At 36.1% G+C, this 57671-nt stretch carries 63 protein-coding genes (2 of these 63 only partly in view); 54 read left to right on the top strand and 9 right to left on the bottom strand.

Annotated features, from left to right (window positions below; genetic code table 11):
- From fliF to RK02_RS08670, 50 genes are all read left to right on the top strand, one after another.
- Positions 1-1389 carry the 3' portion of a flagellar basal-body MS-ring/collar protein FliF gene (gene fliF, locus RK02_RS08915; RefSeq protein ID WP_016183908.1) on the top strand. The gene continues 204 nt to the left of window position 1, outside the view, so only the last 1389 of its 1593 coding nucleotides appear in the window; its start codon lies off the left edge, out of view; it ends in the stop codon at positions 1387-1389.
- Between the two features lie 27 nt (positions 1390-1416).
- A complete protein-coding gene (gene fliG / locus RK02_RS08910; RefSeq protein ID WP_018451749.1) occupies positions 1417-2412 on the top strand; it encodes a flagellar motor switch protein FliG in 996 nt (331 codons plus the stop codon).
- Positions 2396-3163, top strand: coding sequence for a FliH/SctL family protein (locus RK02_RS08905; protein WP_016183906.1), 768 nt, complete (start codon positions 2396-2398; stop codon positions 3161-3163). Before fliG ends, RK02_RS08905 begins: the two co-directional genes overlap by 17 nt.
- 10 nt (positions 3164-3173) lie before the next feature.
- Entirely contained in the window at positions 3174-4502 is a 1329-nt protein-coding gene (fliI, locus tag RK02_RS08900) for a flagellar protein export ATPase FliI (RefSeq protein WP_016183905.1), read from the top strand.
- Positions 4503-4517: 15 nt separating this feature from the next.
- Positions 4518-4949 carry a flagellar export protein FliJ gene (gene fliJ, locus RK02_RS08895; RefSeq protein WP_016183904.1) on the top strand — a complete coding sequence of 144 codons (432 nt, stop codon included), beginning with the start codon at positions 4518-4520 and terminating at the stop codon, positions 4947-4949.
- Between the two features lie 35 nt (positions 4950-4984).
- Positions 4985-6301, top strand: coding sequence for a flagellar hook-length control protein FliK (locus RK02_RS08890; protein WP_016183903.1), 1317 nt, complete (start codon positions 4985-4987; stop codon positions 6299-6301).
- 13 nt (positions 6302-6314) lie between these two features.
- Complete coding sequence (locus RK02_RS08885) at positions 6315-6740, top strand: hypothetical protein (RefSeq protein ID WP_016183902.1); 426 nt, start codon at positions 6315-6317, stop codon at positions 6738-6740.
- Positions 6740-7114 (top strand): flagellar operon protein, encoded by a 375-nt coding sequence (locus RK02_RS08880; RefSeq protein ID WP_016183901.1) that lies wholly within the window; start codon positions 6740-6742, stop codon positions 7112-7114. The genes RK02_RS08885 and RK02_RS08880 overlap by 1 nt, the downstream gene beginning before the upstream one ends.
- 81 nt (positions 7115-7195) lie before the next feature.
- Positions 7196-8095, top strand: coding sequence for a flagellar hook-basal body complex protein (locus tag RK02_RS08875; protein ID WP_026231384.1), 900 nt, complete (start codon positions 7196-7198; stop codon positions 8093-8095).
- Positions 8096-8112: 17 nt separating this feature from the next.
- Positions 8113-8334, top strand: a complete 222-nt coding sequence (locus RK02_RS08870; protein ID WP_016183899.1) for a flagellar FlbD family protein — start codon at positions 8113-8115, stop codon at positions 8332-8334.
- A 1-nt stretch (position 8335) separates the two neighbouring features.
- Positions 8336-8842: a flagellar basal body-associated FliL family protein gene (locus tag RK02_RS08865; protein ID WP_016183898.1), complete on the top strand. Its 507-nt coding sequence runs from the start codon at positions 8336-8338 to the stop codon at positions 8840-8842.
- A 25-nt stretch (positions 8843-8867) separates the two neighbouring features.
- A complete protein-coding gene (locus RK02_RS08860) occupies positions 8868-9257 on the top strand; it encodes a flagellar biosynthetic protein FliO (RefSeq protein WP_016183897.1) in 390 nt (129 codons plus the stop codon).
- A complete protein-coding gene (gene fliP, locus RK02_RS08855; RefSeq protein WP_016183896.1) occupies positions 9235-10002 on the top strand; it encodes a flagellar type III secretion system pore protein FliP in 768 nt (255 codons plus the stop codon). Before RK02_RS08860 ends, fliP begins: the two co-directional genes overlap by 23 nt.
- 18 nt (positions 10003-10020) lie before the next feature.
- Positions 10021-10284 (top strand): flagellar biosynthesis protein FliQ, encoded by a 264-nt coding sequence (gene fliQ, locus RK02_RS08850; protein ID WP_016183895.1) that lies wholly within the window; start codon positions 10021-10023, stop codon positions 10282-10284.
- 2 nt (positions 10285-10286) lie between these two features.
- A complete protein-coding gene (locus tag RK02_RS08845; protein WP_016183894.1) occupies positions 10287-11045 on the top strand; it encodes a flagellar biosynthetic protein FliR in 759 nt (252 codons plus the stop codon).
- A 13-nt stretch (positions 11046-11058) separates the two neighbouring features.
- On the top strand, positions 11059-12126 hold the full coding sequence (flhB, locus tag RK02_RS08840; RefSeq protein ID WP_016183893.1) for a flagellar biosynthesis protein FlhB: 1068 nt from the start codon (positions 11059-11061) through the stop codon (positions 12124-12126).
- A gap of 26 nt (positions 12127-12152) precedes the next feature.
- On the top strand, positions 12153-14225 hold the full coding sequence (gene flhA, locus RK02_RS08835) for a flagellar biosynthesis protein FlhA (protein ID WP_016183892.1): 2073 nt from the start codon (positions 12153-12155) through the stop codon (positions 14223-14225).
- Positions 14226-14273: 48 nt separating this feature from the next.
- Complete coding sequence (locus tag RK02_RS08830; RefSeq protein WP_018451751.1) at positions 14274-14984, top strand: sigma-70 family RNA polymerase sigma factor; 711 nt, start codon at positions 14274-14276, stop codon at positions 14982-14984.
- A complete protein-coding gene (locus RK02_RS08825) occupies positions 14981-15688 on the top strand; it encodes a flagellar hook-basal body protein (protein WP_016183890.1) in 708 nt (235 codons plus the stop codon). The genes RK02_RS08830 and RK02_RS08825 overlap by 4 nt, the downstream gene beginning before the upstream one ends.
- Positions 15689-15717: 29 nt before the next feature.
- The gene (locus RK02_RS08820) at positions 15718-16506 is read left to right on the top strand and encodes a flagellar hook-basal body protein (RefSeq protein ID WP_016183889.1); all 789 of its coding nucleotides are present in this window, start codon (positions 15718-15720) and stop codon (positions 16504-16506) included.
- Positions 16507-16521: 15 nt separating this feature from the next.
- On the top strand, positions 16522-17232 hold the full coding sequence (locus RK02_RS08815) for a cell division ATP-binding protein FtsE (protein WP_016183888.1): 711 nt from the start codon (positions 16522-16524) through the stop codon (positions 17230-17232).
- Between the two features lie 279 nt (positions 17233-17511).
- Positions 17512-18795: a methyl-accepting chemotaxis protein gene (locus tag RK02_RS08810; protein WP_016183887.1), complete on the top strand. Its 1284-nt coding sequence runs from the start codon at positions 17512-17514 to the stop codon at positions 18793-18795.
- Between the two features lie 18 nt (positions 18796-18813).
- Positions 18814-19293: a chemotaxis protein CheW gene (locus RK02_RS08805; RefSeq protein WP_016183886.1), complete on the top strand. Its 480-nt coding sequence runs from the start codon at positions 18814-18816 to the stop codon at positions 19291-19293.
- Positions 19274-19777: a chemotaxis protein CheD gene (locus tag RK02_RS08800; RefSeq protein ID WP_016183885.1), complete on the top strand. Its 504-nt coding sequence runs from the start codon at positions 19274-19276 to the stop codon at positions 19775-19777. Before RK02_RS08805 ends, RK02_RS08800 begins: the two co-directional genes overlap by 20 nt.
- A 27-nt stretch (positions 19778-19804) precedes the next feature.
- Positions 19805-20863 (top strand): protein-glutamate methylesterase/protein-glutamine glutaminase, encoded by a 1059-nt coding sequence (locus RK02_RS08795; protein ID WP_016183884.1) that lies wholly within the window; start codon positions 19805-19807, stop codon positions 20861-20863.
- A gap of 5 nt (positions 20864-20868) precedes the next feature.
- Positions 20869-21642 (top strand): CheR family methyltransferase, encoded by a 774-nt coding sequence (locus RK02_RS08790; protein ID WP_018451752.1) that lies wholly within the window; start codon positions 20869-20871, stop codon positions 21640-21642.
- Positions 21643-21664: 22 nt separating this feature from the next.
- Positions 21665-23779, top strand: a complete 2115-nt coding sequence (locus RK02_RS08785) for a chemotaxis protein CheA (RefSeq protein WP_016183882.1) — start codon at positions 21665-21667, stop codon at positions 23777-23779.
- On the top strand, positions 23776-24366 hold the full coding sequence (locus RK02_RS08780; protein WP_016183881.1) for a chemotaxis protein CheC: 591 nt from the start codon (positions 23776-23778) through the stop codon (positions 24364-24366). The genes RK02_RS08785 and RK02_RS08780 overlap by 4 nt, the downstream gene beginning before the upstream one ends.
- Positions 24367-24380: 14 nt before the next feature.
- Positions 24381-24743 (top strand): response regulator, encoded by a 363-nt coding sequence (locus RK02_RS08775; protein WP_016183880.1) that lies wholly within the window; start codon positions 24381-24383, stop codon positions 24741-24743.
- Between the two features lie 24 nt (positions 24744-24767).
- Positions 24768-25163 (top strand): chemotaxis protein CheW, encoded by a 396-nt coding sequence (locus RK02_RS08770; RefSeq protein WP_016183879.1) that lies wholly within the window; start codon positions 24768-24770, stop codon positions 25161-25163.
- Between the two features lie 22 nt (positions 25164-25185).
- The gene (gene fliM, locus RK02_RS08765) at positions 25186-26208 is read left to right on the top strand and encodes a flagellar motor switch protein FliM (protein WP_016183878.1); all 1023 of its coding nucleotides are present in this window, start codon (positions 25186-25188) and stop codon (positions 26206-26208) included.
- Positions 26208-27341 (top strand): flagellar motor switch phosphatase FliY, encoded by a 1134-nt coding sequence (fliY, locus tag RK02_RS08760; RefSeq protein ID WP_016183877.1) that lies wholly within the window; start codon positions 26208-26210, stop codon positions 27339-27341. The genes fliM and fliY overlap by 1 nt, the downstream gene beginning before the upstream one ends.
- 231 nt (positions 27342-27572) lie before the next feature.
- Entirely contained in the window at positions 27573-27845 is a 273-nt protein-coding gene (flgM, locus tag RK02_RS08755; RefSeq protein ID WP_016183876.1) for a flagellar biosynthesis anti-sigma factor FlgM, read from the top strand.
- Between the two features lie 11 nt (positions 27846-27856).
- On the top strand, positions 27857-28216 hold the full coding sequence (locus RK02_RS08750) for a flagellar protein FlgN (RefSeq protein WP_016183875.1): 360 nt from the start codon (positions 27857-27859) through the stop codon (positions 28214-28216).
- Positions 28217-28235: 19 nt separating this feature from the next.
- Positions 28236-29690 carry a flagellar hook-associated protein FlgK gene (flgK, locus tag RK02_RS08745; RefSeq protein ID WP_016183874.1) on the top strand — a complete coding sequence of 485 codons (1455 nt, stop codon included), beginning with the start codon at positions 28236-28238 and terminating at the stop codon, positions 29688-29690.
- A 5-nt stretch (positions 29691-29695) separates the two neighbouring features.
- Entirely contained in the window at positions 29696-30607 is a 912-nt protein-coding gene (locus RK02_RS08740) for a flagellin N-terminal helical domain-containing protein (protein ID WP_016183873.1), read from the top strand.
- 345 nt (positions 30608-30952) lie between these two features.
- Positions 30953-31768, top strand: coding sequence for a flagellin N-terminal helical domain-containing protein (locus RK02_RS08735; RefSeq protein ID WP_016183872.1), 816 nt, complete (start codon positions 30953-30955; stop codon positions 31766-31768).
- A gap of 82 nt (positions 31769-31850) precedes the next feature.
- Entirely contained in the window at positions 31851-34007 is a 2157-nt protein-coding gene (locus tag RK02_RS08730) for a glycosyltransferase (protein ID WP_016183871.1), read from the top strand.
- A gap of 18 nt (positions 34008-34025) precedes the next feature.
- Positions 34026-35504: a flagellar filament capping protein FliD gene (gene fliD / locus RK02_RS08725; protein ID WP_016183870.1), complete on the top strand. Its 1479-nt coding sequence runs from the start codon at positions 34026-34028 to the stop codon at positions 35502-35504.
- A 12-nt stretch (positions 35505-35516) separates the two neighbouring features.
- Positions 35517-35831, top strand: a complete 315-nt coding sequence (locus tag RK02_RS08720) for a hypothetical protein (protein WP_016183869.1) — start codon at positions 35517-35519, stop codon at positions 35829-35831.
- Between the two features lie 21 nt (positions 35832-35852).
- Positions 35853-36221, top strand: coding sequence for a flagellar export chaperone FliS (gene fliS / locus RK02_RS08715; RefSeq protein ID WP_016183868.1), 369 nt, complete (start codon positions 35853-35855; stop codon positions 36219-36221).
- 133 nt (positions 36222-36354) lie between these two features.
- Positions 36355-37428 carry a pyridoxal-phosphate-dependent aminotransferase family protein gene (locus RK02_RS08710; protein WP_018451754.1) on the top strand — a complete coding sequence of 358 codons (1074 nt, stop codon included), beginning with the start codon at positions 36355-36357 and terminating at the stop codon, positions 37426-37428.
- Between the two features lie 17 nt (positions 37429-37445).
- Positions 37446-38255: a LicD family protein gene (locus tag RK02_RS08705; protein WP_245555711.1), complete on the top strand. Its 810-nt coding sequence runs from the start codon at positions 37446-37448 to the stop codon at positions 38253-38255.
- A 73-nt stretch (positions 38256-38328) separates the two neighbouring features.
- The gene (locus RK02_RS08700; protein WP_016183865.1) at positions 38329-39699 is read left to right on the top strand and encodes an adenylyltransferase/cytidyltransferase family protein; all 1371 of its coding nucleotides are present in this window, start codon (positions 38329-38331) and stop codon (positions 39697-39699) included.
- Positions 39692-41656: a hypothetical protein gene (locus RK02_RS08695; RefSeq protein ID WP_016183864.1), complete on the top strand. Its 1965-nt coding sequence runs from the start codon at positions 39692-39694 to the stop codon at positions 41654-41656. The genes RK02_RS08700 and RK02_RS08695 overlap by 8 nt, the downstream gene beginning before the upstream one ends.
- Before the next feature lie 277 nt (positions 41657-41933).
- Positions 41934-42695 (top strand): flagellar motor stator protein MotA, encoded by a 762-nt coding sequence (gene motA / locus RK02_RS08690; RefSeq protein WP_016183863.1) that lies wholly within the window; start codon positions 41934-41936, stop codon positions 42693-42695.
- 21 nt (positions 42696-42716) lie between these two features.
- The gene (locus RK02_RS08685; RefSeq protein ID WP_016183862.1) at positions 42717-43484 is read left to right on the top strand and encodes an OmpA/MotB family protein; all 768 of its coding nucleotides are present in this window, start codon (positions 42717-42719) and stop codon (positions 43482-43484) included.
- Positions 43485-43498: 14 nt separating this feature from the next.
- On the top strand, positions 43499-44266 hold the full coding sequence (locus RK02_RS08680; RefSeq protein ID WP_016183861.1) for a C39 family peptidase: 768 nt from the start codon (positions 43499-43501) through the stop codon (positions 44264-44266).
- 56 nt (positions 44267-44322) lie between these two features.
- Complete coding sequence (locus RK02_RS08675) at positions 44323-44547, top strand: hypothetical protein (protein ID WP_016183860.1); 225 nt, start codon at positions 44323-44325, stop codon at positions 44545-44547.
- A 180-nt stretch (positions 44548-44727) separates the two neighbouring features.
- Positions 44728-45516 carry a GNAT family N-acetyltransferase gene (locus RK02_RS08670; RefSeq protein ID WP_016183859.1) on the top strand — a complete coding sequence of 263 codons (789 nt, stop codon included), beginning with the start codon at positions 44728-44730 and terminating at the stop codon, positions 45514-45516.
- Positions 45517-45713: 197 nt separating this feature from the next.
- Here RK02_RS08670 and RK02_RS08665 read toward each other — a convergent pair whose 3' ends face one another.
- Positions 45714-45917: a hypothetical protein gene (locus tag RK02_RS08665; RefSeq protein WP_016183858.1), complete on the bottom strand. Its 204-nt coding sequence runs from the start codon at positions 45915-45917 to the stop codon at positions 45714-45716.
- A 299-nt stretch (positions 45918-46216) separates the two neighbouring features.
- On the opposite strand from RK02_RS08665, the gene RK02_RS08660 reads away from it, so the two are divergent.
- The gene (locus RK02_RS08660) at positions 46217-47065 is read left to right on the top strand and encodes an aldo/keto reductase (protein ID WP_016183857.1); all 849 of its coding nucleotides are present in this window, start codon (positions 46217-46219) and stop codon (positions 47063-47065) included.
- Positions 47066-47495: 430 nt separating this feature from the next.
- On the top strand, positions 47496-48812 hold the full coding sequence (locus RK02_RS08655) for an APC family permease (protein ID WP_016183856.1): 1317 nt from the start codon (positions 47496-47498) through the stop codon (positions 48810-48812).
- 58 nt (positions 48813-48870) lie between these two features.
- Here the strand turns inward: RK02_RS08655 and trpA are convergent, their stop codons facing one another.
- The 7 genes from trpA to RK02_RS08620 are packed head-to-tail and all read right to left on the bottom strand — an operon-like array spanning position 48871 to position 55365.
- Entirely contained in the window at positions 48871-49659 is a 789-nt protein-coding gene (gene trpA / locus RK02_RS08650) for a tryptophan synthase subunit alpha (protein ID WP_016183855.1), read from the bottom strand.
- Positions 49652-50842, bottom strand: coding sequence for a tryptophan synthase subunit beta (gene trpB / locus RK02_RS08645; protein ID WP_016183854.1), 1191 nt, complete (start codon positions 50840-50842; stop codon positions 49652-49654). Before trpB ends, trpA begins: the two co-directional genes overlap by 8 nt.
- Positions 50843-50847: 5 nt before the next feature.
- Positions 50848-51453, bottom strand: a complete 606-nt coding sequence (locus RK02_RS08640) for a phosphoribosylanthranilate isomerase (protein WP_245555709.1) — start codon at positions 51451-51453, stop codon at positions 50848-50850.
- Positions 51437-52231, bottom strand: a complete 795-nt coding sequence (trpC, locus tag RK02_RS08635) for an indole-3-glycerol phosphate synthase TrpC (RefSeq protein ID WP_016183852.1) — start codon at positions 52229-52231, stop codon at positions 51437-51439. The genes RK02_RS08640 and trpC overlap by 17 nt, the downstream gene beginning before the upstream one ends.
- Positions 52224-53261 carry an anthranilate phosphoribosyltransferase gene (trpD, locus tag RK02_RS08630; RefSeq protein ID WP_016183851.1) on the bottom strand — a complete coding sequence of 346 codons (1038 nt, stop codon included), beginning with the start codon at positions 53259-53261 and terminating at the stop codon, positions 52224-52226. Before trpD ends, trpC begins: the two co-directional genes overlap by 8 nt.
- A gap of 42 nt (positions 53262-53303) precedes the next feature.
- On the bottom strand, positions 53304-53900 hold the full coding sequence (locus RK02_RS08625) for an anthranilate synthase component II (protein WP_016183850.1): 597 nt from the start codon (positions 53898-53900) through the stop codon (positions 53304-53306).
- Positions 53881-55365, bottom strand: coding sequence for an anthranilate synthase component I family protein (locus RK02_RS08620; RefSeq protein WP_016183849.1), 1485 nt, complete (start codon positions 55363-55365; stop codon positions 53881-53883). The genes RK02_RS08625 and RK02_RS08620 overlap by 20 nt, the downstream gene beginning before the upstream one ends.
- 479 nt (positions 55366-55844) lie before the next feature.
- Between RK02_RS08620 and RK02_RS08615 the strand changes: the two genes are divergently transcribed.
- On the top strand, positions 55845-56078 hold the full coding sequence (locus tag RK02_RS08615; RefSeq protein ID WP_016183848.1) for a DUF1858 domain-containing protein: 234 nt from the start codon (positions 55845-55847) through the stop codon (positions 56076-56078).
- A complete protein-coding gene (locus tag RK02_RS08610) occupies positions 56078-57409 on the top strand; it encodes a DUF438 domain-containing protein (protein ID WP_016183847.1) in 1332 nt (443 codons plus the stop codon). Before RK02_RS08615 ends, RK02_RS08610 begins: the two co-directional genes overlap by 1 nt.
- 57 nt (positions 57410-57466) lie before the next feature.
- On the opposite strand, the gene RK02_RS08605 is transcribed toward RK02_RS08610, so the two are convergent.
- Positions 57467-57671: the 3' end of an MFS transporter gene (locus tag RK02_RS08605; protein WP_016183846.1), read on the bottom strand. 1031 nt of this gene lie beyond the right edge of the window; only the last 205 of its 1236 coding nucleotides appear in the window; its start codon lies beyond the right edge, outside the window; its stop codon occupies positions 57467-57469.

Raw genomic sequence — 57671 nt, 5'->3', positions numbered from 1 at the left:
TTAAAATCAAAAGGAATTGACTATAAGCTACAAGATGGAGGCAAAACGGTTTTAATTGATAAAAATAAAATCGATGAGTACCGTATTTCTTTAGCGGTTGATAATAAGCTGCCAGATAGTTCGACAGGCTTTGAATTATTTGACCAAGCCAGTATGATGACCACTGATGAAGACCGTAAAATCATGTATCAACGTGCATTAACTGGAGAATTGCAGCGTTCGATTGGCTCATTAAATGATGTACAAAAGGCCAAGGTGATTTTGGTATTACCTGACGAGGGTGTATTTAAAGATAAGCAAGATCCGGCTTCGGCATCAATTGTCTTAACCTTAAAAAATGGCTCGATTTCCCAAGAAGCCGTTCAAGGCATTGTGGCTTTGACGACTGCATCGGTGAAAAATCTTTCAGCCGAAAATGTAAAGGTTGTTGACAGTAAAGGGAATGTTTTAGCAGATGCTAGTAAAAACAGTGCCAATGTTGCTGGTGTGAGTCAGCATTCTTTAGAAATGCAACAGCAATATGAGCAACAGCTACAAAACAAGATTTTAAAGCTACTTGAACCAATTTATGGCTCTGGCAAGGTCAATGTTTCTTTAAATGCAGAGCTTGATTTTGATGCGATTGAAAAGAAAACAGTCACCTATAAAAATCCGAAAATTCGCAGTGAAAATGTTCAAGCCTCAGGAAGCGATGCTACGATTCAAAAGGCGCAGACTGGTGAGGTTACTGACAATGTAAGTAATGTAACGGGTACGACAAATAGTGGTGAAACCAATAGTTATAATCGCACGGTCAATAATGAATTAGATACAGAAACGACGACTTTAGTCAATGCGCCTGGTAGTGTCAAGCGTTTGACGACTTCAGTGGTGATTGATGCGAATCTATCGACGAATGTTCAGCGTGAGATTCGTACATTAGTTGCCTCAGCGATAGGTTTTGATACCGATCGTGGCGATACGATTTCTATTCAAGGGATGGACTTTAAAGCAACGCAAGCAAGTGAGGATCAAAAAATTACTGATCAGCTAGCCGAGTTAGCAAGTAAAAAATTATGGATCTACATCGGTGCAGGGATTAGCCTATTCTTAATTGCCTTGGTAATTACCTTGATTTTATTGGCTAATCGTAGAAAACGTCGACGCGAAATGCTAGAGGCTGAGCTTGAAGATGACGAGGATGAAGAAGTTATCTTACCACAAGAAGCGCCTGAAGCAGCTAAGGGTACAAGAATTGATATTACCGCTGATGATTTTGATCTTGAAGATTTAGAGAAAATGATCAAGAGCAAAGATCGTCGCACAGAAAAAGTAACACAATATGCTGATAGTGACCCACAAGCGGTAGCAGAAATTATTAAAGCGTGGGCTAAGCAAAAAAATAGTTAGAGGTGAGGTTTTTTCGTGACTAACTCAATGGATGGAATCAGAAAATCAGCAATTTTATTAATATCATTAGGCTCAGAAATCTCTTCTAAGGTAATGAAATTACTTCCTGAGTCGGTTATTCGAAAGGTTAGTTACGAAATTGCCAACATCGAAACCGTAGACTCGGAGATGCGTGATGAGATACTAAATGAGTTTTTGGAGACCTCAATTGCCCAAAAATATGTATTAGATGGTGGCTTTGATTATGCTAAAAATCTGTTAAATCAGTCACTAGGGCCACAAAGAGCCAAAGAAGTGATTGATGTATTATCGCAAATCCAATTAAGAGAACGACCATTTAATATTGCACGTAAGGCAGATACGCAGCAATTAATCAATTTGTTGCTAAACGAGCATCCCCAAACGATTGCGTTGATTATGTGTTACGTACAACCGGACAAGGCGGCGACCATTCTTTCAAATTTTCCGCCACAGATGCAGGTGGAAATCGCTGAACGCATTGGGATGATTGCTAGTACTGCACCAAGTACCATTGAACGCATTGAACGGGTAATTGAAAACAAATTCTCTAACTTTGTTGAAAGCAATACAGAAGCAGCTGGCGGCGTACATACCTTGGTTGAAATCCTTAATTCTGTGGGTCGTAGTACTGAGAAAAATATCCTGCTCGATTTGGAAAAACGGCAACCGGAATTATCCAACGAAGTCAAGGCAAGTCTATTTACCTTCGACGATATTATTACGCTGGACAAGCTGGACGTACAAAAAGTCTTGCGTTTTGTGGATAACAATGTCTTGGTATTGGCACTTAAAGGGACTTCTGATGAAATTAAAGAATTTATTTTCTCCAATCTCTCTTCTCGTGCGGTTGAAAATATTCAAGAAGAAATGCAATTTATGGGACCAACTCGTCTATCAGCGGTTGAAGAAGCGCAACAAAAAGTGGTTTCAGTTATCCGTCGCTTAGATGAAGAAGGCGAAATTTACATTACAAGAGGTGAACAAGATGATGTTATCAAGTAGTAGCTTAGTTAAAGCCAATCAAGTCGTATCCTCTATTCCAAGTAAAATTATCGCAACTGAGATTCCAACGACTCCAGCTGTCAATGATTGGCATAAAGTCAATAATCAATTTTCAAAAGAGCGACAAGAGCATTTCGAACATGAATTAGCTAAAATCGAAGAGCAAAAATTTCAAATTTTGCAAGCAGCGATGCAAGAAGCAGAGCAAATCAAGCAAAAGGCCTATGAAGAAGGCTATCAGTTAGGTGAAATGGCTGGTAGCCAACAAGGCTATCAAGCAGGCTACAATGATGGCTATCAAAAAGGCTACCAAGAAGCCAAGGAAGAGACTGAAGCTTTATTGCAAGAAGCTAAGGATTCATTTCACGCAGCGATACAAACCAGTCAACAATTCATCAAAGAAAAAGAACAGACTTTAATTGAAGCCAGTGTGCAAATGACTGAGCTGTTGATTGAACAATCGCTAAAAATAGATCCAGCGACTATCCTTTCCATTATCGATCCAGTATTAATCGATTTAGAGCAGCCTGACCAGTTAGTAAGTATTCGTTGTCATGCAGATTATGTTCCTTTACTAAGTGAAAGATTAGAAAAAATGAAAAAAGAAATTATAAATTTTCGCTATGTCATTTTAAAGGATATGAGCATGTCACCGATGGAATTAATCATTGAATCAGAAAACCAACGCATTGAATTAGATGTCAGACAAGAGCTAGAAACGTTATTAGCCAAAATCAAAGAAAATGAGTGAAAACAGACAGATGAATTTTCCAATTGATAAAATTTTAAAAGCAAGTCAGGAAAAAAGATTGTATACCGTCTATGGTAAGGTCAGCGAAGTGGTCGGCTTAATTATCAAAGTCGAAGGCATGGATGCATTCGTTGGTGAGATTTGTGAAATTTATGTAAAAAACACGAACAAAGTTACTATAACAGAAGTCGTCGGATTTGTCAAAAATACTGTTCTTTTAATGCCGCTTGATGAATTGTCCGGAATTGGTCCGGGTTGTTTAGTCAAGGCGACCGGTAAGACTTTAGTGGTCAAGGTTAGCGATAATTTATTAGGTCATACCCTTGATGGTTTAGGGCGTCCGATTGATCAATTTGTATTTGAAAAAACATCAGATTATCCAGTCGCCCAAGACTCACCTGATCCGTTCCAGCGTAAGCCGATTAAAGAGGTGATGCGTACTGGGGTTCGAGCGATTGATGGCTTGATGACTGTAGGTGAAGGACAACGGATGGGGATTTTTGCTGGTAGTGGGGTTGGTAAAAGTACCTTGCTAGGGATGATTGCCCGTTATTGTGATGCCGATGTCATTGTGATTGGCTTGATTGGTGAGCGTGGTCGAGAGGTAAAGGAATTTATTGAAAATGATCTTGGAGAAGAAGGCTATCGTAAATCAGTAGTTGTCTGTGCGACTTCGGATTCTCCCCCACTAGTTCGCTTAAAAGGAGCGCATGTAGCTACTGCGATTGCTGAATATTATCGCGATCAAGGCAAAAAGGTTGTTTTGATGATGGATTCGGTGACTCGTTTTGCGATGGCGCAACGTGAAATTGGTTTATCCATTGGAGAGCCACCTACCACCAAGGGGTATACCCCTTCTGTTTTCACGGCCTTACCTAAATTGCTAGAGCGTAGTGGCATGTCTGATAAAGGTTCAATTACTGCCTTTTATACAGTATTAGTTGAAGGTGATGATATGAACGAACCAATTGCCGATGCAGTACGTGGGATTTTAGATGGGCATATTTTACTTTCTAGAAAAATTGCCGCCCAAAATCATTATCCAGCCATCGATATTCAAAATAGCTTGAGTCGCTTGATGAAAGCCTTAGTTCCTGATGAACAATATAAACGTGCTGGTGAGCTAAAGGAAAACTTAGCGACTTATCAGGATGCGAAAGATTTAATCGATATTGGGGCCTATAAACAAGGCTCGAATGCAGTCATCGATTATGCGATTTCTTTACATCATCCGATTGATAATTTTTTAAAACAACGTGTGGATGAATTTTCTGAGTATGAGCAGACCGTGGGCAAACTACATGCTTTATTTACAGACATCTCAATTGCACGCACATAGAATAGAGGCGATTTGATGAAGAAATTTACTTTTTCTTTAGAGAAATTATTAGATTATCGTTGGCAAATGGAATTAGAAGCGAAAAGAAATTACGCAGCCTGTCAACAAGAAATCAATGAACAAGAAAAACAAATGGAACAGCTTGTTGAAGAAAAACAATCTCTTTTGGAAATTAGAGAAGAAACGGTTAGCCGTATGCAAGTGCAGCAATGGTATTTATTAGGCTTAGAGCAGCAAATGATGGAAACCCAAAATCGTTTATTAGCAAGTCAGCAAAAATTACAGCAAGCCTTAAATGTCTATATTGCTGCGCAAAAAGAACGAAAGGTTTTAGAAAAATTAAAAGACAAGCAATTAGCGGAATATCAGTTCTTACTGAATCAAGAAGAACAAAAAATGCTTGATGAAATGGGCGGTCGCAAACAAGCACAAGCAATGTTTGGCTAAACATACTAATGGAAGCCTTGAAAGGATGTGAAAAGATGATTACTGCGCCAAAGACCGATTCGTTAAAGCTAGCTGCAGAGACTAAAGCCGCAAAAGAAGCGCCTAAATCAGCTCAACGTTTTAAAGCGGCAATGCAACGTTATCAACAGCAAACAACAAATGAAACGAAAGAAAAGCAAATGGATGATCAAACTGATGAAAATAAAGTCATTAGTGAAAAATCCCAAACTGATGAAACTATATCTGAAAAGGATACGACTAAACAGTCTTCATTGATGGCTAAAGAAGATTCTGAGGATGTAAGCACAAATCCAGCTGAAAAAAAGAATAGTCATTTAGAAATAGGAACTATCGAACAATCGTTAAATTCACTATCTATGCAGCAACCATCTATGGATTTAGAAATAACCTCAGCAGCTTCTACAAAAGAGAGTGATCACAAGCTAGCTACTCAGGTGGAAAGCTTAAATCCTACACCTTATAGTGTGACCACACAAAACATAGATGCGCTGACAACTAAGCTAACCCTTACGCAAGCTAGTGATAAGACAGCTGGTAGGACTGATTTGTTTACTTCTACCTTTCAACCAACAACTGAGCAGGAAGGCTTATTAACGGCTAATCTGTCGGCAAGTGAGCTAGCTGATTCACAATCAGCTCCTACTGAGAAAAAGCAGTTGCCAACTCAAGTGCAAGCCTCAACTCCGCTTGACTTAACGACTGAAAAGAACATCCCAAGTTCAGCTGAGCAGTTAGCCATTCAGCAGCCAAGCTTTAGTCAATTAACCCATGAACAAATAAACCTCGGCTTGCCTATTCACTTACAGCAGATGCTTACTGGGAATACAGCTACTTTGGTTAATGAATCAGCTAAGGTTGGACAAGCGCCGATAGCAGAGGCGATTACGCAGCAGGTTGCTCAAAAGTTAGTAGAACAAACGCAGACCATCAATCATCCAGGGTTGCAAAAGGTAACGATACAATTACAGCCTGAGCAATTAGGAAAGCTAGAAATTTCGCTACAACTGAATCAGCAACAAATTCAGTTAGAGGTAAAGGCAGAAAATGTTCATACGATGAAATTGTTGGAAAATTTAAGCACACGTTTTGAACAAATTTTAAATAAGCAGCCTTTCTTACAACAGCCCACACCTACGCAGATTCAGCAGCCAAGCATGACGGAGCATTTAGGTACGGCTTTGCAACAGAATTTTCAACAAAGCTTTCAACAGTCCAATCTTTATCAGGCTAAGCCAGTGAATCGATATGCTAAGCCAAGTGAAAAAGTAACGGTTGAAGAAACGAGTACAGAAAAAGAAGTGCTTGACAGTACCATCAGCATTTTAGCTTAAAGGAAGTGATAATATGCCAATTAATGATATTCAAAATATCCAGTCAACCTTGACTACCCCGGCACCAACGACTAAAAGTGATCCATCAGAGATTTCCATGGATGATTTTTTGAAGATTTTAGCGGCTTCAATGAGTAATCCTGCAATTGGTGGTAGCGAGTCATCAGGAGGCAATCAAGGAACAGATTATATTAGTCAATTTGTTGAATTTACTTCTTTACAACAGCTACAAAGCCTAGGAAAAAGCTTAGAAAACTCAGTAAAATTACAGCAACAGCAGCAAGCTTTTAGTCTAATCGGTAAAGAAGTAACGTTAAATCAAGACGGTAAAGAAGTCAAAGGAAAAATTGAGAAAGTCAAAATTTTAAACGGAGTGCCAATGGTTACAATTGATCATCAAGACTACGCAAGTGCCAATATTACGGAAGTGAGTGTGTGATGGAAAGTAGTCGAGTCGCTCCTTCAATGAAATATTCGATTGATGATTATTCAACTGATTATTCAACTAAAAAGCTAGACAAACAATCCGAGCAATTTAAAAGCTTGGTTCAATTAGAACAAGCGCAACTCAAGCTTTCTAATCATGCGCAAAAAAGATTATCTCAGCGAGCAATCCAGTTAGATGCTGAGGATTATCGGCAATTGGATAGTGCTGTTTTGGAGTTAGCGCAAAAAGGTAGTAAGGATTCCTTACTGGTTTACAAAGATTTAGGTTTCATTACCAATATTCCCAATCGAACAGTGATCACCGCACTTTCGATGGCAGAGTTACATACCGTGACCAATATTGATAGTGCTAAATTTATTCAATAAGGCTGGACTTAAAAAGAGGCCTTGATTTTTTGAATGACTGAGAAAAATCGTAAAATTAAACAGAAAAAAGAGGTAGAGCAAATGTTAAGATCACTTTATTCAGGCGTAAGTGGAATGAAAAATTTACAAAATAAGATGGACGTAGTTGCCAATAATATTGCAAATGTAAATACAACCGGCTTCAAATCTAGCCGAGTATTATTTCAAGATGTAATGAGCCAAACAACTGCCAAAGCGGCTGCTCCAGGAAACGGCCTAGGGGGAACCAATGCCCGCCAAATTGGTTTAGGGGTACAAACAGGGGCGATTGATGTCAATATGGCAGTCGGTGCCCCACAAACAACTGGCCGCAGCATGGACTTTTATTTATCTGGTCCAGGATATTTTATGGTTCGTGGTGCAGGAAATGATGCGAATGCGACCGTTTATTATACCCGTGATGGTGCATTTGTTCGTGATAGTGATGGCAATGTGGTCAATAGTAACGGAATGAAGCTACTGGCTGATACGTTAGATACACCAGTAGAATTTACAGATGATTTTGATGCCGAACAAGCTTTTACAGTAGATAACTTAGAAGGTTTAAAACCAGTCAATATTCCAGCTAGCTTACCTGGTGACGAAACGGCGCTATATAGTGCGATGACCATTGACCAAAATGGTTTAATCACAGCTAAATATGGAAACAAAGTCTATGTAATGGGTAAATTAAAGGTAGCTGCTTTTAACAACCCTGAAGGTCTAGAAAAAGTTGGGGGGAATAACTATATTCCAACCAATAACTCTGGTGATGTGATGGTTACCAATATCGGTGATCGTGGTACCGGTCAATTAAATGCTGGCTTTTTAGAAATGTCAAACGTGGACTTGGCAACTGAATTTACAGATATGATTATTGCCAATCGTGCTTATCAAGCGAACTCACGTAGTATTACCACCTCTGATGAAATGCTACAAGAATTAATCAATTTAAAACGTTAATTTAAGAGGACTGAAGTATGATTAAATTAACAGGGATTACTGGAAAAATCTTTTATCTGAATCCGGATTTAATCTATCGAATGGAGGAAGTTCCGGATACAACCATAACCTTGGTTGATGGTAAAAGCCTGGTGGTAAAAGAAGAAGCTTTTACCGTGGTTCAACGAATTATTCATTATCGTAGGCAAACCTACCATCAACCAGTGGAAGAATTAATAAATAAGGATTGTGTGGAATAAAATGGAAAAGAAAGAAAAAAAAGCCAAAAAGGAAAAAGCGCCCAAGGAAAAAGGCAATTTCAATCCCTTGTTGTTACTGCCTATCATGTTAGTTTTGGCAGTTGTAGGTAGTGTTGCGGGTTCAATTATCATGAATAAGTTTATCAATCCTGAAAAAGAAGTCGCCGCCCAAAAGCAAAGTAGCACAATTGAAGAAGGACAACAAATTGTAGCCTTAAATGAATTTTTAGTGAATCTCGCTAAAGGGAAAAGTGGCGAGCAACAGTATATGAAAATTACGATTTCATTATTAGTTGATGATAAGAAGACTAGTGAGGAAGTGACTACGAATGTGGCTGTAGTCAGAGATGCCGTAGTAAACCTGCTTCGTCAAAAGAAAGCAGATGATATTTTGGGTTCAGTGGATTCTGTCACGAAGCTAAAAGAAGAATTAAAATTAGCGATTAATCATAACTATGGCAAGGATATTGTCAGACAGGTTTATGTAACAGATTTTGTGATTCAATAATTTAGGAGTATAAGGAGGCTTACTCATGGATCTGGTCGTACCAATTATTAAGATGGTCATTTTCTTATTGATTATTTTATATTTGATTAGCCAAAGCTTAAAATTTTTAAATAAACAAATCAATCCAGAAAATGAGATTTTACAAGTCATGCAAAGAATATCTGTGAGTAAAACCTCTTCGATAGCGATTGTCAAAATGTTTGAAAAATACTATGTGATGAGTATTTCCGAACAACAAAACCAAATTATTAAAGAGTTATCTGCAGAAGAAGTTTTACAATTAAAGCAGCATCAGCAATTGCTAAAACAACAGCAAAAAACACCTGCTGATTTTTCTAAAATATTAAAAAAAGAAGTTCAACAATTATTAGAAAAGAAAGGAAGCCAAGAAAATGACAAGCAAAAGAAACCTTAAGCGATTTTTATTTATTGCATTTTCAGTGATTCTTTTCTTTGGCTTTACTAATCAGGTGTTTGCTGTAGATACCCAAGAAATTCAATCGACGGTAAATGGCTTGTTAAATACGGGAAATGATAATCAAACGGTCAATACCTTTGTTTTATTAACCTTACTTTCGGTGGTGCCTATTTTGATGATTATGACGACTTCTTTTACTAGAATCGTCATGGTCTTGTCTTTTACCAGAAATGCCTTAGGAACTCAGCAAGTGCCACCGAATCAAGTGATTATTGGTCTAGCCTTGTTTTTAACATTTTTTGTCATGAAGCCGGTGTATACGGATATTTATGATCAAGCGATTAAACCTTATCAAGAAAATCAAATTACGCAAGCTCAAGCCTTTGAACGTTCAGAAGATCGAATGAAGGAATTTATGTTTAAGCAAACCAAGGAAAAGGATTTACAGCTATTTGTAGATCTATCCAAGGAAGAAAATAATTACAAATCTTATAAGGATATTCCAATGACAATCATGACACCAGCGTTTATTATCAGTGAATTGCGTACGGCTTTTAGTATGGGCTTTTTAATCTTCATTCCATTTTTAATCATTGACATGGTGGTAGCAAGTATTCTGATGTCGATGGGGATGATGATGATTTCGCCGATGATGATTGCCCTGCCATTTAAATTGTTACTGTTTGTCTTAGTTGATGGTTGGTATTTAGTCGTAGAATCGCTAGTTAGAAGCTTTCAATAATTAAGGAGGGAATTTTTAATGAATGTACAAATGGTACTAGATGTGATGCGCGAATCATTTATTCGTATCTTGCTAGTTGCTGGTCCGGCATTGGTTATTTCGATGGCGATTGGGCTAGTGATTAGTATTTTTCAAGCGACAACGCAAATTCAAGAGCCAACGTTAACCTTTGTACCGAAGTTAGTGGCTATTTTCCTTACCTTAATTTTGGGTGGCAACTTTATGATCAATATTTTGCTAAATTTCACCAAAAGTATTTTTAAAATGATTGCTGGGTTATAGCGATGAGTAATGTAATTGTACAGTCGGTGTTGCTTATTTTCATTCGCGTGTTATCTTTTTTAGCAATCGCTCCCTTTTTTTCACAAAAGGGTTTTCCAATGATGGCGCGAATTGTTGTTGCAGCTGGAATAACGGTAGGCATTTATCCTTTTGTTTCGCCAATTTCATCAGCAGTTAGCTTGTTTATTTTAGGGTTACTTGCCCTCAAAGAAACGCTCTTAGGCTTGGCGTTAGGTTATCTATGCCAATTAGTCTTTTACGGTATTGAAATTGCTGGGCATATTATTGATTTTCAGATTGGTTTTTCAATGGCGCAAGCTTATGACCCTGAATTTCAGCTCTTAACTTCACCATTTGGTCGGATGTATTATTGGATGGCGACCGCTTTAATGTTTGTGACGAATCTGCATCTAGTGATGATTAAGGGATTTATCCATTCGTTTTCATTAGTTGGCTTAGCTAGTGGGAATATGGGGGGAGCGAGTGTGGATGGGGTGGTGCATCTGGTCTCGCTGACGATTGCCATGGGGTTTAATTTAGCGATGCCTTTGCTACTTTCAGCTTTATTGATTGATATTGTGACTGGGGTCATCTCACGAGTGATTCCTCAAATTAATGTGTTAATTTTAGGTTTATCGATCAAATCGTTTGTTGCTTTTATTTTGATGATTTACTTAATCCCCAATATTGCCAGTTTTTTAATGAAAGAATTACCTAATATTGTTAATTATATGGAGCCGTTCTTAAAATCGTTGAACTAGAGAGGTGAGGAAAATGGCTGATAAAGATGGAAAAACCGAACAACCCACCGGCAAGCGCCTCAGTGATGCCAGACAGGATGGAAATATTCCTAAGAGTCCGGATTTGGTTACGGCCATTTCTTTATTTGCTTTTGCCACACTGCTGCTTCCATTATGGCAATCGGTTTTACGGCAATTGATTCCTTATATGACTGCTTATTTTGAGCAACTGTATTTAGTTGATACCAAGATTCATGGCTTGGCACGTTTATTGCCACAAAGTATTTTATTCTTCTTTTTAATCATTCTACCGTTTTTAGGTGTGAGTTTACTTTTAGGGATTGTGGGCAACTTTTTACAGGTCGGTGTACTATTCACCAGTAAGGTTTTACAGCCTAAGTTTTCAAAGCTTAATCCAATCAATGGTTTTAAAAATATGTTTGGGCTACAGAGCTTGGTTAATCTGGCAAAGAGTTTAGTTAAATTAATCGTTATCGTGTATTTAGGCTATAGCAAGCTGCAGATTTATTTACCTACTTTGCTGAATAGTAGTGAAATTGGCACCATAAAAACGTTGGAGTTTTGCTTGCGTTTTGTTCATGATTGGGCTTTGCAAGTGTCCATTTTCTTGATTGTAGTGGGAATTGGCGATTATTTATACCAACGCTATAAGCATACGCAGAGCTTGCGCATGACAAAAGAAGAGGTTAAGGAAGAAGCTAAGCAGGCTGAGGGCGATCCCAAAATTAAAGGACAACGGCGGGCTAAGCATCGTGAAATCTTATTAAATGCTATTAAAAAGGTCAAAGAGGCAACCGTGGTGATTACTAACCCAACGCATTATGCAATCGCCTTACGATATGATCCAGATAAAGATGAAGTTCCTTTAGTTTTAGCGAAGGGACAAGATGAATTAGCGCAAAAGATTAAGGCTGAAGCCAAAGAGCATGGGGTCACGATGATCGAAAATAAACCCGTCGCCCGTGCCTTATATCCGTTAGTCGAACCAGGCGAGTATATTCCTGTTGAGATGTATGAATCAATTGCTGAAATTATCGCCTTAGTTTATCAATTAGAAGAACAAAAGAAATATAAGATTTAAAAAATGATAGAAAGGAATCTAGGTCAATGGAAGCAAATGAAAAAAAATTAGGTGGAATTAATCGAACTGACGTAGTGGTTGCTTTTTTAATTGTGGCAATCATTGGCTTAATTATTGTTCCTTTGCCACCAATGATTTTAGATTTACTGATTGTGGTTAATTTAACCATTGCTATTAATATTCTTTTAATTACCTTATTTACCAAAAATGTGTTGGAATTCTCAACCTTTCCAACCGTTTTATTGATTACTACGATTTTTCGCTTGAGTTTGAATTTGTCCTCTACTCGTTTAATCTTGTCTCAAGGAAATGGGGGACATGTAATTGATGCCTTTGCCAACGTGGTAACTGGTAGTAACTATATTGTCGGTATTATTTTATTTATCATCATTATGATTGTCCAGTTAGCCGTAGTTACCAAGGGAGCTGGTCGGGTTTCAGAGGTGTCGGCTCGTTTTACCTTAGATGCGATGCCAGGAAAACAAATGAGTATTGATGCGGACTTAAATAATGGACTGATTACCGAAGAACAAGCCCGTATTCGTCGTAAAGATTTGCAACGGGAAGCGGACTTTTATGGCTCAATGGATGGGGCCAGCAAATTCGTTAAAGGGGATGCGATTGCTGGGGTGTTAATTACCCTGATTAACTTAATCGGTGGGGCAATTATTTTCTCAGTCAATGGTAGTTTAAGTATTACTGAAGCTTTATCACAATTTGGTAAATTGTCTATTGGTGATGGCTTAGTTAGTGCGATTCCTTCGCTGTTAATCTCAATTGCCTCTGGGGTGATCGTGACTCGTTCAGATAACGATAGTACCTTTGGCTTAGATATCTTACAAGATGCGACAAGAAATCCTAACCTATTTCGGATTGTTAGTGTCATCTTATTTATCTTAGCCCTTGTGCCTGGTTTTCCTTTCATTCCCTTTGTCTTGATTGGCTTAGGCTTAATCGGTGCTAGCTTTATGATTAAGCAGCAAGCAGAAAAAGAAATTCAGCGTGAAAAAGAAATGCAACGCAAATTGGCCTTACAACGTAAAAAAGAAGCGCAGGAAGAAGATGATTCTGTTGCTTCCTTCCAAGTAGAGCCCATTGCCATTGAAATCGGCTATGGCTTGATTCCTTTAGTAGATAGCTCGATTGACAATAGCTTGATGAGTCGGATTGTGGCGATTCGTAAGCAAAGTGCCCACGAATTAGGGATTTTAGTGAGTCCTGTCCGTATCCGCGATAATTTATATTTAGAGGCCAATACCTATTCGATTAAAATTCGAGGCAATGAAGTGGGTAAAGGTGAGGTTTATCCAAATCAGGTAATGGTGATTGCGCAAAACGATGAGCCGATTCCATTTAGAGGAATTGCAACGAAAGAGCCAGCCTTTCATCTGGATGCGATGTGGATTAATGAAGCTGAAAAAGAAAATGCCGAACTACAAGGCTTTACAGTGATTGAACCATTAACGGTTATTGCCACGCATCTTAAAGAAGTAATCTATGCGCATGCTTCAGAATTACTTGGTCGTCAAGAAGTGAAGAAATTACTAGAAGGCATTAAAGATCAAAATAATGTGGTCATTGATGAATTGATTCCAGATATTATGCGCTTAGGTGAAGTGCAAAAGGTATTACAAAACTTATTGGATGAAAAAATACCGATTAATGATTTGGCAACCATTCTAGAAACCTTAGCTGATTATGGTTTAGTAACTAAGGATACTGAGATGCTAACGGAATATGTTCGTCAGTCGTTGAAACGAACGATTGCCAATAAATATGCGGATGAAGAACATCGCTTAAACGTAATCGTGATTCATCCAAAAATTGAAGATATGATTGCCCAAAGTATTCAAAAAACAGCTACAGGTTCATTCCCAGTGCTAAAACCGGATATGGTCAATCAATTATTAGAAACGATTGGTACGCAGCATCATCAATTGCTTGCTAACCAAGTACCTCATGTGATTTTGGCATCGCCGAAGATTCGCTTGGCATTTAGAAAGATTATTTCATTTAATTTTCCAGATATTGCCGTTTTATCACTTAATGAGGTACCAAATGAAATTATGATTGAAACAGTTGGCAACATAGAATTTTAACAAAGATATGGGGAAAATAGTTACATGAAAAGTATGGGGGGCTCTGTTATGTACGAGGTTGCAAGGGAGAATGAAATTTTAAAATATTTACCTTTAGTTGAGCGCGTCGTCAATCGAATTTCAATTAAAAGTGCGGAATATGATCGGGGCGATTTAACCAATATTGGCGTGATTGGTTTAATGGATGCACTAAACAAATATGATCCACAAAAAAAGGTACCCTTTGAAAGCTATGCGATGATTCGGATTAAAGGGGCGATTTTAGATGAAGTGCGTAAAAATGCCAAAATTTCTCGCTATAAAATGAAAACCGTCAATGATTTTTATAAAGCCAAAGCTATGCTAGAACAAGAATTAAAGCGCGAAGCAACGGATTTGGAAATTTGTAATATTATGCAAATTAGTGAACAACAGCTAGGGGAAATTTACGACAGTATTCATTATTTAGCTAGTGTGTCATTGGAGGATACGTTATTTTCTAATGAACAAGAGGGGATGACCGTTCAAGATACCATTCAAGATCATTCGATGACGAATGCAGAAGAGGCTATTTTACAAGAAGAACAGCAGGCCATTTTAGAAAAGCATGTGGCCAGCTTATCCGACAGAGAGCAATTAATTTTAAGCTTATATTATCGTGAAGAGTTAACGCTTAGAGAGATTGCTGAAGTACTCGATATTTCCATTGCACGAGTTTCTCAGCTACACGGCAAAATTATTGGTAAATTAAAGGAAAGAATTCAGGAGGAGTTCATATGATTCGTTCACTAGATACACTCTACAAAAGTGTCCATCTTTTACAAAAAAGACAAGAAAATAGCAACAGTAATATCGCTAATACCAATACAACAGGATACAAAGCCAAAAGCTTATTTCAACGTACTTTAGAAGAAGTTCCTTTGCATAACTATGAAGATGGCATCAAGATGGATCAACGTCATGAAATTGGCGGTTTTACTTTTGGTAATGAGCTAGCGGGCGCCTATTTAAATGCTGAACGTGGGGCTTTAAAAAATACCGAGCGTTTAACCGACTTTGCTTTAAATGGCGAAGGATATTTTACTATTCGGATGAATAATGGTCAGCTTGCTTATACGCGCAATGGTAATTTCATTAAAAATGATCAAAATCAGCTATTAACGCAAGAGGGCTATCAGGTTTTAGGGGCGAATAATCAGCCGATTGTCATGCAGGATAATGTGAAGCCTAACTTTTTGATTACCAATTTTCAAGATGAGAGTGCTTTGATCAGTAATGGAGATACTTATTATACCAGTAATCAGCCAGGCCAAGTAATCCAAGGCTCAGTCGTTCAGGGCTATTTAGAGGGCTCAAATGTTTCCGTAGCTGATGAAATGGTCAAAATGATTCAGACTTCTCGTGAATTTGAAGCGAATCAAAAGGCGTTACAGACAGTAAATGAAACCTTAGATAAGGCGGTAAATGAATTAGGTCGTGTATAATAGCGACCATTGATTTAGGGGGAAAATCAATGAATATGAATAGCTTGTTATCCATCAGTAAGACAGGATTAACACAATTACAAAAGGCTTTAGATACCACAGCAAGCAATATTGCGAACGTCAATACAACTGGTTATAAGGCCAAAGATATGAGCTTTCGTGAATTATTAAATAATCCTACTTCGCAAAATGAAGTCAATCGACCAGCCAACACGCAAAACATCGATTTTAATGCAGGGTTACAAACCAATGGGCAAACCGTTAATTTTGTACAAGGAAGCTTGAATAATACGGGGATTTTAACAGATTTAGCGATTGCTGGTGAGGGCTTTTTTGCAGTTAGAGATGCAAATGGCAATCAATTACTGACTAGAGATGGTAGCTTTCGATTAGACGCCCAACATCGACTAGTCACACAAAAGGGCTTACCAGTGGAGGTCAACTATACCGTCAATCCAGCTCAATGGCCGAATACAACGATAGCTGTTAGCCAGCAAGGAATCATTACGGCCAAACAAGGTGATCAAACCATCGAGCTAGGGCGGATTCCTTTGTTTTTACCGACCAATACCAATCGATTAGTGCCACAAGGCGAAAATTTATATCAAATAGAACCAGGCACGCAATTATGGAATAACCAACAAAATCCTGAACGCTTTGGAGCTATTCAACAAGGCTTTTTAGAAAATGCAGCCGTGAATTTAGCCCAAGAGATGACTGATATGATTGTCACGCAACGTGCTTTTTCCTTAAATGCTAAAGCTTTACAGACAACTGATGACATGTTTAACGTAATTAATCACTTTACTGATAAGTAGAAGGGGTTAGAGCTCATGATTCAGGTAACTAATCTTTCAAAAATTTATAAAAATGGCTGTATCGCTTTGAAAAATGTTCATTTCCAGATTGATCAAGGGGAATTTGTTTTCGTAGTTGGTCCGAGTGGTTCGGGGAAAACGACCTTATTCAAGCTTTTGACTAGAGAAGAACAGGCCACCAAGGGCAAAATTAAAATGGGGGATTTTGCCGTTGAAAAGCTAAAAGATGAACAGATGTACCAGCTTCGGCGTCAAATCGGCATTGTCGGTCAAGACGATATTTTTTTACCCAAACAATCGGTTTTGCGTAACCTAGATTTCCCCTTACAAATTTATCATTTGAATAAAAAAGAGCGCCGTCAACGCATTGAAGAGGTGTTGACCTTAGTGGGAATGGAAGACTATATCGATCAATTACCCGAAGAATTATCGATTGGCCAACAAAAACGCATTGCCATCGCGCGTGCAATTATCAATCATCCCTTTGTGTTAATTGCAGATGAACCCACGGCAAATCTTGATGTAAAGACAGCCTTTGAAATGATGAAATTATTTTTTAGACTCAATCAACAAGGCATGACGATTTTACTATCAACTCATGATAGCACGATGGTCAACACTTTAAAATATCGGGTGCTTGAGCTATCACATGGTAATTTGTTAAGAGATGATCGCTCGGGTGGTTATACGACAATTTTTGATCCAAAAGATGTATATGTTTTGTAATTTGTCTTTAATTTTATTTCCTTTTTACCGATATAAAAATGGAGAATAGCCCAATAATATCGGTAAAAGGAGGGGTCGAGAGAATCGTCTGAAATAAAAGGACATTTTATTTTAACTAGGGAACTAGTTTCGGCTATTGGGGCACTCAAATCAAGCGAAAAATTAGCAGTAGACTCTAAAGACTCGCTAAAAAGATTTAGGCAATAACAAACAACAGAGTTTTTTTCAATGAATTGTTATTATCAAAAATGAAAATTTGAACAAAGAAGGGTAAAAATTATGAATAAGGTTCGCACGGTTTTAATGAAAGCTTTTAATGTACAATCTATTGTTTTATTAACAACAACAATTATTCTTTTTGTAATTGGTTATTTTGTTTTTGCGGATGCACTAGGTGGCGCATTTTTAACCTTTGCGTTAGTAACGATTGTATTACAAATAATCATTTCAGTATTATATAATCTATTCTTTACTTCTGAGAAAAATCCAGCTTTAAAAGACTTAATGACTACTTTTGATCAAGTATCTACTGGCGATTTTACTAATTTAACCGAAAAAGGTGAAGATTTTTCAAGAGATGCGAATATGAATCAATTACGTAGTGCCTTTATTAGCGTAATGAATACTTTTAAAGCGATGATTGTTGGGATGAAAGAAGAAAGTCAGCGTATGGAAAAAATGGTAGGTGACTTAAATGTGACGGCCAAGGGGGCAAAATCATCTATCGAAAATATCCGTTCATCAATGAATACAATCGCTGATGTAGCCATTGCGGAAAATACTGAAGCAATTCAAACGGTTGATGATATGAATGAATTATCTTCACAAATTGAAGGAATCAACCAAGAAATTAAACGGATTAACACCTATATTGAACGTTCACAATCAAGCAACGTTAAAAATGCTGAAGCAATGCAATTAGTCCATCAAAGCTGGATTGAAGAGCATCAACAACAATCACAATTAGTAAATGAAATGAACGACATGAACCATGATATCCAAAATATCGGTAAAATTGTTCAATTAATCAAAGATATTTCTGAACAAACAAATTTACTTGCGCTGAACGCCTCGATTGAAGCTGCTCGCGCGGGTGAAGCCGGCCATGGTTTTGCCATCGTTGCTGAGGAAGTTCGTTCATTAGCAGAACAAAGCAATCAATCGACTAAAAATATTCGTGACATCATTGAAGTCATTCGTAAAAAATCTGAACAAATGGTAGAAAGTGTCACCAACTCTTATACTAAGAGCCAACAACAAACCGATATTTTAGACCAAGCAATTGCGACTTCAAATGATATTTCACAAATCGTTGAGCAGTTTATTACTAGTATTCAATCAATCGAACATTCAATTGGTAGCATTGTTGAGAAAAAAGATTTAGTACAACAAGCAATCAAAAATATTTCAAGCTCTATTGGTGAAACTTCAGCTGGTTCTCAAGAAGCAACTTCAAACTTAGAAGACTTCAGCTTAGTGATTGATGAGTTTGAACGTAGCATTCAAGAAATTGAAACGATTGCGACAGTTTTAAAATTCCAAGTAGATAGTTTCAAATTATAAAATAAAGGATGATTCATAATGGAACAATATGTCATTTTTATGAGCCATCAGCAATTATTTGCCATTCGGGTAATGGATGTTGATCGCGTTATTGAGGCACGCAATTTTATCCATCTTCCAGAAACTGAAGAACATATTTTAGGTGTCTATGAATACCAAGAAAGTATGATTCCGATTATTGATATTCGCAAAAAATTATTTAAAGAATTTAGTCAGCATAAAGATGAAAGTAAAGTGATTATCGGTCAGTGGAATCAACAATTACTTGGCTTATTTGTGGAAGATATTAAAGGCATTTACTTTTTAGAAGAAACCAATTATGAACAGGATTTAATTCGTTCCTCGCTAAAACAAAGTTATATCGAGAAATTTTTGAAGCTGGATAATGAAGTCGTGATGCTTTTGGCATTGGATTATTTATTTGATCATAATGATTTACAACAGGTTTCAGAATTGCTTGATGCAGGAGACGATAATTATGGTGAGATTAACGGATGAAGTGAAGGTAGGGATTTCTGATTATAAAATCTCTCATGCGCCAAATCATATTATCACTGTTGGTTTAGGTTCGTGTATTGGGACAATTGTTTATGATGACAGAACAAAAATTGGGGGCTTAAGCCATATTATGCTGCCAGATAGTACGGCATTTGCTGGCAAACGTGAAATAAAAATCGCTAAATTTGCTGATTTAGCCATCCCGGCAATGGTTGAAGAATTAAATGTCAAAAATCACATTCCAACCTATCGCTTAAAAGCGAAAATTGTTGGCGGAGCCAGTATGTTTGGCTTTAATAGTGACCAGTCCGGCTTAAATGTCGGTCAACGTAACATTGAAGCGGTCGAGGCGATTTTACGTCAATTAAGAATTCCGATTGTGGCCAAGCATGTAGGTGGTAATATAGGGCGGACAATGATTGTTGATTTAAATGATTTTACCACAACGGTTAGAATGGTGAATCGCGAAATTATTCAGATTTAAACGAAGCATGTGAATGGGGGAGTACACATGAAAGTAATGGTGGTTGATGATTCAGCCTTTTTAAGAAAGGTTATCGCTGATTTATTACAATCAATGCCTGATGTTGAAGTTTCTCAGCAAGCTAGAAATGGTAAACAGGCACTAGAAATGCTTGCCAATGAGCAACCAGACTTAGTTTTATTAGACGTAGAGATGCCTATTTTAAATGGAATCGAAACGTTGAAGCAAATTAAAGCGAACTATGATTTGCCAGTCGTGATGCTGAGTGCCTTAAGTAATAAAGAGATTACCATTGAAGCCTTGGAGCTAGGAGCTGCTGATTTTGTTGAAAAACCAACGAATATTATGGTGATTGGTCAGGAATGGAGTCAGGATTTTTATAATAAACTCATCAGTATCCATGGTCAAAGACGAAGATTGGCACGACCTCGTCTAACACAGACGAAGATCAAGCCTTTGGATACTGAAGTTACATCGATTAAGACTGAAGGGGTAGCCAAAGATAAATTGCGCTCAGGTCAGCTTCCTAGTCAGGTACAAGCCTTGGTTATTGGTGCTTCCACCGGCGGACCAAAAGCATTATTACGAGTGATTACTAGCTTACCTGCACAGTTAAAGGTCCCTGTTTTTATCGTTCAGCATATGCCAAAAGGTTTTACTACCTCTTTTGCCCAAAGAATGAATGATGAATCTAAGGTAACGGTCGTTGAAGCACAACAAGGCATGCGCATTACCAATCAGGTGTACTTATGCCCAGGCGATTATCACATGACGATTGAAAATAATCGAATTAATTTAAACCAAGAGCCTAAATTACATGGTACCAGACCGGCAGTGGATTATCTGTTTAAATCAGCAGCTGAGCTTTATGGCAATCATTTAGTCGGTTTGATTTTAACTGGTATGGGTCGTGATGGTGGTGCTGGTATGCAACAGATTGCTAATCGTGGCGGTTATAATATCGCACAAAGTAAGGAGACTTGTGTGGTCTATGGAATGCCACGTTATGCTGTGGAATTAGGTGTGGTTCATGAAGTGTTAGATTTAGATACAATTGCAAACAAAATAAGACAAATTGTTGGGTGATGACAATGGCATTAAATTTTGAATTTTTTAATCAGTGGGTTCACACTAAATTAGGTGTTGAGCTTTCCGCTTACAAAGAAAAACAAATGCAACGAAGAATCCAAAACATTATGGAAAATGAAAATGTTCAAACCTTAGAACAATATGCGCAGCTGTTAGAACGTGATCGTGAGGCGAAGCAGCGTTTCTTAGAGCATATCACCATTAATGTGACGGAGTTTTATCGCAACAAGGAATTATTTGATCTTTTTGAGAAACATTTAGTTCGCCTAGCTAAAGAAAATCGCAGCTTAAAAATCTGGAGTGCTGCTTGCTCAATTGGTGCTGAGCCGTATACTTTGGCGATGATTTTAAAGAAAAATCAAATTCGCACGACACCAATTATTGCTACTGATATCGACCAAACCATTTTAAGTAAGGCGCGCGAAGGTATTTATAAGGATAATGAGATTCGCAACTTGCCTGTTAATGAAAAGCAGCTGTATTTTGAAAAAGATGAAAAAAATCTTTATCACATTTCTCCTGAAATCAAACGACAGGTACAATTCAAAAAGCATGATTTATTAAAGGATCGTTATGAAAGTAATTGTCAGGTGATTGTTTGTCGGAATGTAACCATCTATTTTAAAAATGATGCACGCGATGCGGTCTATCAGAAATTTGCCGATGCTTTAGTTCCAGGAGGAATCTTATTTACTGGAGCGACCGAAACAATAAACTATTGTGAAAATTTTGGATTGAAAAAAATTGATTCTTTCATTTATGAGAAAATGAGCTAATCAATGAAAGGAGTAACTTCATATGGATGATAACAACGTCTACCGTACGCTCTTTTTTGAAGAGACTGATGACCATCTCCAACAGCTAAATGACAATGTGTTAGAGCTGGAAAATAATCCAGATGATATGAATTTACTAAATGAAATTTTTCGTTCAGCGCATACCTTAAAAGGCATGGCTGCGACTATGGGTTATGATGTGATGACGGAATTAACCCACAAAATGGAAAATATCTTTGAATTATTTAAATCAGGAAAAATGTCGGTAACTAGTGATGCGATTTCACTAATCTTCCAATGTTTAGACCGACTATCGGTGTTAGTTGAAGATTTAAGAGAAGAAAAAGAATTACAACATAGTCAGATTGAAGACTTACTAACAGCCTTGAATCAGTTTGAAAATGGGGGAGAAAATCCACCGACACCTACTGCTAATGCTGAGCAGGAAGCTGTTGATATAGTTGAACAAGACTTTAAGGTAGCCTTTCAAAATATTGAAGAGGCTGATTTAGCAGTTATTGAACAGTTATCACCAGAAGATACTGCTTATAGTATTGCTATTCGTTTAGATGAACAAACGGTCTTAAAAGGCCCACGGGTTTATCTGATTTTAGAGCATTTAGAAAAGCTTGGGGATATTATCCAATCTGAGCCAAGTACCGAAGCGCTAGAAGATGGCGATTTTGATACCGATTTTCAATTGCTGTTTATCAGTCAGGCTTCACAACAAGAAATTGAAGAAAACATCTTAGCCAATAGTGAAATTGATCAAATTATCGTCAAGCCTTTTGATCAAGCCACAGATATCGCTACAGCTACTGAAGCTACAACTGAAGAGAGGATTGAGCCAGCAGCAACTACGGTAACTGAGGAAAAAGCACCTTCAGCTGAAAGTCCAGCACCAGTATCTGAACAGCCCAAGGAAAAAACAGCCGCGTCACAAAAACAAGTGTCTAAGGCAAATAATCAAGCGAGTCATAATAACAGCAAAAACCAATCGATTCGTGTGGATTTATCACGCTTAGATTTATTCTTAAATCTAGTTTCTGAGCTAGTGGTTTATCGGAATCAGCTAGAAGATGTAAGTAATCGTGCGCATTTGACTGAGATTAAAGATTCACTTGAACAGGTTTCACGCTTAACCTCGGAACTACAAGAATTAGTCTTGAAAATTCGGATGCAACAAGTTAATGTGGTTTTCAGTCGTTTCCCACGGATGGTACGTGATTTAGCCAATGAATTAAATAAAGAAATGGATTTAATCATTGAAGGGGAAGAAACTGAGTTAGATAAGACCGTGGTTTCTGAATTGAGTGAACCATTAGTGCATATCCTGCGTAATTCTGCTGACCATGGGATTGAATTGCCTGAAGTTCGTGAAAAATTAGGGAAACCTAGACGCGGAACAATTAATCTAGTGGCTTATCAAGAAGGCAATCAAGTAATTATTACGATTACTGATGATGGAAAAGGCTTAAACCCAGATGTAATCAGAGAAAGCGCGGCTAGAAAAGGCTTATCGACAGATGGTCTAAGTGATGAGGAAGTTCAAAAATTAATTTTCCATCCAGGTTTTTCAACCGCTAAGGAAATTACCAATATTTCTGGTCGTGGTGTGGGGATGGATGCCGTTCAGTCAAAAATCCATGCACTAGGTGGTACAATTGAGTTAAGAAGTCAAGTCAATGTTGGCACGACCTTTATCATTAAGCTTCCATTAACCTTATCGATTATTGATGCATTAATGGTTCGGGTAGGTACAGAAAACTTTGCGATACCACTAGACGTCGTTGAACGGGTTGTGATGGTTAGAGAAGAACAAATTGAACAAACCTTTACTAACGAGGTTTATGAATTCCAAGGACAGATGATTCCAATTATTCGGATGAACCAGCTATTAGCGATTAATGAGGATCGACCAAAGAAACATTATGCAATTATTGTAAGTATTGATCAACAATATTACGGGATCTTAGCCGATGAGTTGATTGGTCAGCAAGAAATCGTTATTAAAAAGATTGATGCAATTTTGCAACAAATTAAGAAATATCAAGGAGCAACAATTCTCGGTGATGGCTCAATTGCCTTGATTCTTGATGTCAATACAATCTGTAATGAGTTGAGGAGTCAGCTATGAGTTATAATGAATTAGAGCTAGATGTTTTAAAAGAAGTGATGAATATCGGTGGTGGCAATGCGGCAACGAGTATTTCATCCTTAGTTAGTCGTCCGATTGATATGAATGTACCTGAAGTCAAAATTTTAAGCTATCAAGAGCTATATGAACAAATTATCCATGAAGATGAGGTTGTTTTTGCGACAGCTATTCAGATTTTAGGTGAAATTGAAGGTGTCTTTTTATTCGTCCTAAACGAGGAGTCCGCTGACAAAATGACTGCATTTATGTTAGGCACTACTGAATATAATGACGAAATCAAGCAGTCGGCCATTCAAGAATTAACCAATATTATTGCCAATTCCTTTTTAGGGGCAATTGGTCAAATGATTAATCAACAGCTATCAACATCCGTGCCGATGTTACAAGCAGATTATTTTGGAGCAATTATCAGTAGCTTATATATGGCTTTGGAACAATATGATGACCAAGTGATGATTATTCGAAATGAATTTTTCTATAATGATAAAGAAAGATTGGATGCTTCACTCTTTTTCATTCCAAAAGATGGTGGAATTGAGAAAATTTTTGAAGCATTGGGAATATGAGAGGAGATATTTAAATGAGTGGAAGAATTTTAATTGTAGACGATGCGGTATTCATGCGCATGAAATTGAAGGATATTTTAACCAAAAATGGTTATGAAGTAGTGGATGAAGCCCAAAACGGCCAAGAAGCCTTTGAAAAATATCAAGCATTAAAACCAGATATTGTAACCATGGATATTACGATGCCAGAAGTAGACGGTCTTGAAGCATTGAAAATGATTAAAGCACAAGATCCAAATGCTAAGGTAATTATGTGTTCAGCGATGGGACAACAAGGAATGGTTATGGATGCTATCAAGTCAGGTGCGAAAGACTTTATCGTAAAACCATTTGATACAGATCGGGTAATTAACGCTATTGCTAAAGCTTTAGGTTAATGAAAAGTTGGGAGTTGATTGATTATGCAAATGATTTTATTTCAAATGAATCAACAACATTTCTTAATCTCAGCTGATTCTGTCGAAGAAGTTATTGATACAGTAAAGATTACTGATGTACCCTTAGCACCACGTTGGATTGAAGGATTAATTAATCTACGAGGAACGGTATTGACAGTTGTGAATCTTTCACGTTTAATAGGTATGGATACAGCTGCTGAAAATCGCAATATCCTCATCATGAAACAAAATGATGAACGCAAGGGATTGCTGATTGAAGAAGTGATTGAAGTGATTGACATTCAAGAAGAAGATATCCAGTTAAATGCAACAGAAAAATTTGATTACTATTCTGGTATTGTGAAATTCAAAGACCAGATTGCTAATATTATAACCGTCAATCATTTGATTTTTGATTAATTGTTACAAAGGGGGGACTTGAGTGGATCAAGTATTATCACAACAAGAAATAGATATGCTCTTATCGGCAATGAGTAATGGTGAGCTGATTGAAGAGCAGCCTAATTCTGTTGTTGAAGAGCAGCCAAAAGCGAAAAAGTATGATTTTCGTAGACCAGTCAAATTATCAAAAGAATATATTAATACCTTGCACATGGTCTTTGAAGATTATGCCAAGTTAGCCAGTACCGCCTTATCTACTAAATTACGTACCAATGTAATGATGCAGGTGGCGGCGATTGAACAGGTTAGTTATGATGAGTTTATCCACTCAATTCCTCGATTTACTTTACTTGGTGTCACCCAGTCTAGACCGATGAATGGCTTGCAGATTTTGGAAATTAATCCCCAGCTAGCAATGCTTTTTATCGAATTATTATGTGGGGGACTAGAGGTGATTCTTGCTCGCAAGGAAAAGGACGAAGCGATTTTAGAAGAAACGGATAAAAAGAATTTTACCGATATTGAGTTATCAATTTTAAATGAAATCGTTGAATTATATACACAGGTCTTTATAAGCTCTTGGAAGGATATTGTCGAGTTAGATACCACGATTGAATCCTTAGAGACGAATCCTCAGCTCTTGCAAACAATGTCCCCTAACGAACCGGTGACGTTGATTACCTTCAACTTTAGAGTGTTTGAGGTGGATAGCTTTGTCAACTTATGTATTCCTTACGTTTTCTTTGAAGGGATGATTGACAAGTTAAGTATCCGTAACTGGTTTGATGCCAACCGTGTAGATAATGAACATGATGCAGAATATCTGCAAAAGAGTTTAAATCATGTGGAGTTAGAGTTAAGTGTTCATTTAGGCGATGCCCATATGCAACTTTCTGAATTTTTACAACTAGCCCCTGGTGATCTAATCAAACTAGATCGAAAAATTACTGATCCATTGACTAGCTATGTAGAAGGTAAGCCGTTTTATCGTGTGAAACCAGGTAAACGCGAGGAAAACATAGCGATAGAATTAATTGATCCGTTAGAAGGAGAGGAAGAATAATGAGCGATAGTTTATCACAAGAAGAGATTGATGCCCTATTAAATGGTGGCATGACTGAGTCGAATACAGCTAATGAGGACGCTTCAGCCAATCAATCTGAAAACGAACAATTATTATTTGATATTATCGGTGAAGTGGGTAATATCTCTATGTCCCAAGCAGCTACTGCTCTTTCTTCTATTTTAAATCGCCGTGTGAGTATCACAACTCCGCGTGTATCTAAAATAAAGTTCCAAGAAATTTTAGATAGTCTGGCTGCACCGAAAGTTGCCACTACCGTTGAATTTAAGGAAGGCTTATTTGGTACCAACCTAATGCTTTTAGAGGTTAGGGATGCTATCGTGATTGCCGATTTAATGATGGGTGGTGAAGGAAATCCGGTAAGTCAAGAATTCACGGAATTAGAATTAAGCGCAGTTGCCGAAGCGATGAATCAGATGATTGGTTCAGCTTCGACCTCAATGGCAACGATGACTAATCGTAAAGTAGATATTTTCCCACCAAATGTGAATTTGTGGGAAGAAGGAATGACGATTGAAACCCAAAGTATTCAGCCACAAGATTCAATTTATAAAATTTCTTTTGATTTAAGTGTTGAAGGAGTCATTGAAAGTGAAATCATGCAGATTTTCAGTGAGGAAGTCGTGCGTGATATTGAAAAGGCGATGCTTGCGGATGAAGCCAAGGACTTACGTCAAACGGCACCCGTTCAAGAAAGCACTCCACAAGTAGCAAGTACACCTGTTGAGCAGCCTGCACCAACACCTGCACCTGAACCGGTGGCAAGCGTGCAGCCAACTCAGACCGTGCAACGTCCGGTTGAGGTTAGTAAGCCAGCCTTTCAAACCTTAACATCCAATGCAATGAATGATGGGGATAACTTGGATTTAATCTTAGATGTGCCACTCGATTTAAGTGTCATCTTAGGTCGTAGCAAGCGAACCATTAAAGAGATTTTGTCGCTAAACACAGGTTCTGTTATTGAGCTAGATAAATTAACGGAAGAGCCACTGGAAATTTTACTAAATGGTAAATTGATTGCAACTGGGGAAGTAGTGGTCATCAATGAAAACTTTGGGGTAAGAATTACGAATATTCTTTCACAAAAACAACGAATTTCCAATCTACGTTAATGAAAAATCTACTGAAAAATAATAATGTTATCATTATATATCGCTGAAAAACCTTGATAAGTAAAGGATTTCGTAAGATTATATAATGATGATCGACAATCATTTGGAAAATGTTTACAAATTAATTTGAAAATGATAACAAAAAAGTTGAATCTTAGGGTTTAACTTTTTTTGTTTTTGGACGATAATGGTAATGAACTGAAAAATTAGGATGAAAGTGAGGGAATTCATATGAAAATTGAAGGTAGATATACCAATTACGACCGTTACACAACTAATCGTCCGGTGCATACAAGTGAAATTAAAGATGATACATTAAAAATTAGTCAAGCCAGTCATTTAGATTTATCAGAGAGCGTGCAAAAAATTCGCCAAGAGGCTAGTCATACCCATGCAACGAATGCGCAAAAGATTGCTGAATTAAAGGCTGCGATTAAAGAGGGTAGCTATCAAGTATCAGCTAAAGAGATTGCTGCAAGTATGGTTCAAGCAATGCATAGCTAAGAGGAAGCTTTATGAATACAAATGAATTTGAAATCAAATTAGCTAGCTTTTTGAGCTTGTTAAAAAAAGAACGTAAGGTGTTAATTAAAGGCGACGCACTAAAATTAGAAGAGATTTTAGCGAAGAAGCAGCCGTTTGTTTCCTTATTTAATGACTATCAAGGCGAGATTACCGAAAAAATGCGCCAATTAATTAGTGAAATCCAAACGCAACAAGAAGAAAATCTATTGCTAACGCAGCAAGCGATGAGTTTTCAAGATATGTTATTAGATACATTAAAGTCGGGAATCAAAAAGGCAAATAAGACAACGTATGGTGGGCAGACAAATTATGGAGTCGCCCCAACAACCTTAATCGACACCGAAGCATAAGGATATAGGAGGAGAAGAGATGTCTGGTTTATTTGGGACATTGAATGTGGCAACTTCTGGCTTAAATACTAGTCAAATTGCTTTACAAACAAGTGGACATAATATTTCAAATACGACAACGGATGGTTATTCTAGACAACGTACAAACCTTCAGACAACCAATCCTTATACAATTACTGGTGTAGGACAGGTTGGGACAGGCGTGAAGGTAAAAGATATCACGCGTGTAGTGGATGATTTTGTTCGTCAACAAACTCGTGAAGCCAATTCTATGTCTAAGTTTTATGAAGAAAAGGCAGATGCTCTCGGTCAATTGGAAGATTATTTTGGAGAACCATCTGATTCAGCTTTGTTAAAACAAATGAACACGATTTATGATGCTTGGTCAAAATTATCAAGCAACCCAGAGTTAGGTACGAGTAAAACGCTGGTGGTTGAAAATAGTTCAACTTTTACTACAACATTAAATGAAATGGCAACCAATATTGAGCAATTAAAATCGGATGTAGATACTTCAGTTGCCAATAGTGTTTATAATCTAAATCAACGAATTGCAGAATTAGAAACCTTAAATCAAAAAATTGCGGATAATTCGTTAACAGCTGGCACGAGTAATGATTTATTAGACCAACGTGATCGCTTATTAAAAGATATCTCCAGTATGGCTGATATTTCTACAACCTTTGACAAATATGGTCGAGTAAGTGAATTAAAGGTTGGCGATACTAAGATTTTAGATACCGATCATCGCATTCCGATGAGTGTAGTGATGTCTTCAGTAAACGGCAGTACCCAAATCGCGGTTGAAGGGGATCGGACTAAGGTCGTTACGATTCAAAGTGGCGATGTCAACGGGGGTCCTTTGGTGGTTTATAATGCTGAAACCGGCAAATACGATCAAATTACCGTAAGTAAAGGACAAATCGGTGGACAATTAGCTGCCAGTCAAGAAATTAAAGAGCGTTATCAAGAGTTCAATCAATTTGTAGAAAAAATGGCGACTAAAATGAATGAAACTTATGGGGATAATGGCAATAATGGCCCATTCTTTGATTTAGGAAATGATCCGGAGAATATTGCAAAGAATCTAAAGGTTAATGCAGAGCTACAAGCTGATCCAAGTAAGTTAATGGCAGGGATGGGCACTAATCCAAATGCTGGTGATGGTCGTCTAGCCAAAAACGTTGCCTTAAGTTTTTCAGCCAAAGACGAGCAAGGGATGACCTATGCGGAACATTACAATGATATCATCACTAAAAATGGAATTTCTAAATTAAAGGCAGACAACACCGTTAAGGCTCAGCAAACGGTTTTGGACCAATTAGAAAACCAAGATGCCTCTATTTCAGGTGTCAATATTAACGAAGAAGTATCTAATGTCATTCGTTTTTCTCAAGCATTCCAGGCAAATGCCCGTGTTTTACAGACCGTTTCGGAAATGCTAGATACATTAATTAATCGAACAGGAGCGTAGAGTAAATGAGAATTTCAACCAATTCAGCCTATGTTGATTTTTTGAAAAATTTAAGTACAGCTGATACTCGTGCGCACAAAACGATGGATCAACTATCCAGCATGAAGGAAGTCAGCAAATCTTCAGAAGATCCATTGGCTGTTTCTAAAATTATGAACTTTAATGTTGCGATTGATCGTAATGAAACCCAAGCTTTAGAAATCAAAGACAGTATTTCTTGGAGTAATTCACAAGATAGTGTGTTGGCTAGTGTGAGTAATTCGATGCTACGAATTCGCAATCTAATTCAATCCTCAGCGAATGCAACCAATTCAACAGATGAATTAGCGGCGAATAAAGCAGAAATCCAGCAAAATATTGAAGGTATCGTTGAAGCACTAAATACCAATTATGATGGTCGTTATCTTTTTGCTGGTGATAAGACGACGGAACCACCTTTTGCTGTGCAAAAGGATGCTAATGGTGAGACCATTGGCATTAGCTATAATGGTTCAAACGTGAATTTACCAAGAGAGATTGCCGATGGGGTAACGGTGAATCTAGTGACAGACGGTAATTTACTGATGCATCAACAAGGTGGTAATGATTTGAATACTTTCTTTAATAAAGTCATGACTGCCTTTAAAAATGATGATCGTACAGCTTTTGCAGGAGATTTGATGAAAGAAGCGGATGTTTATCGCGATAATTTTGTTAACGTGAGAACGAAGATTGGCTCAGTCTATAATCGTTTACAAGCGGCTTCTGATCGAAATGCTGCTGAGAACCTGAATCTAAAAGAAGGTCTCTCCAATCGTCAAGATGTCGATGTAACGGAGAAATATATGGAATTTCAAAATCAAATGTTAGCCTATAAAGCGACCATGTCAATGGGTACTAAGATTATGCAAACAACGATTTTGGATTATGTGAGATAAAAATGTTTTTATAAGCAGAGAGTTGGTTTTTAGACTAATTCTCTGTTTTTTTATCATCTTTATATTTAATCTAATTATTAACAATTAGCACAAAAATTGGAATAGTTAAGTCAAAAAAAAACTTTACAATGTTGTTAAACGAATGAAAACGTCTGTCAATCAAAAATTTTTTCAAAAAAGACTTAAACTCTAAATGCTATTTACCGATGATATTGGTGTGAGAGTTATTGGAGAAATTGTTATTAAGGATAAAAAATATTTTTCAAAAAAGACTTAAACTTTTAACAAAACTACCGATTATACTCTTTGAAAAGAATAAAAAGAAAATCTTAGGAGGAAATTCACATGAGAATTAATACAAACGTAGCTGCAATGAATACTTATGGTCGTTTAACTTCTGCTAATGCTTCAAAAGCAAGCTCATTAGCAAAATTATCATCTGGTTTACGTATCAACAAAGCTGGGGATGACGCTGCAGGTTTAGCAATTTCAGAAAAAATGAAAGGCCAAATCGGTGGGATGAAACAAGCAAAACGTAATGCGCAAGATGGTATTTCATTAATCCAAACTGCTGAAGGTGCGTTAAACGAAACTCACAGCATGTTAGGTCGTATGCGTGACCTTGCAGTTCAAGCACACAACGGTACTTTAACTGCTGATGACAAAACGCAAATTACTAAAGAATTTGATCAATTGAAGAAAGAAATCACTCGTGTTGCAACTGATACAGAATTTAACACATTGAAATTATTCTCTGGTAATTCTGCTACAGGCACAACTGCTTTCAAATTCCAAATCGGTGCCAATGATAACCAAACAATTTCAGTATCAATCGGTGGCATGAATGCAACAGCTTTAGGTGTAAATAACTTAACTGCTGGTGGAACAAATGCAATGAGTATTATCGATAAAGCAATTAATACTGTATCAACACAACGTTCAGAATTAGGTTCAGTTCAAAACCGTTTAGAACACACAATTAATAATTTAACTTCTGCAACCGAAAACTTATCAGATGCTAACTCACGTATCCGTGACGTAGATATGGCTGAAGAAATGATGAGCTTCACTAAATCTAACATCCTTTCTCAAGCTGCTACTTCAATGTTGGCTCAAGCAAATTCAATGCCAAACAGTGTATTAAGCTTATTACAAGGTTAATTAATTGTTTAGACTTAAATTATATGAAAAATAGTCGATTTACTTTGGTGAATCGACTATTTTTGTTTTGGGGAGAAGATAAATGATTACAGGAATTGAGATAAATCAACCAGGAAGAATTAACCGTATTGCCAGGGGTGAATGTCTTTTAAGTATTTCGCTATTGGTCTCTAATAACATTCAGACAATTGAAAAATGTATGGAATCTATTCGACCATTGCTAGAACAAGTTCCTAGTGAATTGATTATTGTGGATACTGTTGGTGAAGAAAAGAGCGATGGTTCGTTAGCGATTGCTAGAGAGTATGCCGATAAAATTGTGCATTTTGAATGGTGTGATGATTTTGCAGCGGCTAGAAACGCAGGATTAAGAGAATGTCAAGGTCAATGGTTTATGTACTTTGATGATGATGAGTATTTTGATAATGTGACTGCGCTTATTGATTTTTTTAGTGATGAAAGTAAATATAATTATTATCGTGCGGTGGAGATTCAAGGAAGAGATTATATTGATTATACAGGTAATAAATACAATCTGCGCAAATCATTACGTTTATTTCGTTTAGTTGAAGGAGCCACTTTTCAAGGGAAAATTCATGAATATTTTGTTCCTACAACTGTTCCTATGTATGAAACATCCGTTTTTGTACACCATTTTGGTTATGTACATGTATTAGATAAAACCAATCGAAATGAATCCTTATTAGAAAAAGAAGTGGAAAAGGATTGTTTAAATTTTGCTGCTTGGTTGCAGATGATTATTGCTTTACCTGGAAGTCAGTTAATCAAAAAAATTCAATTATCTGAGCAAGCATTGGTTGCTTTTGATTCCCAGCAGTTTAGTGACTTAGCTTTTTTTCAACAAAAAGCATTAATTGATATCATTGTATTTTTAGCGGAATTTTATCAAAAATCAGGGAATATTCCTCAATCTACTGTAGTATTGGAAAAATATCATTACTTATTAAAAAAGAATCAGTTTTTTGAAGGGCTTGAGACGTATATTCGATTTATTAATCAATTAACCTTATGTAACTATAGTAAAGCAATTGATTATTTTATAAGAATACAAGAAATTATTCAATATTATCAAAAAAATATGCAGGAATATTTTGAGATTTATACACCGATGCATATGGAGTATTTGAGTAAGGAATCATTAAAGTATTGCTTTAAATTATTGATTGCTACTTTGGAGTCTAGCTACAATTATGCTTTATTATGTTCTATCTATAAAAAAATTGATTTTAAATTAATTGATTATTTAGAACAAAAGACAATTCTTTCATTTATAAAGGCAAGTATTTCAGAAAAAAATCAGGGTGTATTCTTATCTTTGCATAAATTGTGTGTAGAAAAAAATATCGAAATTGAATTTATTCAGCTTTGTCAAACTATACAATTTGATTTAAAAAAAGAGGAGAAATTACAATTAAGCAAATGGTTGAGTGAGATTCAAAGTGAATCTTGTTATTTTGTCTATCAAAAATATAAGATAAATAATAAGGCATGCTTTGAAAAATTAAAAGCAACTGTTCAAAATTATGAGCCTGGAATTGAAGAATATTTGATTACGTTGATTCAAAAAGAGATTTCGCCATATTATATTCTAAAAACAGCTAATCAGAATGAATTAGATACTTTTTGTTACTTTATAGATCGTTATTTCTCTCAGGATTTTCATTCAAAAAATCAGTTTATCTTTTCTTTGGCAGAAACTATGCAAGATACAGTAGTTGGCAATTATCTGGTTTATCAATTGTTAAAACTAATTGTTTTAAATCCGAGTACAACTACTAATGAACTGAACCAATATGTGGATAGCTATCTTAACTATGGACAACAATTAGTTATCCAATTGTATAATGAAAAAGTATTTATTGAAGAAACAATGTTACTACCAGCAGAATATCATTGGTTAGCACTTTTAGAACAAGCTTTGCAATGTAAAGAGAACCAACAATATATTGAATACATTCAACTATTAAAAGAAGGATTAATGATTTATCCAGAATCTAAGGAATTGGTTAACAAATTGCTTGCGTCTGCTGAACAAGATTTACGAAAACAGCAAAGTATTGAAGATGAATTATCTCGATTAGCTAGTCGAGTAAAACAGGATATTTTAAAACTAATTAGTGAAGGAAATTTAACTGAAGCCAAAGTATTATATCAGGAATTGGTTGAAATTACCCCAAATGATGAAAATTTAAAAATTATACAAAATTTACTAAAATAAAATAAGGAGAGAGATTTTATGGCGACAATTACAAGTTCATCGGGAATTAGTAGTACATTAGGAACATACAGTGGAATAGGTTCTGATCAAATTGATAAATTGATTGAAGCTGAATCAGTTGGTAAATTACGCGCTCAATCCAGAATAAGTAGTGTAGAGTCTCAAAAAACAGCGTATAGTGATGTGCGTTCACGATTAAGCAATTTATTAAGTAAATTAAAAGATTTAACCAACTCGGAGACTTTTGCAAGTAAGAAAGAGACTTCATCAAATGAAGCAATTGCAACCATTTCTGGGGGAACTTCATCAATTGCTGGAACTTATGATTTACAAGTAAGTCAATTAGCAACAAATACACGTTTAGTCGGGGCAAAAATAGCAGATAATGCTAAAATAGCCATGAATGCTACTGGGACACTTAACTTAATTTCAAGTAAAGTAGATAGTGAAGGAAATAATCTTACTTTTGATATATCAATATCAGATACAGATACTTTATCTGATATTGCGAATAAAATTAATAAAAAATCAACTGATTCGGGTATTTCAGCAGTAGTGATGGATGGTCGTTTAGTATTAAGTAATACAGAAACTGGCGAGAAGAGTATAGCTGTGGGTGATAATGCTGTATCACAAGCTTTAGGTTTAAGTACAAGTGCAACTAATAATGCTGCCCAATTAACCTTAGGAAAAAATGCTTTTTTCTCTGTTAATGGTGTAAAGATGTCTAGTCAGAGTAATAATGTAAGTGACCTGGTAGATGGTGTCACACTGACTTTAAAGCAAACAACGGCAGAAAATACTACTGTTCATCTAGAATTAACTGATGATGTAGACAAGACAGTCTCAGCAGTACAAAGTTTTGTTGATCAATATAATAGTACGTATTCATTAATCGATGATTCACTAGATGTAGGAACGCCTAAAGTATCCACAGATACTAGCTCAAGTACTAATAAACAAGGAGCTTTAGTTGGTGATTCATTGATGATGCGTTTACAAACGCAATTAAGAAGTTATGGTTCAGCTAATCCTGCCGATAGCACATTAAAAGTAAATCAAATTGGTATCTCAATTGATCGTAATGGTGTGATGACTCTAGATCAAAGTAAGTTGAAAAAAGCTTTGACGGATAATCCTAATGCGGTGAAAGAATTTTTCAATGGTCCAGATCAAAACGATTCTACTGCTTCTTCGACTTCAAATAGTACCACAACTCCATCGGGTTATGCTGGAAATATGTTGCAACTATTAAACGGTTACTTAGAAGATAGTGTAAGTAGTTCGGGACAAACAATTAAAGGGTTATTAAAGAGTAGAACAGAAAGCTTTGATTCGCTGATTAAAGATTTAAATAAACAAATTGAACGATTTGATGATTATTTGACAACTAAACGTACCTACTATGTAAATATGTTTACCAAACTTGATGCAGCTATGATGCAAGCAGAAGAGCAGATGAAATATTTTACAGCTCAAAGCGGTAATAATAATTAGCGAGTAAAATATATGAATGAAAAATTACAGCAAACATTATCTTTATTACAAGAATTAAATCAACAATCGTCTCTAATTGAAAGTAGTGAAACTTTTGATAAAATTGCTGATTTATTTGAAAACTTTCAGAGTAATTTAGAGATTTTATCAGAGGAAGATACTGAATTATTAATGCAAATTACTGCTTTGTATCAAAAAGTAATCAGTCGAGGAAATGAAGAAAAAAAAGCTTTTTCTAAAGAGATTGCTAGAATTAATCAATCTGGAAAAAAAGCTAAAACCTATATTCCGTTAGAAGAATTATCAGGAATTGAATTAGAATATTAGTAGATAAGGAAAGATAAAACAATGAATTATTCAGTATATCAAAATAATTATCTCGCAAACGAAGTGATGCAAGCCTCACCAAAACGATTAATCGAATTATTATTGGAAGGTTGTATCAAAAATTTAAAACAAGCGGCTTTAGCAATTGATAGAGAGGATGTCAATTTAGCTCACAACAAGTTAGTTCGAGCGCAAGATATTATTTCTGAATTGCGTTATAGCATTAATGAAGAAGTCGGCGGCGAGGTTGCCCAACAATTTATCCAGCTATATGAGTATATCAATAATCAACTGCTACTAGCTAATCTTAAAAAGGACAAGGTAGTTGTTGAAAAAATCGAAGGTATGGTTGAAGAATTACTAGCTACCTGGAAACAATTGGAAGTGTAATTTTGTGTAAATACAGAGCAATATTAATTTCTAACATATATAAATAAGGATATAATGAAAAGTAGCAGAGTAAAAAAAAATCAACGTCGATTTTACTCTGCTTTTTAAATAATAATTAAAGTGGTGAAAATAAATGTTAAACTTTACAGTTGGACCAGTTCAAATGAGCGATACAATTAGACAAATAGGTTTTGAACAAATTCCTTATTTTAGAACTGAGGAATTTTCTAATCTTATGTTGGAATGCAATAGACTTATGCTTAGATTTTCTGATGCTCCCGATGGATCTCAATCATTATTTTTAACTGGTTCTGGTAGCTCCGCTATGGAAGCCTCAATAATGAATTTGTTTAATAAAAATGATAGATTATTGATTGTAAATGGTGGAAATTTTGGAGAAAGATTTGTTAAAATTTGTAAAATCCATAAAATTCCATATCAAGAAATTAAATTGGAATACGGACAGCCTTTAAGAGAATTGGATTTAGAGAAGTATGCCAATAAAAAATATACAGGATTTTTGGTAAATATTCATGAGACTTCAACAGGTATATTATACGACCTGGATTTAATTAGTGATTTTTGTAATAGGAATAATTTATTTTTGGTTGTAGATGCTATTAGTTCGTTTTTAGCAGATTCTTTTTCTATGAAAAAAAATAATGTCCAAGTTATGATTACAGCCTCTCAAAAAGCTTTAGCATGTCCCCCGGGAATAGGGATTATTGTAGTGACTCCAGAAGCAATTGATCGAATAAAAAGAAATAAAGTAAGTAGTCTATATTTTGATTTAAACGAGTATTTAAATAATTCATATAGAGGACAAACTCCTTTTACTCCTGCTGTTAGTATACTAATTCAGTTGTATAGTCGATTAAGAGAGATTGATAATAATGGAGGGGTTGATACTGAAATATCCCGTGTACGTATGCTAGCTCAGCATTTTAGGAAAGAAATTGAATCTTTGCCTCTTAAAATACCTTTTTTATCATTATCAAACGCTATAACCCCAATTATTCCTGAGAATATTTCGGCTTATGAATTATTCGTAATATTAAAAAATGAGTATGATATTTGGGTTTGTCCAAATGGTGGAGAGCTGAAAGATAAAATTTTTAGAGTTGGACATATTGGTTTTTTAAATATAGAAGATAACGAAAAGTTAATTTTAGCGTTTAAGGATTTATGCAGAAGGAATATTTTATAGAGGTGTTAAACGTAGAAATGGAACATTTAACAGACAATAAGTTGCGCAAGTTACAATTAACAGAGTTGGAACTTTTAAAGGAAGTAGATAGAATATGTAGAAAAAATAATATTGACTATTCTTTATATGCAGGTACTTTATTAGGGGCGGTTAGACATAAAGGATTTATTCCATGGGATGATGATGCGGATATAGCTTTTAGACCAAAAGAGTATCAAAAATTTTTTGAAGCATGCAAAAATGATTTAAATACAGAAAAATTTTTTCTACAGGATTATCGTACCGATCCTAATTATAGATGGGGCTATGCAAAACTCAGACGAAAAAATTCAGCATTTATACGTAAAGGTCAGGAACATATGAAATATCAAAATGGAATTTGCATTGATTTGTTTGTACTCTATAATGTTCCAAATAATATCTTGTTACGTATATTTTATAATTTTATTTTTTTGATAATTAGAAAATGCCTATACTCTGAGGCTGGAATGGTGAGCGCACCACATACTCTTTTGCGAATATGGTACAGAATATTGTATATTATACCAAGAAATTTAATATTTTCTTTTGCAAATAAATTAATATATAAACAACCGTCAGAATTAATTAGTCAAATGTATTATCCAAACCTTAAAAGATGCAAATACGGTATTCCTGCGTATGCAATGGAGGAATTTACAGAATTAGAGTTTGAAGATACTGTTTTTAAAGTATTTAAAGAATATGATAAAATATTAAAATTTATCTATGGTGATTATTTAATGTTACCCCCAAAAGAAAAAAGAAATAGTCATAATCCTACTGTAAAAATTATTTTCCCAAAATAATTATTTGAGTCTTAAATAATAAAAAAATATTTTATGTACTGTTTAAATTTTTCAAAAAGGAATGAGACGTACAATGATTAAGGTAATTACATATGGCACATACGATTTGTTACATGAAGGGCACATTAATCTTTTAAAAAAAGCAAAAGCATTAGGAGATTATTTAATTGTCGGAGTGACAACTACTGATTTTGATAAAAATAGAGGAAAAATCAATGTTCAACAGTCTTTAATGGAGAGGATTGAAGCTATTAAAGAATTAGGTCTTGCAGATGAAATTATAATTGAAGAGTATGAAGGTCAAAAAATTGATGATATAAAAAATTTAAATATCGATATATTTACTGTCGGATCAGATTGGAAGGGAAAATTTGATTATTTAAAGGAATATTGTGAAGTTGTTTATTTACCTCGCACTGAAGGAATATCTAGCTCAGATATCAGAAGTAAACAAAAAAGATTAAAGCTAGGTTTAGTAGGTGAAACACTTATCCGTAAATTCAAGCAAGAATGCACATTTGTTAATGGTGTTGATGTAGTTGGTGTTTGTTCAACCTTTAGATATTTAGAAAAATCAGTATTTGATGATATTTCATTTATTACAAGTAATTACAGTGAATTACTTGCTAGAGTGGATGCTATATATATTGAGGGGCATCCGAATGACCGTTATTTTTTAATAAAAAAAGCTTTAGAGTGTGGAAAGCACGTATTATGTGAATCACCAATTGCACAAAATGCCAAAAAATATGATGAATTATTAAAGATAGCTGATACAAACAAATGTGTATTAATGGATGCAATTAAAACAGCATACTCCACAGCATACTCACGTCTTTTTTTGTTATTAAAAAGTGGAATTATTGGAGATGTAGTTTCTATAGATGTAACTTGTACTAGTTTAGCTGATAAAAACTCTATTAGTGGATTAGATGTAAAAACAAAGTGGAATTCTATGACTGCGTGGGGTCCAACAGCTATGTTGCCAATTTTTCAGTTATTAGGAATAAATTATCAATCTAAAAAAATTATTACACATTATTTAGATTGTAATAAAACATTTGATTTATTTAGTAAATTGATTTTTATCTATTCAAATTCTGTTGCAACAATTACGATAGGTAAAGGAGTTAAATCAGAAGGAAGTATGGTTATTACTGGAACAGAGGGATATATTTATGTGCCTGCACCATGGTGGAAAATGGATTATTTTGAGGTGAGATTTGAAGATTATAGAGAAAATAAACGCTATTATTATACCTTGGAAGGTGAAGGAATTCGTTATGAAATTATCGCGTTTATTAATCAGATCAAAAGTTATAACTCAAAAATTATGAATATATCAGCGCAAGTATCTAGGGAAATATGTAGGACGATACAGGATTTTAATGATAAAAAAGATGTAATTGAAATTAGACAAAAAGGATTAAATGATAATGGATAGAAATAATGTCAGATTACTAATTAAAGAAGCAACTTTTGATACTGATACGATTTACTGTGTTGCTAGTGAGATTAATTTACTTTTTTCAATTAATTTAGCTACTCAAAAAATTTGTTTAATTGATTGTTTACCTATTGACCTTTATTCATCGTTAAAATCTATGAATTTTAATGATGGAAAACTAGAATTTTTAGTAGAAGAAGATGAGCAAAATTATTGTTTTTTGTTAAAAGAACAACACTGGGTTAAAATAGAAAGTACAACTTGTTTAAAAAATTTTTCTATAATCGATAGTAACTTGAAATTAAATTTTGAGAAAAAATTAACTGATAATAAAATACTAACTCAAGATAATGAGGGATATATTTATATTGATAATATAAAAATACCTACTATTATAAACGGAAATGAGGTGGAAAAAATTTTGAAGAAACACGACTTAGAATTGCCTAATTGTGGAAAATTAGTTAAGGAAGGTATGACATTTAATTTAAATGATTCATTAGCTTTATTTTTAAATAGGACAGACTCTATTTCTAAGACTCAAACTAAAAATGGTTTAAAAATATGGCAAAGTATTTGTAGTCAAATTGATGAAAATAATACTATTTCATTCCAAATAAAAAATAAAATGAAGCATTTACTTCAATTGATGACTGAGCTTCAAAAAATCCTTTTTCATTCTTTGGAGAATAAGCGTTTTGATGATGCAATAAAGGCTATGGAGAGTAATCATGAAGGCATGGATGACTTGTTGAAGTTTGCTAGAAAGGTCGAGTTACCCTTAACTTCTTTTGAAGAGTCTGTTAATGAATATAAACAATTAATTTATGCAGTTTATTATCTGATAGAGAATAACAAACCTATAAATTTAAACCAAATTATAGTTAGTTTTACAGATACACTTTCAAAAATAAATTCTATAGTTAACGAGATAGATACTAAAATAAGCATTATTTTTATGCCATATAAAGCTTCTATGTGGAGCGCGCTAGAGTCTATCTGGCAATCTGCAATTTCTGATAAAAAAGCTAAGGTAAGAGTAATGCCAGTGCCATATTTTGAGAAAAATAGCGATGGGAGCTTTGACAATATTGTCTATGAAGGTGCTGATTTCCCCAAAAATGTCGATGTGTTTTCTTATGAAAATTTAGACTGGGATAGCGAATTAGTAGATGTTATTTTCATACATAATCCTTATGATGAAAATAATAGGATAACTAGTATTCATCCTGATTTTTATATTTCTAATTTAAGAAAAATAACGCAAAAAGTTGCTTATACACCATATTTTGTACATATGGAGCCCTCTAAGAATGATGCTGCTGCATATGAAAATATTAAACATTATGCCTTAACTTCAGGTGTTGTACAAGCGGACTATATTTACTTGCAATCTGATAATATAAAAAATTATTATACCACAGTGCTTACTGATATATATGGAAATGAAACGAAAGATTATTGGGAATCAAAAATTTTTGCATATGGTTCACCTATGATTGATAAAATACTTCAAATAAAAAATAGCAAAATTGATTTGCCAATAGAATGGAAAGAAAAGTTGTATAGTGAAAAAGGCGAAAAGAAAAAAGTTGTATTATATAATACTAGTATTGGAGCTTTTTTAGAAGATTCAGAAAATATGCTGTATAAAATAAAAGATACAATTGATTTTTTTGCCAATGAAGATGAATGTGTTCTTTTATGGAGACCACACCCACTTATGAAAACAACAATAAAAGCAATGAGACCTGAACTATTAGAACTGTATAATTTAATTATTGATAAATATTTAGAGGAGAATAGTGGTATTTATGATGTCTCTGCAGATGTAAATCGTGCTGTTGCAATAGCAGATTTATGTTATGGCGATCCAGGAGGATTAATTCCTTTAAGTCAACAAATCAATGTTCCTGTACTTATTCAAAATGCAAAATTTTTGAATGTACATTAAATGTCAAATTTACATTAACAAACAGGCATGCGAATATCGCATGCCTGTTTGTCGAAATATGGGAAAAGATAATTTACATTACTTGAAACGGCTAATTTAAAGTGTGCAATTTTTAGCGCACGCTAATTTATATCGGTAGAAAAAATCATAGTTTAACGCTTTAAAATAAAATAATTTGCATAATTTTTCACATTTTTTCTAATTTTAGATATTGAATTTATCGATCTTTCTCCGATAAATTAATTGTTAAACTTTTTCTTGGGGGGAAATTTACATTATGGATATCTTTTTAATTATCGGGATTATCTCGGGATTTTTATCCGTTGTTATCGGAATGATTGTAAAGGGAGCGGATGTAGCTGTATTAATTAATCCAGCAGCTATCATCATCATTTTTGGTGGAAGTGCAGCCGCTTTGATTAATTCATATCCGATGAATGAGATTAAACGTTTACCGAAAATCTTTGGAGTACTTTTTAGCAATAAAGAAGTGAAGAGTGATGAATTAATTCAGTCCATTATTGAGATGGCGAATATGGCTCGTCGTGATGGTTTATTAGCTTTAGAATCACAAGTGAATGCTTTAGAGGATCCTTTTTTAAAGAAGGGGTTGGAAATGGTGGTTGACGGTATGGATGCTGAGCAGATTCGTGAAATACTTGAAACTGAAATTGCAGGGATTGAGGAACGACATCACTCGGCTGCAGCAATGTTTAAAACACTGGGTTCTACCTCACCAACGTTGGGGGTTTTGGGAGCCGTAATTGGTTTGATTGGGGCATTAGGAAACTTAAGTGATGTGGAAGCTTTAGGTCACATGATTAAAGCAGCCTTTGTAGCCACTCTATATGGGATTTTCTTTGGTTATGTAATGATGATTCCATTTGCTTCACGGTTAAATTCTAAATCTGCTGAAGAAATACAACAAAAGATGATTATTTTAGAAGGGGTAATGGCGATTCAAGCCGGTCATTCACCAAAGAATATTGAAAAACAATTAAATAGCATTATTGCGCCAGATCAAAGAAAAGAAAATTAATTATTAAAGAAGGAATCAGTGATGAAACGAAAAAAGAAACATGAAGAACATGTCGATGAAGCCTGGTTGCTTCCTTACTCAGATATGATGACTTTACTGTTAGCTTTGTTTATTGTATTATTTGCAATGGCGAAAGTGGATACAGCCAAGTTTAATGAATTTAGAAGTGAATTTACTGAGATTTTTTCAGGAATTGGTACGTCTAGTGGAAAAGCAGTGATTGGTAATGCCGCTGATCCGAACTTACCAGTGAAAGAACAAAAAACTAAGGAAAGCGAAGAAGCTAAAGAAGCAGCTGTGGCGATGAAGTTAGAAGATAAACAATTGGCAAAATTACGTGAACAATTGGAAAAATCCTTAGACTCAACAGAAATTGCTGATGATGTATCCGTAGATTTAAAATCAGATGGCATTCACATTGCTTTATCCAGTAAAATTTTATTTTCATCGGGAAGTGCGGATTTAACTGATGATGTGAAAAAGAATTTAACGATTGTTGGTGAACATTTCAAAGGATTAGACCAAGATTTTATTATCGCTGGTTATACCGATAATCGTCCGGAAAATGGTCGCTATGCTTCTAACTGGGAATTGTCAGCTGCGCGTGCCATTTCGGTAATGAACTTTTTTATCAATAACGGAATGATTGCTAGCAATAAGGTCTCTATTCAAGCCTATGCTGAAAATAAACCCAAAGCGACGAATAGCACGGATGAAGGACGCTCAATTAATCGACGAGTAGAAATCATCATTCATAAGTTATATGCAGCCAATGGTCAAACCTCGTAAAAGGAGTTGAGCAGATGAAACGTAAGTCATTAATTGGTAAAGCTAGTCTAGTCTTGTTAGCTTCTTTTAGTTTGGTGATGTTTTCAAAGCCAACTGCTAAACAACAGGTTAGCGCCAATAGCGAACAACAGCAGGGGTTTCATCAAACAATTCAATCGATTAGTCAAGTAAATCAGCCGACCTATTCCACCATTCTTTTAGATGTTCCTTTGGAGAATCAAAATGCTGGGGATAGGTTAGAAAACGGCTGTGAAGTAACGGCCTTATCGATGTTACTGCAATATTATGGCTATCAGACGAATAAAAATGAATTAGCTCAAAGATTAAATTATGTTCCATTTAATGTGGATGCCCATACTTATGGAAATCCATACGAGGGTTTTGTAGGGAATATTCAATCAGGCAAGCAAGCGATGGGGGTATTTGTTGAGCCGATTGCTAAATTAGCTAAGGACTATGTGCATGATGATGTTACCGTTCATAGTGAGAAGTTAAGTTTTACACAGATTATCCAGCTTTTACAACGGGATATCCCTGTTTGGAGCTTAGCAACGGTGAATCTAGTTGAACCGACTGATCAAGATTTTATTGATTGGCCAACGACTAGTGGAGTGATTAAGGTAACACCATTAATTCATGCTGTTGTATTAACTGGAATGGATCAAGAATTTATCTATGTCAATGATCCTTATGGAATAAAAAATAGACCTGTCAAGATTGACACAATGCAAAAAATATTTGAAAGATTAGGACAACAGTCCTTGTATTTAACCATAAATTAGACGTATACTTAAGTAGGGAATGAGTGTTAAACACTTACAAGAGGGGGATTTCAAATATGTTTGGTGACATAATAGGTTTATCGTTAGATGATGTAGAATTAATGAATGTTGAAGATCAATATGTTGAGTTTGTACAAGCTCAAGAGTTGCCGAAGTCATGGACAACCGCCAAAAAAATTCATGCCAAAGAAAGAGGTCGACTAACTAAAAACGGTCAGGAGATTGAAATGAAATTTCGTACATTGAATTATCAAATTGTAAGACGTGAAAAGAAAAATTAATGAATAGTTACCAATCTTAATGTAATAATTTTTTATACATTATTGATTGGTATTTTTTTCATTTTTTGTTTGATGGTGAACTGTATTAACAAAGCAGGCACATATTATTACACTAAGATTATGATTTAATATTATAAAAATGAAAGACAATAAATAGACTACTATTTGAGGTGAAATTTCATGATTAAGCATATTATAAATGAATATGAGATATCTAATATATTAGAATATATTGATGATAAGTATCACGAGTCTATTTATTTATATTTAAATATAAATAAATATGGGTTGAGAAATTCTAAAATTAAAGTGTGGATACAATATAATGACAATGATATAGAGTCTGTTATTTTGAAATACTATACAGGATTGCATATTTATTCTCGAAAAAAAATATTTAATATTAGAGAATTATGTCAGTTAATCTATTCAGAAAATCCTACTATCATTTGTGCAGAAAGAAGTATAATCGTTAAACTTGGTAATTTATTGCCTGATTATAAAATAAAATTTGGGTTTATTGCTCAATATCAGCGTCAAAATTCTTTTGATTTTGAATTGAAAAGTAATATTGTTCGAGCATTGCCTCAGCATTATGATGATATGATAAAAATGTTACTACAAGATGAGATAGGAAAAACTTATACGTATAGTGATTTAAAAGACCAAATTACAAACCGAATTGCCGATAATTATTCAAGAAGTTATTGTATTTATAATGGAGATAAACTTGTGGCACAAATAAGCACGGGTGCTGAGGAATCTGGTGTTGCAACACTGTCCTATGTAATGACGGATTCTCATTATAGAAATAAAGGTTATGCAAGTGAATTGGTAAAACATTTATCAGAGGAACTTAGTAAGGAAGAGTTTAAAGTTTATCTAATTTACTATGATGAAATTGCCAGTCAGTTATATAAAAAGATGGGTTTTGAGGATATTGGATTGTTAGGAAAATTATATAAGTAGTTTAAAAATATTTTGTTTTTTTATAGATAATAACTATATACCTCAAATTTAAAAATTTTATCAATAGAGTCTCCTTTTTAATTCTGAGAAGCAAGGGAGACTCTATTGATATGTGGTTAATTTTTGGTATTCAGAGTATGAAATTTATTTTTACATTCTCAATTCTCTTTAACTTTAAAATCGTGGTAAATAGTAGGTTAAAGTCGTATATTTGTTGTAAAGTATCCAAATTTGTATAAACTACTTTTTTTACCAAGTTCTGGTGTTCGTCCACGTGCTTTAGCATGTACCCGTTTTGAGACAGTGAAGGGGTGTTCGTCTATCATTAATTTTGCAAAAAGAGACAAATGCATGGAATCCAAGGTAGTTACTTTATCAACAACATTTTTTTGTGGTTTCATCAATCATCCCTCTTTTCTATCTAAAATATCGGAAGGGTTTTCCCTTCCGATTAATATTATACCGTTATTTGATGTATATTCAATTTAAATGATTTTCATTCGTGTTATTTAATTTGTTTTTTTAGTTCTAAATAAACGAATTTGTGCTGATTTTATATTTTATTTAAATAATAAAAGTTGTTTTTATTGTGTTATATTAATTGATATAGATTGTTGCAAACGTCAAACAGAAAAAGTGCATTTTATAGTTGATAGGTGTAGAATATAGATGTAATTTTTATAAATGAGGAGTGAGTGCGATGAGTTTAACTTCAACTTACAAACTAGCTAATGGTGAGAAAATCCCAGTTGTTGGTTTTGGAACTTGGCAGACACCGGATGGACAAGTGGCTGAAGACTCGGTTTTAGCAGCTTTAAAAGCAGGTTATCGTCACATTGATACGGCGATGATTTATGGTAATGAGGCATCAGTCGGTCGTGCAATACATAAAAGTGGCGTTCGTCGTGATGAATTATTTGTAACGACGAAGCTATGGAATACTGATCATACATATGAACGTGCAGTAAAGGCCATTGATACTTCTTTACAAACGCTTGGTTTAGATTATCTTGATTTATACTTAATTCACTGGCCAAACCCAGTTGCTTTTAGAGAAAATTGGCAAGATGCGAATAGTGAAGCTTGGCGTGCAATGGAAGAAGCAGTTAAGGCTGGTAAAATTAAATCAATTGGTGTTTCTAATTTTATGCCTAGACATTTGGATGCATTGTACAAAACGGCCAAAATTAAACCAGTTGTTAATCAAATTTATTTGAATCCAAGCGATCAACAAAAAGAAGTGGTTGCTTATAATCAAGCACACGATATGATAAGTGAAGCATATAGTCCTTTAGGTACAGGAAACTTACTAGCTGTGCCTGAGTTGGTAGCATTAGCAGAAAAATATGAAAAATCAGTTGCCCAAGTGACTTTACGCTGGAGCTTACAAAAAGGCTTTTTACCATTGCCAAAATCGGTAACTCCTACACGTATTGTTGAAAATGCTCAATTATTTGATTTTGAGCTATCTGCTAAAGATATGCAAGCAATCGATGCTTTGCAAGGTGTAGCCGGACAAGCAAAAAATCCCGATGAAACAACCTTCTAATTTGTAACTATCTACTGCTCTAAGACTGACGATTGTTTACCAAACAACGCCAGTCTTTTTATTTAAGGATTTAAGGATGTGAAGCAGCTTGCTCAGACACGAGCGGATAAGTTTTCCAGACTGGCAGAAAAGTCTGCTAAGGTGTAAAGACTTTCCTAGCCAGACTGGCTTATCCGCTGAAGTGTCTAGCTGCTGAGCACAGATTATTTAAGGATGTGAAGCAAGTCGGTCAACTCTGAGCAAATAAGATCTAGTCTGAGAAAAATTCAGCGATTATAGAAATTTTTCACCAGACTAACTTATTTGACGAAGGAGTTACTTGTTGAACACGGATTCTGCATTTTCCTCAACTTCTGCTCAATTAAAGATAGCTTTATCAGAAAATTTTCTGTATACTCTATCTATAATTATGAAAATAAAGAGGTTATTTATGAATGAAAAACAATTAAAAAGAGAGATTTCACTTTTGGGAGCTTTGTCGACTGTTATGGGTACGGTCATTGGTGCAGGGGTCTTTTTTAAAGTAGCTGCTGTTGTGATGCATACACAAAACGCTACGGCTACGTTGTATGCTTGGGCGTTTGCTGGGATTTTGACTATTTGTGGTGGGCTGACGGTAGCAGAGTTAGCTACGGCAATTCCCAAAACAGGTGGGGCAATTAAATACATAGAAGCGACTTATGGGAAGCTGCCTGCTTTTTTACTAGGCTGGGCCCAGATGATTATTTATTTTCCAGCTAATATTGCAGCTTTAAGTATCATTTTTGCGACACAATTAGTCAATTTATTTCATTTACCACTTGCTAGTTTATTACCGATTGCGATTGTAGCAGGGTGTAGTGTGACCGGGATTAATTTGTTAGGAACAAAAGTGGCGGCTAACGTGCAGTCAGTCACGCTGATTGTTAAATTATTACCGATTGCTTTGATTGTTTTAGTGGGTGTTTTTCAGCCAGGCGAGATTTCGGTGTCAATCCTACCAGAAGGCTTACTGAGTCCTAAAACTAGTGTGGCTGGCTTTGCTTCAGCTTTACTTGCGACTTTATTTGCTTATGATGGTTGGCTAAATGTTGGCAATGTAGCAGGTGAAATGAAGCATCCAGAAAAAGATTTACCTAAAGCAATTATTTTAGGATTAAGCTTTGTGACCTTGATTTATGTGTTGATTAATTATGTCTTTTTAAAAAATTTACCCATTACAGATATTGCTGGTAATTTAAATGCGGCTTCGCAAGCTGCTCAATTAATTTTTGGTGCATTGGGTGGGAAGCTAGTGACTATCGGCATTTTGATTTCGGTATATGGGGCGCTAAATGGTTATACTATGACAGGTATTCGTGTCCCTTATGCTTTGGCCGTCAATGATGAATTACCGTTTAGTTCCTATTTAAAACGACTTTCCAAGCGAACCATTGTGCCTTATGTAGCGGCTTTATTCCAATTAGCTATCGCTTTAGTCATGATGCTTTTAGGCAATTTTGATTTGTTAACCGATATGCTGGTTTTTGTGATGTGGTTCTTTAGTATCCTGATTTTTGCGGCCGTTTTTATTTTGCGCAAGCGTCAACCAGACTTGCCACGTCCTTATAAAGTGCCGTTATATCCTATTCTGCCTTTAATTGCGATTTTAGGTGGGGCGTTTATCTTAGTGATGACGATTATCTATTCAACGCAATTGGCGCTAACCGGAATCGGACTGACTTTATTAGGCATTCCCGTTTATTTCTATCATACGAAAAAAAGCTAGTACAAACCAAACTCGTCAGTTCCATTAAGCATCGTTCAATGGAAACTGACGAGTTTTTTTATCTTATGGCCTGACAGATTTCTTTGGCGTATTGGGCTAATACTTGCGGGGCTTGCTGTTGGTATTTAGCAATTTGCTGGACAATTGCTGAGCCGATAATCACACCGTCAGCTAGTTGGCTCATTTTTTTTGCTTGTTCACTGGTAGCAATGCCAAAACCGATGGCAACAGGGAGCGTAGGATTGACCTTTCGTACAGCGTCAATCATACTAGCAAGATCAGTATTAATTTGGCTACGTACACCAGTTACACCAAGGGAAGAGACACAATACAAAAAGCCATTTGCTTCTTTAGCGATTTTTTCAATACGTTCTTTAGAAGTTGGTGCAATTAATGAAATAAAGGCTAGTTGATATTGTTGGCAGACTTGTTGAAATTCTTCTTTTTCTTCATAAGGCACATCTGGCAGAATTAAGCCATCGATACCGACTGCTTGCGCCTTTTGGATGAAGCGTTCAGTGCCATAGGAGAAGACGACGTTAGCATAGGTCATAATCACCAGTGGTACGGTCAATTCTTGGCGTAATTGGGCAACCAGCTCAAAAATATCATCCGTGGTGACCTGATTTTTTAAAGCGCGAAGATTGGCTGCTTGAATCACAGGTCCTTCAGCTGTTGGATCAGAAAATGGAATCCCCAATTCGATAATATCCGCGCCATTTTTGGCTAAGGTGTGGATAATTGCTTTAGTAGTAGCTAAATCAGGATCGCCACAGGTAACAAAAGGAATAAATGCTTTGTGTTGAAAGGCGTTTTGGATTCGTTGAAGTCCAGTTTGTTTAGTCATGGATATTTTCACCTCGATATCTTGCAATTGCTGCACAGTCTTTATCGCCTCTACCAGATAGATTGACGACAATAATTTGCTCTTTAGTCAGTGTGGGTGCAATTTTAATGGCATGAGCCAACGCATGTGCAGATTCAATAGCTGGAATGATGCCTTCTGTTTTGCTAAGCAGTTCAAAGGCGTTAACGGCTTCTTCGTCTGTGATTGCGACATATTCTGCACGTTTTTGATCATGTAAATCGGCATGCTCTGGTCCAATCCCTGGATAATCTAAGCCAGCAGAAATCGAATAAACGGGGGCAATTTGTCCGTATTCATCTTGACAGAAATAGGATTTCATTCCGTGGAAAATCCCCAATTTACCTGTAGCAATCGTGGCAGCTGTATCTAGGGTATCAATGCCACGACCAGCTGCCTCACAACCAATTAGGCGAACCTCTGGATGATCGATGAAATGGTAAAAAGCCCCAATCGCATTACTACCGCCACCGACACAAGCCATGACAATATCTGGTAAGCGGCCTTCTTTAGCCAATATTTGCTCTTTGATTTCCTGAGAGATAACTGCTTGAAAGTCGCGAACAATCGTTGGAAAGGGATGAGGCCCCATGACTGAACCGAGACAGTAGTGGGTATCGGCAATTCGACTAGTCCATTCACGCATCGCTTCAGAAACGGCATCTTTTAAGGTGGCTGTTCCACTCGTTACGGGAATGACTTGCGCACCTAATAGTCGCATTTTATACACATTAAGGGCTTGCCGGATGGTATCTTCTTGGCCCATATAGACAACACATTCCATATCCAGTAAAGCGGCAGCTGTCGCCGTAGCCACGCCATGTTGACCAGCTCCGGTTTCGGCAATTAGGCGGGTTTTGCCCATTTTTTTGGCTAATAAAGCTTGGCCTAAAACATTATTGATTTTATGGGCACCAGTATGATTCAAATCTTCCCGTTTGAGATAGATTTTGGCACCACCAAGCTTTTCGGTTAGCTTTTTAGCAAAATACAAGCGACTAGGACGATTGGCGTAATCGTGAAATAGCTCTTGTAGTTCTTTTTGAAAAGTAGGCTCATTTTTAAAGTGTTGATAGGCTACTTCTAGTTCAATGACGGCATTCATCAGTGTTTCTGGAATATATTGTCCACCGTGAATACCGAATCGACCGTTTTGATTTGTCATAGGCTTCATCCTCTCAATTGATTAATTATTGTTTGCATTTTTTGATTATCCTTTATGCCGTTGGTTTCAATAGCGGAACTAAGGTCAATGGCATAAGGTTTTAGGGCTAAGGCTTGTTTGAGATTGTTACGATTAATACCCCCAGCGAGAAAATACTTGCGGTTTACATTCTGAATGTAGCGCCAGTCAAAGCACTGTCCACTACCAGCTTGCTTATAATCAAACAGCAAATAATCTGCTGGTGAGTGTAGGGCTTTTAAGACATCGGTTTGATTTTGAATGCCAAAAGCCTTGATGATCGGCAACTTAAAGCTTTGTTTATAGTCATTAATTACTGCCTCGTTTTCATGACCATGTAATTGAATCAGGTCAATGACTTTTTCTTCAACTAAGCTGGCAATCAAGTTTTTAGGCGCATCCACAAAGACGCCCACTTTTAGAATCTTTCGATGAAGTTGTTGGCTGATTCTTTGGGCTGCTTCAAAGTTAACAACACGTTGACTATTTTGGGCAAAGACTAAGCCAATGTAATCGGGCGCTAATTGATTGATAAAATTAAGATCGCTCGTAGGCTGTATACCACAAAACTTGATTTTACTCAAAGTGCTCACCTCGCAATTGAGCCATCTTCACTTGGCGATTACTTGCTTTCATTAAGGTTTCCCCAATTAATACGGCATCAATTTGGGCCGCTTCTAGTAACTGGATGTCTTGTCGTGTCTGAATGCCACTTTCAGCGACTATCAGGATGTCTTTTGGAATTGCTTGGCGTAGGTTTAAGGTATTGTGCACATCAACTTGAAAATTTCTTAGATTGCGATTATTAACACCGATAATGGTTGCACCAGCTTGTAAGGCACGGGTAATTTCAGTTTCATCATGTGTTTCAACTAAACAAGACAAGCCAAGTGCAGTCGCTAATTGAATAAAATGTTTTAAGGTCTCGGTATCTAACAGCGCCACAATTAGCAGGATAGCTTGTGCCCCGAGTAGCTTGGCTTGATAAATCATATACTCATCGATAATGAAATCTTTTCTAAGACAAGGTAGCTTGACAGCTTGACTGATTTCTTGTAGATAGTCATCGCTACCGAGAAAAAAATCCGGTTCAGTTAAGACAGAAATAGCTTGCGCACCAATCTTTTCATAGTCTTTGGCAATTTGAATATAAGGGAAATCACTAGCGATGATGCCTTTTGAAGGAGAAGCTTTTTTACACTCACAAATATAGCTTAATCCTATTTGCCGCAATACTTTTTCAAAAGGAAAAGTCGTTGTTTGTGGTAGCTGTTGGCACGCCTGCTGTAAGGCAATCAGTGGCTGCTGGGCTTTTTGGTACGCAATTCTTTGTCTTGTTTTTTCAGCAATAGTTTGTAAAATATCAGTCATTATAGCCCTCCTGTAATTTACCCAATTCAATTACTTTTAACAGAGTTTCATAGGCTGCACCGCTATCGATGAGCTCGCCAGCTTTTAAGATACCTTCTGCTAAGCTACTAGCTTTCCCGCCTAAGTAGATGGCTGCTCCAGCATTTAATAAGACGGCGTGGCGTTTGGCGCCTTTAATTTTACCGGTTAGGATGTCTTTGGTGATTTGGGCATTTTCGCTGGGACTTCCTCCAAGTAAGTCCGTTTTTTGACAGTAGCTTAAGCCAATTGTCTGTGGATCAAAGGTATAGCGGTGGATATTTCCATGCGCAAGCTCACAAATACTAGTCGGTGCACTTAACGAAATTTCATCTAGTTTATCCTGACCATAGACGACCATCGCGCGTTTAACCCCAAGCTCAGCTAGCGTATGGGCTAAAATTTCTAATAAGGATTCGTCATAAACACCTAATAGCTGATAGCTTGGTTTGGCTGGATTAGTTAAAGGGCCTAAAATATTAAAGACGGTACGAATCCCTAGTTCTTTGCGGATACTACCGACATATTTCATCGAAGGGTGATAGCTTTGGGCAAAGCAAAAACAAAAATTCGTTTGTTCAAGCATTTTAATATTTTGTTCAGGCGTTTTAGCTAAAGGCAGCCCTAGTGCCTCCAAGCAATCGGCGGTCCCACTTTTAGATGAAGCGGCCCGGTTGCCGTGTTTGGCTACTTTAATGCCACTAGCTGCGGTAACAAAGCTTGCCGTGGTTGAGATATTAAAGCTGTTGGAACCATCCCCACCGGTTCCTACAATATCCATCACCTCAAATGGATGGTGAATTAAGGTGGCACAGTCACGCATCGCCTTCGCACAGCCGGCAATTTCATCAATGGTTTCACTCCGACTGCTTTTAGTCGATAGTGCGGCTAAAAAGGCGGCATTTTGGGTAGGGGTAGTTTGACCAGTCATGATTTCACTCATGACTTGATAGGCCTCATCAAAGGTTAAATCTTGTTTATCGACAATTTTTTTAATCGCTGTTTGAATCATTCTTTTTCCTCCTCGTAAAATGAATTTAGTAGCGCGCTTTTTTTATATTGAAGCATTGGCTGAATAATTTTGTGCAAATTGGATAAAATTCGCCAAAAGTCTGCGACCATCTGGGGTTAAGATGGATTCCGGATGAAATTGGACCCCAAAAATTGGGTAGCAAGCATGGCTGATAGCCATCACTTCTTCCTCGTTGGTTTGAGCGATGATTTTCAGACTATTAGGAATACTTTCTTTTTGGGCGATTAAAGAATGATATCTAGCCACTTTCATTGGGGCTTGAATACCAGCAAATAATGGATGCTGAGACTCGATTTGGATGAGTGAAGCTTTTCCATGCATTAATTGTGGTGCATAGCTAATCGTCGCACCAAATACCTGACAGATTGCTTGGTGCCCTAAGCATACCCCTAAAATAGGAATGTTTTGTCCTAATTGAGCAATCACTTCTTGACAAATACCGGCATTTTCTGGTCGTCCGGGTCCAGGTGAGAGGATGATGGCTTGCACCTTAAGCTGTTTAATTTGATCGATAGTATATTCATCATTGCGAATCACTTGAATTTCTTTAGTCATTTCGCCAATCAATTGATATAGATTATAGGCAAAACTATCATAATTATCGATTAGTAAAATCATGCTTCACACCTCCAGCCAGCTCCAAGGCTTTCACCGTCGCCTTGGCTTTATTGATGCACTCTTGATATTCTTTTTCTTCACAAGAATCAGCGACAATACCCGCGCCACTTTGAATAAAGATTTTTTGGTTTTTTTGATAGATAATCCGAATCGCGATACACAAATCTAAATTGCCACTAAAATCGATATAACCGATTGCTCCGCCATAAATGCCTCGCTTAGAATCTTCTAATTCATTGATAATTTCACAGGCTCTAAATTTGGGAGCGCCAGATAAAGTCCCAGCTGGTAAAATCGCATCAACGGTATCTAGTGCATCTTTATCAGGCTGGATGATGCCGCGAATAGTTGAGCCAATGTGCATCACATGCGAAAAACGTTCGATATTGAGATATTTTTCTACCTCAACTGTCCCAAACTGACAAATCTTGCCTAAATCATTCCGGCCCAAATCCACTAACATATTGTGTTCAGCCAATTCTTTTTCATCCTGTAATAGCTCTTTTTCTAAGGCTAAATCCATTTGCTGATTTTCTCCACGTGGGCGCGTACCCGCTAACGGATAGGTATAAAGTGTTTCTTTTTCTAATTTGACTAGCGTTTCTGGTGAAGCTCCGATGACTTCTAACTCGCTAGTCTGTAGATAAAAAAGATAAGGAGAAGGGTTGAGTAGGCGAAGCTGACGATAGGTATCCAGCAAGCTCCCCTTAAATGGTGCGCTGAGGCAGTTCGCTAGTACAACTTGGAAAATATCGCCTTCATAGATATATTCTTTCGCTTTTTGGACCATTTGACTAAACTGTGCTTGGCTAAAACGTGGCTTTAAGGGACTGAGTAGCTGTCCGGTATATTGCTTTTTCGCATAGTGCTGTGTGAGCAAATCTGCCAAGCTTTTTAACTCAGTGCAAATTTTCGGATAGGCAGATTTCAGCTCAGCTAAAGGTAAATGAGCGATTAAATAGATTTTTTGCTGTACATGATCAAAGCAAATGACCTTTGTAAAGAGCATTAAGTTAAAATCATTGAGCTTTTCTGGATTTTTTGCATCTAAAGTTAATTTGCTTTCAGCATATTTGAAATAGTCATAGCCAAAGTATCCAACCAAACCACCAGTAAAAGGTGGAAGAGTAGGGATTTGAGGGACTTGAAAGTTGGCTAGCAACTCACGCAGATAAGCTTGTGGTGAGCTGGCTTGAACGAATTGATTATTTTCAATGATTTGACCATCTAGTCCACTAATTTCTAATTCTGGATCAAAGCCTAAAAAGGTATAGCGTCCCCATTGTTCCTTTGATAAGACTGATTCTAATAAAAAGCAAGGCTTGTCTTGCTCTTTTAACAGCTTTAAAACTTCTAACGGGGTTTTAATATCGGCTAATAGTTCTAAAACAAGCGGATAGTGGGTATAATTTTTGATCGTGGATGTGGTTGTTAAAAAGTGAAGATCTGGATAAATTGTATACATAAAAAATACCTCCAAGCCTGTCGAAGGATATAAAAAAGTCCTTGACAGCATAATGATTACTGTCAAGGACGAATTACAAAATCCGCGGTGCCACCTTGATTTATGGATGGTTATCCATACCCTTAAGCAAGATACAATCATATCTCCGACTACTGACGTAAGCCAACACGTGGTAGAATACTCAAAAGCAAGCTTTCTTTGACTACCCCCTCCGCGGTCCATTTGATAACTTGTTTTTCACCTAACTCTCAGCAACGTAGGCTCTCTGTAGAAGCATGATTACCTTTATCTCCGCATCTTCGGTTTAAAAGATTAGAAAATATTTAATTTTTAATGAATTTTAAGCTTATTTTTCTCATTTGTCAAGTATGAAGTAATTTTTTTGATCGAGTGAGTGATTTTTTGAAAATATTCGTGTAAAAGTGAACGAAATTGTGTAAAATGTAACTGAGAATGATTATTAATTAGGGTGTGATTAGATGAAAGAATTGGATTTAAATTTATCATTGTATGACTTGGTCCAAAGTTATCCTGAAATCTTAACAATTATGTTTCAGCTAGGCTTTAAAGAAATTAAAGCGCCCGGTATGCTCCAAACAGCCGGTCGCTATATGACGATTCCTAAAGGTGCACGTTTAAAGAAAATTCCCCTAGAGGAAATTATTGCGGCCTTTGAAGAAGCCGGCTTTACAGTAAAAGGAGGAAATATATAATGGAACAAACGAGAAAAGAGCGACAAGAAAAAATTGTCGAGATTTTAACTAGCTTACATAATGGGGGGAGTTTTGAAGAAGCCAAAGCGATGTTCAATGAAGCCTTTGATGGGGTAGATGTTACGGAGATTACCGCAGCTGAAAAAGCCTTGATTCAATCCGGCCTTGATCCTAGTGAGATTCAGCGTTTATGCAATATTCATGCGGCAGTATTCAAGGGTTCGATTAATGACATTCATCGTTCTAATGAAGAGCATGGACAAGTAGGTCACCCAGTACATACGTTAAAGCTAGAAAATCAAGTCTTACAATCTTTATTAACGGATGAAATTGAGGGAATCTTGGCTAAAATGGCGAAGCAAGATTGGTCACAGCTTGCTCGGCTACAAACGGCTGTTGAGGATTTAAAAACGATTGATAAGCACTATACACGTAAAGAAACCTTAATTTTTGCCTTTATGGAAAAATATGGCATTACTGCACCGCCAAAGGTTATGTGGGGAGTGGATGACCAAATTCGCGAGCAGATTAAAGCCTTCGCTGAATTATTAGCTTCACCTAAAGTTGCGTATAATCCACTTTCGGAAATGTGGGCAAGTTTAAAAAATGAAATCGAGGAAATGATTTTCAAGGAAGAAGAAATTATGGTGCCGATGACCTTGGATATCTTTAGCTTAGCTGATTGGCAGCAAATCGCTCAAGATAGCTATGATATTGGCTTTAGCTTTATTCCTGAACCATTAAAATGGGTGCCTAGTGCTGCTTCCTTTGAAAAAGAAAAGGAAAATGAAGTCAAAAGACAAGCCGCGATTGCCCAAGCTAAGGAAACCACTGAAGCCATTGCGGCTAGTCTACCTGATTCTTCTTCTCCTATTCCTTCTGTAGTAGAATCTGAGATAGAGACAGATTTTACTGGCGATTTATCTGCTACGATTGATTTACCAACGGGCAACCTACAGCTAGATCAATTAATTGCGATTTTTTCTCATTTACCAGTTGATTTAACCTTTGTGGATGTAGATGAAAAGGTTCGTTTTTACTCGGAAGGGCCACACCGGATTTTCCCAAGAACGAAATCAGTAATTGGCCGCGAGGTAGTGAATTGTCATCCACCAAAGAGTATGCACATTGTTCAACAAATTTTAGATGACTTTCGTTCAGGCGCTAGGACGCAGGCGGATTTTTGGATTGATATGAGGGGAATGAAAATCTCTATTCGTTATTATGCTTTGCATGATGAACAAGGCAAGTACTTAGGCTGTTTAGAGGTCACCCAGGATATTACTGAAATCCAAAAATTATCTGGTCAAAAACGATTATTAGATGAATAAAACAGAAATCAAGGGCTACGAAAAATACTTTCGTAGCCCTTTATAATCAAAAATAGCTTACTGAGTTGCTTTCAGTGATCGTTGGAAAAAGTATAGCCCTGCAATAAAAATTAGAATCAATACGGCAAGGCCCATTTGTTCGTGGCCGGTTAATTGCGTTACTCCACTAACTAAGAAAGTCCCGATAAAAGCCGCCCCTTTGCCACAAACATCTAAAATGCCAAAATATTCCCCCGATTGGTTAGCAGGAATCATACTAGCA

The organism is Enterococcus columbae DSM 7374 = ATCC 51263 (genome assembly GCF_000406925.1).
Taxonomy (GTDB): Bacteria; Bacillota; Bacilli; order Lactobacillales; family Enterococcaceae; genus Enterococcus_E; species Enterococcus_E columbae.
This window is presented reverse-complemented; position numbering and strand designations above follow the sequence as displayed.

What these genes read in the sequence shown, in the direction of transcription:
- RK02_RS08720 (WP_016183869.1), top strand. Translation starts at nt 35,517, where the DNA reads ATGAATGAAAAATTACAGCAAACATTATCTTTATTACAAGAATTAAAT.
- fliY (WP_016183877.1), top strand. Translation starts at nt 26,208, where the DNA reads ATGAGCGATAGTTTATCACAAGAAGAGATTGATGCCCTATTAAATGGT.
- fliG (WP_018451749.1), top strand. Translation starts at nt 1,417, where the DNA reads ATGGATGGAATCAGAAAATCAGCAATTTTATTAATATCATTAGGCTCA.
- RK02_RS08735 (WP_016183872.1), top strand. Translation starts at nt 30,953, where the DNA reads ATGAGAATTAATACAAACGTAGCTGCAATGAATACTTATGGTCGTTTA.
- RK02_RS08870 (WP_016183899.1), top strand. Translation starts at nt 8,113, where the DNA reads ATGATTAAATTAACAGGGATTACTGGAAAAATCTTTTATCTGAATCCG.
- RK02_RS08830 (WP_018451751.1), top strand. Translation starts at nt 14,274, where the DNA reads ATGTACGAGGTTGCAAGGGAGAATGAAATTTTAAAATATTTACCTTTA.
- RK02_RS08865 (WP_016183898.1), top strand. Translation starts at nt 8,336, where the DNA reads ATGGAAAAGAAAGAAAAAAAAGCCAAAAAGGAAAAAGCGCCCAAGGAA.
- RK02_RS08770 (WP_016183879.1), top strand. Translation starts at nt 24,768, where the DNA reads ATGCAAATGATTTTATTTCAAATGAATCAACAACATTTCTTAATCTCA.
- RK02_RS08795 (WP_016183884.1), top strand. Translation starts at nt 19,805, where the DNA reads ATGAAAGTAATGGTGGTTGATGATTCAGCCTTTTTAAGAAAGGTTATC.
- RK02_RS08780 (WP_016183881.1), top strand. Translation starts at nt 23,776, where the DNA reads ATGAGTTATAATGAATTAGAGCTAGATGTTTTAAAAGAAGTGATGAAT.
- RK02_RS08660 (WP_016183857.1), top strand. Translation starts at nt 46,217, where the DNA reads ATGAGTTTAACTTCAACTTACAAACTAGCTAATGGTGAGAAAATCCCA.
- flhB (WP_016183893.1), top strand. Translation starts at nt 11,059, where the DNA reads ATGGCTGATAAAGATGGAAAAACCGAACAACCCACCGGCAAGCGCCTC.
- RK02_RS08620 (WP_016183849.1), bottom strand. Translation starts at nt 55,365, where the DNA reads ATGTATACAATTTATCCAGATCTTCACTTTTTAACAACCACATCCACG.
- fliQ (WP_016183895.1), top strand. Translation starts at nt 10,021, where the DNA reads ATGAATGTACAAATGGTACTAGATGTGATGCGCGAATCATTTATTCGT.
- flgM (WP_016183876.1), top strand. Translation starts at nt 27,573, where the DNA reads ATGAAAATTGAAGGTAGATATACCAATTACGACCGTTACACAACTAAT.
- RK02_RS08885 (WP_016183902.1), top strand. Translation starts at nt 6,315, where the DNA reads ATGCCAATTAATGATATTCAAAATATCCAGTCAACCTTGACTACCCCG.
- RK02_RS08875 (WP_026231384.1), top strand. Translation starts at nt 7,196, where the DNA reads ATGTTAAGATCACTTTATTCAGGCGTAAGTGGAATGAAAAATTTACAA.
- fliI (WP_016183905.1), top strand. Translation starts at nt 3,174, where the DNA reads ATGAATTTTCCAATTGATAAAATTTTAAAAGCAAGTCAGGAAAAAAGA.
- fliD (WP_016183870.1), top strand. Translation starts at nt 34,026, where the DNA reads ATGGCGACAATTACAAGTTCATCGGGAATTAGTAGTACATTAGGAACA.
- fliJ (WP_016183904.1), top strand. Translation starts at nt 4,518, where the DNA reads ATGAAGAAATTTACTTTTTCTTTAGAGAAATTATTAGATTATCGTTGG.
- flgK (WP_016183874.1), top strand. Translation starts at nt 28,236, where the DNA reads ATGTCTGGTTTATTTGGGACATTGAATGTGGCAACTTCTGGCTTAAAT.
- RK02_RS08800 (WP_016183885.1), top strand. Translation starts at nt 19,274, where the DNA reads ATGGTGAGATTAACGGATGAAGTGAAGGTAGGGATTTCTGATTATAAA.
- RK02_RS08775 (WP_016183880.1), top strand. Translation starts at nt 24,381, where the DNA reads ATGAGTGGAAGAATTTTAATTGTAGACGATGCGGTATTCATGCGCATG.
- RK02_RS08710 (WP_018451754.1), top strand. Translation starts at nt 36,355, where the DNA reads ATGTTAAACTTTACAGTTGGACCAGTTCAAATGAGCGATACAATTAGA.
- RK02_RS08845 (WP_016183894.1), top strand. Translation starts at nt 10,287, where the DNA reads ATGAGTAATGTAATTGTACAGTCGGTGTTGCTTATTTTCATTCGCGTG.
- RK02_RS08730 (WP_016183871.1), top strand. Translation starts at nt 31,851, where the DNA reads ATGATTACAGGAATTGAGATAAATCAACCAGGAAGAATTAACCGTATT.
- RK02_RS08685 (WP_016183862.1), top strand. Translation starts at nt 42,717, where the DNA reads ATGAAACGAAAAAAGAAACATGAAGAACATGTCGATGAAGCCTGGTTG.
- RK02_RS08670 (WP_016183859.1), top strand. Translation starts at nt 44,728, where the DNA reads ATGATTAAGCATATTATAAATGAATATGAGATATCTAATATATTAGAA.
- RK02_RS08680 (WP_016183861.1), top strand. Translation starts at nt 43,499, where the DNA reads ATGAAACGTAAGTCATTAATTGGTAAAGCTAGTCTAGTCTTGTTAGCT.
- RK02_RS08905 (WP_016183906.1), top strand. Translation starts at nt 2,396, where the DNA reads ATGATGTTATCAAGTAGTAGCTTAGTTAAAGCCAATCAAGTCGTATCC.
- RK02_RS08820 (WP_016183889.1), top strand. Translation starts at nt 15,718, where the DNA reads ATGAATATGAATAGCTTGTTATCCATCAGTAAGACAGGATTAACACAA.
- RK02_RS08700 (WP_016183865.1), top strand. Translation starts at nt 38,329, where the DNA reads ATGATTAAGGTAATTACATATGGCACATACGATTTGTTACATGAAGGG.
- RK02_RS08785 (WP_016183882.1), top strand. Translation starts at nt 21,665, where the DNA reads ATGGATGATAACAACGTCTACCGTACGCTCTTTTTTGAAGAGACTGAT.
- RK02_RS08790 (WP_018451752.1), top strand. Translation starts at nt 20,869, where the DNA reads ATGGCATTAAATTTTGAATTTTTTAATCAGTGGGTTCACACTAAATTA.
- RK02_RS08625 (WP_016183850.1), bottom strand. Translation starts at nt 53,900, where the DNA reads ATGATTTTACTAATCGATAATTATGATAGTTTTGCCTATAATCTATAT.
- RK02_RS08750 (WP_016183875.1), top strand. Translation starts at nt 27,857, where the DNA reads ATGAATACAAATGAATTTGAAATCAAATTAGCTAGCTTTTTGAGCTTG.
- RK02_RS08665 (WP_016183858.1), bottom strand. Translation starts at nt 45,917, where the DNA reads ATGAAACCACAAAAAAATGTTGTTGATAAAGTAACTACCTTGGATTCC.
- RK02_RS08860 (WP_016183897.1), top strand. Translation starts at nt 8,868, where the DNA reads ATGGATCTGGTCGTACCAATTATTAAGATGGTCATTTTCTTATTGATT.
- trpA (WP_016183855.1), bottom strand. Translation starts at nt 49,659, where the DNA reads ATGACTAAACAAACTGGACTTCAACGAATCCAAAACGCCTTTCAACAC.
- fliP (WP_016183896.1), top strand. Translation starts at nt 9,235, where the DNA reads ATGACAAGCAAAAGAAACCTTAAGCGATTTTTATTTATTGCATTTTCA.
- RK02_RS08610 (WP_016183847.1), top strand. Translation starts at nt 56,078, where the DNA reads ATGGAACAAACGAGAAAAGAGCGACAAGAAAAAATTGTCGAGATTTTA.
- RK02_RS08805 (WP_016183886.1), top strand. Translation starts at nt 18,814, where the DNA reads ATGGAACAATATGTCATTTTTATGAGCCATCAGCAATTATTTGCCATT.
- trpC (WP_016183852.1), bottom strand. Translation starts at nt 52,231, where the DNA reads ATGACTGATATTTTACAAACTATTGCTGAAAAAACAAGACAAAGAATT.
- RK02_RS08740 (WP_016183873.1), top strand. Translation starts at nt 29,696, where the DNA reads ATGAGAATTTCAACCAATTCAGCCTATGTTGATTTTTTGAAAAATTTA.
- RK02_RS08705 (WP_245555711.1), top strand. Translation starts at nt 37,446, where the DNA reads ATGGAACATTTAACAGACAATAAGTTGCGCAAGTTACAATTAACAGAG.
- RK02_RS08695 (WP_016183864.1), top strand. Translation starts at nt 39,692, where the DNA reads ATGGATAGAAATAATGTCAGATTACTAATTAAAGAAGCAACTTTTGAT.
- RK02_RS08675 (WP_016183860.1), top strand. Translation starts at nt 44,323, where the DNA reads ATGTTTGGTGACATAATAGGTTTATCGTTAGATGATGTAGAATTAATG.
- RK02_RS08825 (WP_016183890.1), top strand. Translation starts at nt 14,981, where the DNA reads ATGATTCGTTCACTAGATACACTCTACAAAAGTGTCCATCTTTTACAA.
- motA (WP_016183863.1), top strand. Translation starts at nt 41,934, where the DNA reads ATGGATATCTTTTTAATTATCGGGATTATCTCGGGATTTTTATCCGTT.
- fliS (WP_016183868.1), top strand. Translation starts at nt 35,853, where the DNA reads ATGAATTATTCAGTATATCAAAATAATTATCTCGCAAACGAAGTGATG.
- RK02_RS08655 (WP_016183856.1), top strand. Translation starts at nt 47,496, where the DNA reads ATGAATGAAAAACAATTAAAAAGAGAGATTTCACTTTTGGGAGCTTTG.
- flhA (WP_016183892.1), top strand. Translation starts at nt 12,153, where the DNA reads ATGGAAGCAAATGAAAAAAAATTAGGTGGAATTAATCGAACTGACGTA.
- RK02_RS08890 (WP_016183903.1), top strand. Translation starts at nt 4,985, where the DNA reads ATGATTACTGCGCCAAAGACCGATTCGTTAAAGCTAGCTGCAGAGACT.
- RK02_RS08615 (WP_016183848.1), top strand. Translation starts at nt 55,845, where the DNA reads ATGAAAGAATTGGATTTAAATTTATCATTGTATGACTTGGTCCAAAGT.
- RK02_RS08880 (WP_016183901.1), top strand. Translation starts at nt 6,740, where the DNA reads ATGGAAAGTAGTCGAGTCGCTCCTTCAATGAAATATTCGATTGATGAT.
- RK02_RS08815 (WP_016183888.1), top strand. Translation starts at nt 16,522, where the DNA reads ATGATTCAGGTAACTAATCTTTCAAAAATTTATAAAAATGGCTGTATC.
- RK02_RS08810 (WP_016183887.1), top strand. Translation starts at nt 17,512, where the DNA reads ATGAATAAGGTTCGCACGGTTTTAATGAAAGCTTTTAATGTACAATCT.
- trpD (WP_016183851.1), bottom strand. Translation starts at nt 53,261, where the DNA reads ATGATTCAAACAGCGATTAAAAAAATTGTCGATAAACAAGATTTAACC.
- trpB (WP_016183854.1), bottom strand. Translation starts at nt 50,842, where the DNA reads ATGACAAATCAAAACGGTCGATTCGGTATTCACGGTGGACAATATATT.